The 50,667-nt window shown below is 71.8% G+C and carries 58 protein-coding genes; 29 read left to right on the plus strand and 29 right to left on the minus strand.

Annotated features, from left to right (window positions below; all coding sequences use genetic code 11):
- The 3 genes from VFZ39_RS05545 to VFZ39_RS05555 all read right to left on the minus strand — a co-directional run.
- Positions 1-564 (minus strand): hypothetical protein (locus VFZ39_RS05545; protein ID WP_330864733.1); only part of this gene is annotated, 564 nt, incomplete at its 3' end.
- Positions 565-616: 52 nt separating this feature from the next.
- Entirely contained in the window at positions 617-1,366 is a 750-nt protein-coding gene (locus VFZ39_RS05550) for a VOC family protein (protein ID WP_330864734.1), read from the minus strand.
- Positions 1,367-1,575: 209 nt separating this feature from the next.
- Entirely contained in the window at positions 1,576-1,962 is a 387-nt protein-coding gene (locus tag VFZ39_RS05555) for a VOC family protein (RefSeq protein ID WP_330864735.1), read from the minus strand.
- A gap of 103 nt (positions 1,963-2,065) precedes the next feature.
- Here VFZ39_RS05555 and speB point away from each other — a divergent pair, with 103 nt between their 5' ends.
- The 3 genes from speB to VFZ39_RS05570 all read left to right on the plus strand — a co-directional run bounded on the left by speB (position 2,066) and on the right by VFZ39_RS05570 (position 5,137).
- Entirely contained in the window at positions 2,066-3,076 is a 1,011-nt protein-coding gene (speB, locus tag VFZ39_RS05560) for an agmatinase (RefSeq protein WP_330864736.1), read from the plus strand.
- A complete protein-coding gene (locus tag VFZ39_RS05565) occupies positions 3,073-4,170 on the plus strand; it encodes a DNA glycosylase AlkZ-like family protein (protein WP_330864737.1) in 1,098 nt (365 codons plus the stop codon). The genes speB and VFZ39_RS05565 overlap by 4 nt, the downstream gene beginning before the upstream one ends.
- Positions 4,171-4,267: 97 nt before the next feature.
- Positions 4,268-5,137: an ATP-grasp domain-containing protein gene (locus tag VFZ39_RS05570; protein WP_330864738.1), complete on the plus strand. Its 870-nt coding sequence runs from the start codon at positions 4,268-4,270 to the stop codon at positions 5,135-5,137.
- Between the two features lie 35 nt (positions 5,138-5,172).
- Here VFZ39_RS05570 and ppk2 read toward each other — a convergent pair whose 3' ends face one another.
- Complete coding sequence (gene ppk2, locus VFZ39_RS05575) at positions 5,173-6,039, minus strand: polyphosphate kinase 2 (RefSeq protein ID WP_330864739.1); 867 nt, start codon at positions 6,037-6,039, stop codon at positions 5,173-5,175.
- Positions 6,040-6,117: 78 nt separating this feature from the next.
- Here ppk2 and VFZ39_RS05580 point away from each other — a divergent pair, with 78 nt between their 5' ends.
- A complete protein-coding gene (locus VFZ39_RS05580; RefSeq protein ID WP_330864740.1) occupies positions 6,118-7,527 on the plus strand; it encodes an NAD(P)/FAD-dependent oxidoreductase in 1,410 nt (469 codons plus the stop codon).
- A gap of 6 nt (positions 7,528-7,533) precedes the next feature.
- Here VFZ39_RS05580 and VFZ39_RS05585 read toward each other — a convergent pair whose 3' ends face one another.
- Genes VFZ39_RS05585 through VFZ39_RS05600 form a run of 4 tightly spaced genes read right to left on the minus strand, consistent with a single transcriptional unit; the run spans position 7,534 to position 10,406 of the window.
- On the minus strand, positions 7,534-7,881 hold the full coding sequence (locus VFZ39_RS05585; protein ID WP_330864741.1) for a winged helix-turn-helix transcriptional regulator: 348 nt from the start codon (positions 7,879-7,881) through the stop codon (positions 7,534-7,536).
- On the minus strand, positions 7,881-9,332 hold the full coding sequence (locus tag VFZ39_RS05590) for an LLM class flavin-dependent oxidoreductase (RefSeq protein ID WP_330864742.1): 1,452 nt from the start codon (positions 9,330-9,332) through the stop codon (positions 7,881-7,883). Before VFZ39_RS05590 ends, VFZ39_RS05585 begins: the two co-directional genes overlap by 1 nt.
- On the minus strand, positions 9,332-9,700 hold the full coding sequence (locus tag VFZ39_RS05595) for a tetratricopeptide repeat protein (RefSeq protein WP_330864743.1): 369 nt from the start codon (positions 9,698-9,700) through the stop codon (positions 9,332-9,334). Before VFZ39_RS05595 ends, VFZ39_RS05590 begins: the two co-directional genes overlap by 1 nt.
- Positions 9,701-9,752: 52 nt before the next feature.
- A complete protein-coding gene (locus VFZ39_RS05600; protein WP_330864744.1) occupies positions 9,753-10,406 on the minus strand; it encodes a GNAT family N-acetyltransferase in 654 nt (217 codons plus the stop codon).
- A gap of 57 nt (positions 10,407-10,463) precedes the next feature.
- Between VFZ39_RS05600 and VFZ39_RS05605 the strand changes: the two genes are divergently transcribed.
- The gene (locus VFZ39_RS05605; RefSeq protein ID WP_330864745.1) at positions 10,464-10,727 is read left to right on the plus strand and encodes an acylphosphatase; all 264 of its coding nucleotides are present in this window, start codon (positions 10,464-10,466) and stop codon (positions 10,725-10,727) included.
- Positions 10,728-10,748: 21 nt separating this feature from the next.
- Here the strand turns inward: VFZ39_RS05605 and VFZ39_RS05610 are convergent, their stop codons facing one another.
- Positions 10,749-11,168 (minus strand): VOC family protein, encoded by a 420-nt coding sequence (locus VFZ39_RS05610; protein WP_330864746.1) that lies wholly within the window; start codon positions 11,166-11,168, stop codon positions 10,749-10,751.
- Positions 11,169-11,252: 84 nt separating this feature from the next.
- Here VFZ39_RS05610 and VFZ39_RS05615 point away from each other — a divergent pair, with 84 nt between their 5' ends.
- The 4 genes from VFZ39_RS05615 (at position 11,253) to VFZ39_RS05630 (ending at position 14,116) form a co-directional block, all read left to right on the plus strand.
- On the plus strand, positions 11,253-11,717 hold the full coding sequence (locus tag VFZ39_RS05615; RefSeq protein ID WP_330864747.1) for a GNAT family N-acetyltransferase: 465 nt from the start codon (positions 11,253-11,255) through the stop codon (positions 11,715-11,717).
- Between the two features lie 55 nt (positions 11,718-11,772).
- Positions 11,773-12,855, plus strand: a complete 1,083-nt coding sequence (locus VFZ39_RS05620; protein WP_330864748.1) for an oxidoreductase — start codon at positions 11,773-11,775, stop codon at positions 12,853-12,855.
- A gap of 93 nt (positions 12,856-12,948) precedes the next feature.
- Positions 12,949-13,518 (plus strand): dihydrofolate reductase family protein, encoded by a 570-nt coding sequence (locus VFZ39_RS05625; protein ID WP_330864749.1) that lies wholly within the window; start codon positions 12,949-12,951, stop codon positions 13,516-13,518.
- A 1-nt stretch (position 13,519) separates the two neighbouring features.
- Positions 13,520-14,116, plus strand: a complete 597-nt coding sequence (locus VFZ39_RS05630) for a dihydrofolate reductase family protein (protein ID WP_330864750.1) — start codon at positions 13,520-13,522, stop codon at positions 14,114-14,116.
- A gap of 15 nt (positions 14,117-14,131) precedes the next feature.
- Here VFZ39_RS05630 and VFZ39_RS05635 read toward each other — a convergent pair whose 3' ends face one another.
- Genes VFZ39_RS05635 through VFZ39_RS05655 form a run of 5 tightly spaced genes read right to left on the minus strand, consistent with a single transcriptional unit; the run spans position 14,132 to position 16,863 of the window.
- Positions 14,132-14,536, minus strand: coding sequence for a hypothetical protein (locus VFZ39_RS05635; protein WP_330864751.1), 405 nt, complete (start codon positions 14,534-14,536; stop codon positions 14,132-14,134).
- Between the two features lie 55 nt (positions 14,537-14,591).
- Entirely contained in the window at positions 14,592-15,071 is a 480-nt protein-coding gene (locus tag VFZ39_RS05640; protein WP_330864752.1) for a GNAT family N-acetyltransferase, read from the minus strand.
- On the minus strand, positions 15,068-15,487 hold the full coding sequence (locus tag VFZ39_RS05645; protein ID WP_330864753.1) for a cupin domain-containing protein: 420 nt from the start codon (positions 15,485-15,487) through the stop codon (positions 15,068-15,070). Before VFZ39_RS05645 ends, VFZ39_RS05640 begins: the two co-directional genes overlap by 4 nt.
- Entirely contained in the window at positions 15,477-16,268 is a 792-nt protein-coding gene (locus VFZ39_RS05650) for a DinB family protein (protein ID WP_330864754.1), read from the minus strand. Before VFZ39_RS05650 ends, VFZ39_RS05645 begins: the two co-directional genes overlap by 11 nt.
- Positions 16,261-16,863 (minus strand): DUF664 domain-containing protein, encoded by a 603-nt coding sequence (locus VFZ39_RS05655; protein WP_330864755.1) that lies wholly within the window; start codon positions 16,861-16,863, stop codon positions 16,261-16,263. The genes VFZ39_RS05650 and VFZ39_RS05655 overlap by 8 nt, the downstream gene beginning before the upstream one ends.
- Positions 16,864-16,925: 62 nt before the next feature.
- Between VFZ39_RS05655 and VFZ39_RS05660 the strand changes: the two genes are divergently transcribed.
- Entirely contained in the window at positions 16,926-17,876 is a 951-nt protein-coding gene (locus VFZ39_RS05660; RefSeq protein WP_330864756.1) for a helix-turn-helix transcriptional regulator, read from the plus strand.
- Between the two features lie 3 nt (positions 17,877-17,879).
- Here the strand turns inward: VFZ39_RS05660 and VFZ39_RS05665 are convergent, their stop codons facing one another.
- Positions 17,880-18,839, minus strand: coding sequence for an NAD(P)/FAD-dependent oxidoreductase (locus VFZ39_RS05665; RefSeq protein ID WP_330864757.1), 960 nt, complete (start codon positions 18,837-18,839; stop codon positions 17,880-17,882).
- Positions 18,840-18,905: 66 nt separating this feature from the next.
- On the opposite strand from VFZ39_RS05665, the gene VFZ39_RS05670 reads away from it, so the two are divergent.
- Positions 18,906-19,508: a helix-turn-helix domain-containing protein gene (locus VFZ39_RS05670; RefSeq protein WP_330864758.1), complete on the plus strand. Its 603-nt coding sequence runs from the start codon at positions 18,906-18,908 to the stop codon at positions 19,506-19,508.
- A gap of 10 nt (positions 19,509-19,518) precedes the next feature.
- Positions 19,519-20,835, plus strand: coding sequence for an FAD-binding oxidoreductase (locus VFZ39_RS05675; RefSeq protein WP_330864759.1), 1,317 nt, complete (start codon positions 19,519-19,521; stop codon positions 20,833-20,835).
- Between the two features lie 3 nt (positions 20,836-20,838).
- Here VFZ39_RS05675 and VFZ39_RS05680 read toward each other — a convergent pair whose 3' ends face one another.
- Together VFZ39_RS05680 and VFZ39_RS05685 are read right to left on the minus strand one after the other, a co-directional pair.
- Positions 20,839-21,423 (minus strand): GNAT family N-acetyltransferase, encoded by a 585-nt coding sequence (locus VFZ39_RS05680; protein ID WP_330864760.1) that lies wholly within the window; start codon positions 21,421-21,423, stop codon positions 20,839-20,841.
- A 4-nt stretch (positions 21,424-21,427) separates the two neighbouring features.
- Entirely contained in the window at positions 21,428-21,745 is a 318-nt protein-coding gene (locus VFZ39_RS05685) for a DUF1905 domain-containing protein (RefSeq protein WP_330864761.1), read from the minus strand.
- Between VFZ39_RS05685 and VFZ39_RS05690 the strand changes: the two genes are divergently transcribed.
- Positions 21,744-22,214, plus strand: coding sequence for a DUF1761 domain-containing protein (locus VFZ39_RS05690; protein ID WP_330864762.1), 471 nt, complete (start codon positions 21,744-21,746; stop codon positions 22,212-22,214). The genes VFZ39_RS05685 and VFZ39_RS05690 overlap by 2 nt on opposite strands.
- Positions 22,215-22,223: 9 nt before the next feature.
- Here VFZ39_RS05690 and VFZ39_RS05695 read toward each other — a convergent pair whose 3' ends face one another.
- On the minus strand, positions 22,224-24,014 hold the full coding sequence (locus VFZ39_RS05695; RefSeq protein ID WP_330864763.1) for a cyanophycinase: 1,791 nt from the start codon (positions 24,012-24,014) through the stop codon (positions 22,224-22,226).
- A gap of 85 nt (positions 24,015-24,099) precedes the next feature.
- Here VFZ39_RS05695 and VFZ39_RS05700 point away from each other — a divergent pair, with 85 nt between their 5' ends.
- The 3 genes from VFZ39_RS05700 to VFZ39_RS05710 are packed head-to-tail and all read left to right on the plus strand — an operon-like array spanning position 24,100 to position 25,735.
- Complete coding sequence (locus VFZ39_RS05700; protein ID WP_330864764.1) at positions 24,100-24,747, plus strand: CGNR zinc finger domain-containing protein; 648 nt, start codon at positions 24,100-24,102, stop codon at positions 24,745-24,747.
- Positions 24,744-25,436, plus strand: coding sequence for an AzlC family ABC transporter permease (locus VFZ39_RS05705; protein WP_330864765.1), 693 nt, complete (start codon positions 24,744-24,746; stop codon positions 25,434-25,436). The genes VFZ39_RS05700 and VFZ39_RS05705 overlap by 4 nt, the downstream gene beginning before the upstream one ends.
- Positions 25,433-25,735, plus strand: a complete 303-nt coding sequence (locus tag VFZ39_RS05710; RefSeq protein WP_330864766.1) for an AzlD domain-containing protein — start codon at positions 25,433-25,435, stop codon at positions 25,733-25,735. Before VFZ39_RS05705 ends, VFZ39_RS05710 begins: the two co-directional genes overlap by 4 nt.
- Positions 25,736-25,741: 6 nt before the next feature.
- On the opposite strand, the gene VFZ39_RS05715 is transcribed toward VFZ39_RS05710, so the two are convergent.
- Positions 25,742-26,158, minus strand: a complete 417-nt coding sequence (locus VFZ39_RS05715; RefSeq protein ID WP_330864767.1) for a DUF1801 domain-containing protein — start codon at positions 26,156-26,158, stop codon at positions 25,742-25,744.
- Between the two features lie 78 nt (positions 26,159-26,236).
- Here VFZ39_RS05715 and VFZ39_RS05720 point away from each other — a divergent pair, with 78 nt between their 5' ends.
- Both VFZ39_RS05720 and VFZ39_RS05725 read left to right on the plus strand, forming a co-directional pair.
- On the plus strand, positions 26,237-26,617 hold the full coding sequence (locus tag VFZ39_RS05720; protein WP_330864768.1) for a DUF1304 domain-containing protein: 381 nt from the start codon (positions 26,237-26,239) through the stop codon (positions 26,615-26,617).
- Positions 26,618-26,851: 234 nt separating this feature from the next.
- Complete coding sequence (locus VFZ39_RS05725) at positions 26,852-27,502, plus strand: class I SAM-dependent methyltransferase (protein ID WP_330864769.1); 651 nt, start codon at positions 26,852-26,854, stop codon at positions 27,500-27,502.
- A gap of 3 nt (positions 27,503-27,505) precedes the next feature.
- Here the strand turns inward: VFZ39_RS05725 and VFZ39_RS05730 are convergent, their stop codons facing one another.
- From VFZ39_RS05730 to VFZ39_RS05750, 5 genes are all read right to left on the minus strand, one after another.
- On the minus strand, positions 27,506-27,859 hold the full coding sequence (locus tag VFZ39_RS05730; protein WP_330864770.1) for a YciI family protein: 354 nt from the start codon (positions 27,857-27,859) through the stop codon (positions 27,506-27,508).
- Between the two features lie 26 nt (positions 27,860-27,885).
- Positions 27,886-29,217 (minus strand): RNA polymerase sigma factor, encoded by a 1,332-nt coding sequence (locus VFZ39_RS05735; protein WP_330864771.1) that lies wholly within the window; start codon positions 29,215-29,217, stop codon positions 27,886-27,888.
- 34 nt (positions 29,218-29,251) lie between these two features.
- Positions 29,252-29,620: a YciI family protein gene (locus VFZ39_RS05740; RefSeq protein WP_330864772.1), complete on the minus strand. Its 369-nt coding sequence runs from the start codon at positions 29,618-29,620 to the stop codon at positions 29,252-29,254.
- A 33-nt stretch (positions 29,621-29,653) separates the two neighbouring features.
- Positions 29,654-30,214 (minus strand): dihydrofolate reductase family protein, encoded by a 561-nt coding sequence (locus tag VFZ39_RS05745; protein WP_330864773.1) that lies wholly within the window; start codon positions 30,212-30,214, stop codon positions 29,654-29,656.
- Positions 30,215-30,352: 138 nt separating this feature from the next.
- Complete coding sequence (locus tag VFZ39_RS05750) at positions 30,353-31,816, minus strand: LLM class flavin-dependent oxidoreductase (RefSeq protein ID WP_330864774.1); 1,464 nt, start codon at positions 31,814-31,816, stop codon at positions 30,353-30,355.
- A gap of 107 nt (positions 31,817-31,923) precedes the next feature.
- Between VFZ39_RS05750 and VFZ39_RS05755 the strand changes: the two genes are divergently transcribed.
- A complete protein-coding gene (locus tag VFZ39_RS05755) occupies positions 31,924-32,463 on the plus strand; it encodes an RNA polymerase sigma factor (RefSeq protein ID WP_330864775.1) in 540 nt (179 codons plus the stop codon).
- On the plus strand, positions 32,456-33,280 hold the full coding sequence (locus VFZ39_RS05760) for a hypothetical protein (protein WP_330864776.1): 825 nt from the start codon (positions 32,456-32,458) through the stop codon (positions 33,278-33,280). Before VFZ39_RS05755 ends, VFZ39_RS05760 begins: the two co-directional genes overlap by 8 nt.
- A gap of 13 nt (positions 33,281-33,293) precedes the next feature.
- Here the strand turns inward: VFZ39_RS05760 and VFZ39_RS05765 are convergent, their stop codons facing one another.
- Positions 33,294-34,679: an FAD-binding oxidoreductase gene (locus tag VFZ39_RS05765; protein ID WP_330864777.1), complete on the minus strand. Its 1,386-nt coding sequence runs from the start codon at positions 34,677-34,679 to the stop codon at positions 33,294-33,296.
- Positions 34,680-34,824: 145 nt separating this feature from the next.
- Between VFZ39_RS05765 and VFZ39_RS05770 the strand changes: the two genes are divergently transcribed.
- Positions 34,825-35,781 carry a helix-turn-helix domain-containing protein gene (locus VFZ39_RS05770; RefSeq protein WP_330864778.1) on the plus strand — a complete coding sequence of 319 codons (957 nt, stop codon included), beginning with the start codon at positions 34,825-34,827 and terminating at the stop codon, positions 35,779-35,781.
- Between the two features lie 206 nt (positions 35,782-35,987).
- Here VFZ39_RS05770 and VFZ39_RS05775 read toward each other — a convergent pair whose 3' ends face one another.
- A complete protein-coding gene (locus tag VFZ39_RS05775; RefSeq protein WP_330864779.1) occupies positions 35,988-36,341 on the minus strand; it encodes a DUF488 domain-containing protein in 354 nt (117 codons plus the stop codon).
- A gap of 16 nt (positions 36,342-36,357) precedes the next feature.
- Positions 36,358-36,606, minus strand: coding sequence for a DUF378 domain-containing protein (locus VFZ39_RS05780; RefSeq protein WP_330864780.1), 249 nt, complete (start codon positions 36,604-36,606; stop codon positions 36,358-36,360).
- Between the two features lie 115 nt (positions 36,607-36,721).
- Here VFZ39_RS05780 and VFZ39_RS05785 point away from each other — a divergent pair, with 115 nt between their 5' ends.
- A complete protein-coding gene (locus VFZ39_RS05785) occupies positions 36,722-37,588 on the plus strand; it encodes a MerR family transcriptional regulator (protein ID WP_330864781.1) in 867 nt (288 codons plus the stop codon).
- Between the two features lie 63 nt (positions 37,589-37,651).
- Here the strand turns inward: VFZ39_RS05785 and VFZ39_RS05790 are convergent, their stop codons facing one another.
- Both VFZ39_RS05790 and VFZ39_RS05795 read right to left on the minus strand, forming a co-directional pair.
- The gene (locus tag VFZ39_RS05790; protein WP_330864782.1) at positions 37,652-38,731 is read right to left on the minus strand and encodes an inositol-3-phosphate synthase; all 1,080 of its coding nucleotides are present in this window, start codon (positions 38,729-38,731) and stop codon (positions 37,652-37,654) included.
- A 66-nt stretch (positions 38,732-38,797) separates the two neighbouring features.
- Positions 38,798-40,117, minus strand: a complete 1,320-nt coding sequence (locus VFZ39_RS05795) for a UDP-glucose dehydrogenase family protein (protein ID WP_330864783.1) — start codon at positions 40,115-40,117, stop codon at positions 38,798-38,800.
- Between the two features lie 320 nt (positions 40,118-40,437).
- Here VFZ39_RS05795 and VFZ39_RS05800 point away from each other — a divergent pair, with 320 nt between their 5' ends.
- The 7 genes from VFZ39_RS05800 to VFZ39_RS05830 form a co-directional block, all read left to right on the plus strand.
- Entirely contained in the window at positions 40,438-41,445 is a 1,008-nt protein-coding gene (locus VFZ39_RS05800) for an NAD-dependent epimerase/dehydratase family protein (protein ID WP_330864784.1), read from the plus strand.
- Between the two features lie 2 nt (positions 41,446-41,447).
- Complete coding sequence (locus tag VFZ39_RS05805) at positions 41,448-42,722, plus strand: glycosyltransferase family protein (protein ID WP_330864785.1); 1,275 nt, start codon at positions 41,448-41,450, stop codon at positions 42,720-42,722.
- Positions 42,719-43,984, plus strand: coding sequence for an aminoglycoside phosphotransferase family protein (locus VFZ39_RS05810; protein WP_330864786.1), 1,266 nt, complete (start codon positions 42,719-42,721; stop codon positions 43,982-43,984). Before VFZ39_RS05805 ends, VFZ39_RS05810 begins: the two co-directional genes overlap by 4 nt.
- A complete protein-coding gene (locus VFZ39_RS05815) occupies positions 43,981-46,143 on the plus strand; it encodes a phosphotransferase family protein (protein WP_330864787.1) in 2,163 nt (720 codons plus the stop codon). The genes VFZ39_RS05810 and VFZ39_RS05815 overlap by 4 nt, the downstream gene beginning before the upstream one ends.
- Positions 46,128-47,420 carry a glycosyltransferase gene (locus tag VFZ39_RS05820; protein ID WP_330864788.1) on the plus strand — a complete coding sequence of 431 codons (1,293 nt, stop codon included), beginning with the start codon at positions 46,128-46,130 and terminating at the stop codon, positions 47,418-47,420. The genes VFZ39_RS05815 and VFZ39_RS05820 overlap by 16 nt, the downstream gene beginning before the upstream one ends.
- Positions 47,417-48,685 carry a hypothetical protein gene (locus tag VFZ39_RS05825; protein ID WP_330864789.1) on the plus strand — a complete coding sequence of 423 codons (1,269 nt, stop codon included), beginning with the start codon at positions 47,417-47,419 and terminating at the stop codon, positions 48,683-48,685. Before VFZ39_RS05820 ends, VFZ39_RS05825 begins: the two co-directional genes overlap by 4 nt.
- Positions 48,682-50,667: ABC transporter ATP-binding protein (locus tag VFZ39_RS05830; RefSeq protein ID WP_330864790.1), on the plus strand; the 1,986-nt coding region annotated here is incomplete at its 3' end. The genes VFZ39_RS05825 and VFZ39_RS05830, both read left to right, overlap by 4 nt.

Genomic DNA, 50,667 nt, shown 5'->3' on the forward strand with positions numbered 1-50,667 from the left:
GGCGTGGATCGCGCGGGTGTCGTCCGTCGCGCTGATCGTGAGCCCCGGGACCGATCGCCCGGTGCGGGTCTGCTCGGTGACCGGTCCGATCATCTCCCAGAACGTCCGGCGGTGTGTGAACCCGGCGTTCTGGAGCCGCCGGTGACCCGCGTCGGAGCCTGCCTCACATCCGGAACGCACCTCGACTGTGCGTACGCCGCCCTGCGCCTGCCCCCGAATCCAGTCCAGCAGCAGCGACCAGCCCACCGAGGACAGCTCGTCGTGAACGGTGGCACCCAGGCGCGGGTGGCTGGAGATCCAGGCATGGAAGACCGGGTCACCCGGGTCGGTGAGAGCCACCCACCACTGGCTCACCGATCCCTCGGAGTCACGGACGACGAGCTCGATGGCCGTCGACGCTGTGGGCTCGAGGTCGGCGCGCACGTCCTCGAGCGAGTCGGGGCAGAACCCGAACGCGTCGATCCGCTCGGCGGCGAGCATCTCGAACACCTCGGGCGCGTGGGCACCCGTGGCTGGCTCGAGAGTGAAGCCGGCGGGGAGTCCCGCCGGCAGCAGGACGGACATGGATCGAGTGTCCAGCGGCGCTGCCCGCCCGGCAACTGATTTCCGCGTCGCCTCAGCCCAGGTCTCGCCGGCGTAGCTGATCCGGTGAGTTCTCGGTGGCGCAGAAGAGAAGGCCCGCCGGATCGCGCAGGACGTGCCAGCCGTGGCCGCGGCCGATGTCCTCGGCGCCGACGCCGACCAGCCGTCGTACCTCGGCATCGAGGTCGTCCGTGCCGAGGTCGAGGTGCGCGCGTACCGGACCGGTGGGCTCGTCGAGGCGCTGGAAGAGCAGCTGGATCGGGGATCCCGCGTCGTCGTGCCACTTTCCTGCGAACTCGGGTGCCGACGAGTCCACCCACCGGCCGCGGAGCAGCTCGCGCCAGAACGCCACCTCGCGGTCGTGGACCTCGATGGGCGAGTCGACGCAGACCTGCGCCAGCCGTGTGCGGTGGCCGTCCTCGCCCCATGTGACCGGCGCGGGCGGGTCGTCGTTCGCGACGCCGAGCACACAGAACGGAAGGCCGCCCGGTGACTGCAACGTCTGCCAGCGCCGGTGCCGTGCGACGTACGTGGCGCCGAGCCGCTCCGCACGCCGTACCAGGGAGCGCGAGTCGCGAGTCTCGAGGTCGATGTGCACGCGTGGTGGCCCGTCGATCTCTTGAAGGTGGACGTACGCCGTCCCGGTGGGCGGCTCGAAGCTCCGCAGCTCGGGGTGACCGGACCAGGCCGCACCCGCCCGCCACCCCAGCGCCTGCGACCAGAACTCGGCTGATTCCGCGTGGCTGGTGGCGGGGACGTCGAGCACGGCGTGGACCCAGCCCATCCGGTCAGGCTAGACGACATATTCCAAGGGGTGCCGGATCAGCGAGCGGCGCATCCGCGCCCGATCCGGCAAGGCGGACGAGCGAAGGCGGGCCGGAGGCCCGTCGAGTCGAGGACAACGCCGCCGGTCGGGATGCGGGGCGTCGCGAGCCCGGCATCTCCCCTTGGAATATGTCGTCTAGGGACGGCTGGGCTCGAGCCGCTTCCCCCTCAGGCGGGTGACGCGTCATCGAGGCCGAGGATGTTCCCTTCGCTGTCCTTGAACCAGGCGCCACGACCCATGCCCTCGAAGGAGGCGATGTCTCCGTCCCAGGTGACACCGGGGAGGTCGTAGGTCTCGAACTCGATCCCTCGCGACTTCAGGTCCGCCACCTCCGCGTCGACATCGGTCACGTGCCACTGCGCGACCGTGTGGCCGGCCGTGCCCGCGAACTCTGTCTCGTAGAGCAGGAAGTACGTCCCGCCGCCGGTCTGGTACACCAGACCCCCCGGGAACTCCTGGACCGGTGTCAGGCCGAGCTTGTCGGCGTAGAAGCTGCGAGCGCGTCCCAGGTCGGCGGCCGGGATGTTGGCTGTCACGGTGCTGTCGGTCAGCATGTCCTCCCCCTTGCGGTCGGTCCCCCTGCCTTCGCCGGAGTGTCCGAGCCCGCTCCCGCTCGTCACGCTAGTCCTCGTCGGGACCGGTGAATAGAGTCGGTGCGTGACCCGCTACGGCGCCCAGTTCGGCCCCGACATCACCTTCCTCGGCGTGCCCTCCTGCGACCTCGACGACGAGGCGTCGTACGCCGACGCGGACGTCGTCGTGCTCGGTGCCCCGTTCGACGGCGGCACGTCCCACCGGCCAGGCACGCGGTTCGGGCCGCAGGCGATCCGGAGCACCGACTACCTCCCGCACGACGGCTCGCGGCCGCACCTGGCACTGCGGACCGACGGGCTGCTCGATCTCGCGGTCGTGGACGCCGGCGACGTCGAGATGTACTCCGGTGACATCGAGACCGCGCTTCCGGCCCTGGAGGCAGCAGTGGAGAAGATCGCCCGGGCGGGCGCGATCCCGGTCGTGCTCGGCGGCGACCACTCGGTCACCTACCCGGACGCGAAGGGCGTCGCCAACGCGCTCGGCCACGGCCGGGTCTCGATGATCCACTTCGACGCGCACGCCGACACCGGCGACATCGAGTTCGGCTCGCTGTGGGGGCACGGCCAGCCGATGCGGCGGCTGATCGAGTCCGGCGCGCTGCGCGGCGACCGGTTCCTCCAGGTCGGGCTGCGCGGCTACTGGCCCGGCCCCGAGACGCTGGACTGGATGGCCGGCCAGCGGATGCGGTCCTACGAGATGACCGAGATCGGTGCTCGCGGCCTGACCGAGTGCCTGACCGAGGCGTTCGGGATCGCCACCGACGAGTGCGAGGGCGTCTTCCTCTCCGTCGACATCGACGTGTGCGACCCGGGCCACGCCCCGGGCACGGGTACGCCGGAGCCCGGTGGGTTCTCCGCACGCGACCTGCTCGACAGCGTCCGCCGGATCTGCCTGGAGCTGCCGGTGGTCGGCGTCGACGTGGTCGAGGTGAGCCCGCCGTACGACCACGCTGACATCACCGCCGCGCTCGCGAACCGGGTCGTGCTCGAGGCGCTGTCGGCGATCGCCCGCAAGCGCCGCGACGAGCGGGACGGCACGACCTGGGACCCGCGTCGGCCGCTGCTCGACCGATGACGCACGAGCTGACCCGCGAGCAGGCTCGCCGGATCGCGGTGCGGGCGCAGCTGCTCACCGACGAACGGCCCACCGACCTGCTCGACCTGGTGCGCCACCTCACCTACCTGCAGGACGACCCGGCCGCGGCGATCGCTCCCAGCGCCCACGTCGTCGCGTGGAGCCGGCTGGGTCCGGCGTACCGCCGCGCGGAGCTGGACGACGCGGTCGCGGCAGGGGACCTGATCGACCTCCATCAGCTGCTGCGTCCGGCCGAGGACCTGGCGCTGTACCGCGCAGAGATGGCTGCCTGGCCCGGGGTCGGTGAGCTCAAGGACTGGGAGCACGGGCTGGCGCGCTGGGTCGAGGCCAACGACGACTGCCGTCGCGACATCCTCGACAAGCTGTACGACGAGGGCCCGCTCACGAGTCGGGAGCTTCCCGACGTCACCCTGATCCCGTGGAAGTCGAGCGGCTGGAACGACGACCGCAACGTCCGGATGCTGCTGTCGATGATGGTGCAGCGTGGGGAGGTCGCCTCGCCCGGACGCGAGGGACGCGAACGGCTGTGGGACCTCGCCGAGCGGGTGTACCCGGACGTCGAGCCGGTGCCGCTCGAGGACGCGCTGCGGATCCGCGCCGAGCGGCGGCTGACCTCGCTCGGGATCGCGCGGGCGAAGTCGGCCAAGATGCCCGGAGAGCCGAACCACGTCGGCGATGCCGGTGAACCGGCGGTCGTCGAGGGGGTGCGAGGGACGTGGCGGGTCGACCCGGCGTACCTCGACGATGGCTTCGAGCCGCGCACCGCCCTGCTGTCACCGCTGGACCGGCTGGTCTACGACCGCAAGCGGATGAGCGAGCTGTTCGAGTTCGACTACCAGCTCGAGATGTACAAGCCGAAGGCCAAGCGCCGGTGGGGCTACTGGGCGATGCCGATCCTGCACGGGGACCGGCTGGTCGGGAAGCTTGACGCCACCGCCGAGCGCGACCGGGGTGTGCTGCGGGTCGACGCCGTCCACGAGGACGAGCCGTTCGACGCCGCCCTGACAGGGGCCGTCGACGCGGAGATCGAGAGCCTCGCCACCTGGCTGGACCTGACCGTCGAGCGACCCTGACCAGCGACCCTGACCAGCGACCCTGACCGCGGCGTGTGCCTGAGAGTGCGCCAGGGCGCACTCTCAGGCACACGAGGCGACATGAGAGGGTCCCCGCATGCGAGCGCGGATCGGTGTGGCGACGGCGGCGGAGGTGCCCGACCTCGACGACGAGGGACGGCTGTTCCTGACCGCGTTGCAGGACCGTGGCCTAGCCGCCGAGCCGGCCGTGTGGGACGCCGACCTCGACTGGGCGTCGTACGACCTCGTCGTCGTCCGCTCGACGTGGGACTACGCCGAGCGACTGTCGGAGTTCCTGGCCTGGGCCGACCGGGTCTCGGCAGCGACGCGGTTGCTGAACTCGGCCGAGGTGCTCCACTGGAACACCGACAAGCGCTACCTCGCCGACCTCGAGCGGGCCGGCGTCCCGATCGTGCCGACCCAGTTCCTGGCGCCCGGGGAGGGACCGCATCACCGGTTCGAGCACGTCGAGCACGTGGTCAAGCCGGTGGTGTCCGCCGGCTCGCGCGGCACGCTCCGACTCGGGCCCGACGAGGTCGAGCGGTCGCACGCGCACGCCGCGACCCTGCTCGACGCGGGACGTGGCGTGATGGTGCAGCCCTACCTGCACGAGGTGGACGAGCACGGCGAGACGGCGCTGCTGTACGTCGACGGCCGGTTCTCGCACGCGATGCGCAAGGGTCCGCTGCTCACCCCCGGCATGTCGCTCACCGAGGAGCTCTTCCTGCAGGAGGAGATGTCGCCCCGGGATGCATCGAACGCCGAGCGCGAGCTGGCGGACGCGATCCTCGAGGCCGTGCCGGCGGCGCTCCACGGTGACCTGCTGTACGCCCGGGTCGATCTGTTGCCGAGCCCCGAGGGGCCGCGTCTACTCGAGCTCGAGCTCGCCGAGCCGTCGCTCTTCCTCGACCATCACCCGCCGGCGGCGGGCGCCCTCGCAGACGCGGTGGTCCGCCGGCTGAGCTGACAGCGGTCGCGGGTGGCGTGAGCGGTCTCGGTACGTCAGAACAGTTGCGGCACGAAGGTCTGTTCGTGCATCGGCGGCCGTACGTACGGCTCCTGGCGCATCTCCGGGAGCACGACCACGTCGGGCGAGACGTCTTCGTGAGGGAAGTGACCCACCAGATGGGAGATGCAGTTGAGCCGGGCCGCCCGCTTGTCGTCCGACGGAACGACGTACCAGGGCGCCTGCTTGATGTCGGTGTACTGGAAGGTGGTGTCCTTCGCCATCGAGTAGCGGACGTACAGCTCGTGCTCGGCGAGGTCCATGTCGGAGAGCTTCCAGCGCTTCAGCGGCTCAGCGTTGCGAGCCTCGAACCGCTTGCGCTGCTCGTCGAACGACACCGAGAACCAGTACTTGAGGACGGTGATCCCAGAGCGCACCAACATCCGCTCGAACTCCGGGCACGACCTGAGGAACTCCTGGTGCTCCTCCTCGGAGCAGTAGCCCATCACCCACTCGACGTTCGAGCGGTTGTACCAGCTGCGGTCGAACAGCACCATCTCGCCGGCGGCCGGCAGGTGCTCGACGTACCGCTGGAAGTACCACTGTGTGCGTTGCCGCTCGCTGGGCTTGGGGAGCGCCACCACGCGGACGGTGCGCGGGCTGGTGCGCTCGGTGATCCGCTTGATCACCCCACCCTTACCGGCCGAGCCCCGGCCCTCGAAGATCACCAGCACCTTGAGGCCCTGCCGCTGGATCCAGTACTGCAGCTGAACGAGCTGCTCCTGCAGCCGTTCGATCTCGGCGTCGTAGGTAGAGCCGCGCAGCTGCCCTTCCTCGTGTAGCGCGCGGGGTCTCGACCCTCGGTCGGTCGATCGTGGGCGTCGTCGGCGCCGGCCGGCGGTGAGGCGGTCGTCATGACTCACCCTGTCCCGCTCCGCGGTCGGCGCGCAAGGGCACGACTCGGCGCGCACAGGGCACGACTCGGCCAGTAGCGTCGGGTCATGGGTGCGACGGTCTGGGAGCGGCAGCCGCCACCGGCGTCCGCGGTGGAGCACGCACTGGGTGGCGTCCGGGACGCCTGTTTCTGGATCGAGGACGCCCCGGGTGCGCGGTACGACCCGTTGACGGGCGATCACACGACCGATCTCGCCGTGGTCGGCGGCGGGTACGCCGGGCTGTGGACGGCGGTCCGGGCGAAGCAGCGTGACCCCGGTCGACGGGTGCTGCTGGTCGAGGCCCACCAGCTCGGGTGGGCGGCCTCGGGCCGCAACGGGGGCTTCTGCGAGGCCAGCATCACCCACGGCGAGGAGAACGGCCGCTCGCGCTGGCCCGATGAGTACGACGAGCTGGTGCGACTCGGCGATGCGAACCTCGACGGCATCGAGCAGACCGTGCGCGATCACGACCTCGACGTCGACTTCGAGCGCACCGGCGAGCTCGCGGTCGCGGTCGAGCCGCACCAGGTCGCGTGGCTGGAGGAGATGACGGAGGGCCGGTTCCTGGGAGCCGAGGAGGTCCGATCCGAGGTCGCGAGCCCGACGTACCTCGCGGGGAGGTCGCTGCCGGGGTGCGCGATTGTCCACCCGGCGAAGCTGGTTGCCGAGCTCGGTCGGCTCGCGACCGAGCTCGGCGTTCTGATCGCGGAGGCCACCCCGGTCGAGTCCCTGGAGGCGGACGGCCGCTCCGGGCCGGTCGTGCTGCACACGCCGCGGGGCAGGGTGACTGCGGACCGGGTGGCGCTGGGCACCAACGTGTTCCCGTCGCTGGTACGGCGCTACCGGCCGTTCACGGTGCCGGTCTACGACTACGCGCTGATGACCGAGCCGCTGAGCCGCGAGCAGCTCGACGCGATCGGATGGCGCGGTCGGCAGGGGATCGGCGACCTGGCCAACCAGTTCCATTACTACCGGCTCAGCGCCGACAACCGGATCCTCTTCGGCGGGTACGACGCGGTCTACCGCTTCGGCAAGCGGATCCGCGCCGAGTACGAGCGAGACCCCGGCGTCCACCGGCGGTTGGTCTCGCACCTGTTGACCACGTTCCCCCAGCTCGAGGGGATCCGGGTGACCCACCAGTGGGCGGGCGCGATCGACACCTGCACCCGGTTCTGTGCGTTCTGGGCGACCGCCCACCGGGGACGGGTCGCGCACACGGCCGGCTTCACCGGGCTCGGCGTCGGCGCCACCCGCTTCGCGGCCGACGTGATGCTCGACCTGCTCGAGGGACAGGAGACCGAGCGGACCACGCTGGAGATGGTGCGCCGCAAGCCCCTGCCCTTCCCGCCCGAACCGCTCGCCGGCGTCGGGATCAACCTGACTCGCTGGTCGCTCGACCGCTCCGACCACCGGGAGGGCCGCCGGAACCTGTGGCTGCGCGGTCTCGACCGGATGGGACTCGGATTCGACTCCTGAGGTGGCTCAGCCACCCGCACCCGACCGGAACAGGTCGGGGTGACGGCGTGCGTAGTCCCGGATCGCCCTGAGCAGCCGGCGGGCGTCGCGACCGGCCGGGGTGGCGACGTACCGCACCGACGTCGGCGGACCCGCCTCGACGAGCCGCTCGGCCAGTCCGTGCGCGCACAGGTCGCGCAGCCGCGCCGTGAGCACGGCGTCGCTGACGCCTGGGACGGCGTCGCGGATCAGCGAGAAGCGATCGGCGCCGTCGAGCATCGCCCAGAGCACGGCACCGGCCCACGCTCGGCCGAACAGGGCCAGCGCGCGGTGGACGGCCTCGCAGTCGTCGTGCAGGTCGGACGTGCCCGCCATCACGCGAACCCGTGCCGGTCCAACGGCTCCACGAGATGCTTCTCCTCGTAGTCGAGGTGGTCGAGCAACGTCTCCGACAGCCGATCGACCACGCGCTGCACCTCGGCGAGCGCGGCTTCACCGGACCGGCCGCTCCCCTCGTCGGTCACCAGTCGCACCAGCGCCCGGTCGAACTCCTCCAGCACGCCGTGGATCAGCAGGTGCTCCTCCTCCAGTCGGTCGAGCACCGGAACGAGGCCGGGTTCCACGCGCCGCAGGTGCGGGAACACGCTGCGGTCCTCGAGAGTGTGGTGGCCGGTGACGAACCGGCAGTAGGCCTCGCAGTAGGCCCCCAGCGTCCAGTTGTTCTGGCGCAGCGTCATCGTGTTGACCGCCGAGCGCGCCTGACCGACGGTGAGGTGCCCCTGCCGGACCTGCGCGAGCACGTCCCGGATCTGGGTCAGCTCCGCCCGCAGCCCGTCGTGGATGTCGACGAGGTGCTGCCCGGCGCCGTGCAGGTCACCCACCGGGGCGTCACCGCCCACCACGATCCGTTCCGGCTCGGTCGCCCCCGGCTCCTCACCCGGCTCCAGGCGCGACCGCGACGCCTCCACGAGGTCACGGACCGCTGGCGCCACCTCGGCGGCGAACCGCCGTACGTCGTCGGGGTCGTCGGTCCCGAGCACGAAGCTGCTGATGCCGAGGTCGAGCGCGAGCGTGGCCAGCTGCTCGGCCCAGGCCTGTGGCCGGCCCTGGAGCATGCCGCTACCGCTGCCGAACCGACCCGAGATGTTGTAGATCCGCTTGATCTCGACGGGGTCCCGGCCGGCGGCGACGGCGGCGTCGTCGACGTGCCGGCTCATCGCCACCATCGCCGAGGGGTCCGCGTAGCTCATGCTCGGCACCCAGCCGTCGGCGAGTCGGCCGGTCAGGCGCAGCATCCGCGGCTTGTAGGCGCCGATCCAGACCGGGATGTCGTGGGCGGGCGCCGGTCCGGCGTGCAGGCCGACGGCTCGGTAGTGCTCACCTTCGTACCGGACGCTCCCTCCCGCCCAGAACGCCTTGAGGAGCTGCACCGCCTCGGCGAGGGCGTCGACCGCCTCCTTGGGGGTGCGCCGTGGACCGCCGGCGGCCGCGATCGCGTCCCAGAACGCACCGGCCCCGAGCCCGAGCTCGACCCGGCCACCGGTCACCAGGTCGAGCGTCGCGGCCGCCTTCGCCAGCATCACCGGGGGGCGCAGCGGCAGGCTCGCGACGTTCGGGGCCAGCTTGATGCTGCTGGTGCGAGCACCGAGCACGGACAGCAGGGTCCAGGTGTCGAGGTACTTCGACTGGTAGGGGTGATCCTGGACGGACACCAGGTCCAGCCCCTCCACCTCGGCGAGCTGCACGAGTGCGAGCAGCTCGCCGAGGCGGGTCGCCTCTGGGGTGGGGAAGAGCCCGAACTCCAGCTCCTGGCCGTAGTCGGGCATCAGGCCACCATCCCGGGCGCGACCATGCCCAGCGCCTCGGCGTAGCGGCGCGCGGCGGCCGCCTCGCCGTGTCGCGACGAGCGCTCCAGCGCCCGCGTGAGCAGCAGGGCCGCGTACCCGTGCGCGGGATCGCGATCGAGCAGGTCGCGAGCCGCGTCGACGGCCCGGCCCAGCTGCGCCGAGTGGTAGTACGCGCGGGCCAGCAGCTCGCGCGCGGCACCGAGCTCTGAGTCGTGCTCGTGGGTGTCGACGAGGTGCTGCAGGACCTCCGCTGCCGTGTAGTAGTCGCGGTGGCGGAACAGGTCCGCGGCCCAGCGGTAGGCCTCGTGCGCGTCCATGCCCACCATCAGCGCGGTGGTGCGGCTCATGTCGGTCTCCTCACTCTGAGCTCCAACTCTGGAGTTCAGAGTGACTAACATCTTACGAGCCGACTCCATTCCGCCGAGCCCGCCACTCCTGATCGAGCACCGCGAAGATCAGCAGCGTCGTCCACTCGCCCTTGAACCACTCGCCTTCGACGTACGTCGCCTCGTGCCGCATCCCCAGGCGACGGCACACCGCGGCCGACGCCTCGTTGCGCTCGTCGAGCCGGGCAGACACGCGGTGGACCGGCAGCCCGCCGTCGAACGCCAGGTCGATCAGCGCCGCCGTGGCCTCGGTGGCGAACCCCTGGCCCGCATGGTCGGGGTGGAGGACGTAGCCGACCTCCGCGTGCCCGTCGGTCACGCTGTCCCAGATCAGCACCAGGTCCCCGATCATCGCGCCGGTGTCGCGCCGCTCGATCGCCAGGGACAGGACCTGACCCTCGGCGTCGATGACCGACCGGATCCGCTCCGGGTCGGCGAACCGCTGCTGCATCTGCTCGAGGGTGCCGGGCGCGAACGGCACGTACCGGCACACCTCCTCCTGCGAGCGGTAGGCGTGCATGGCCGCGATGTCGCCGCTCCGGTTCAGCGGTCGCAGCAGCAGTCGCTCGGTCACGATCGGGTAGTCGGGCTCGAGTCGCGCGCTGTCGGGCCGCCACTCCGCTCGGTCCCCGCTCGACTCGGCTTGGCTCTCGTGCCCTGCAGTCACCGGGTTCCCCTCTTGGTCCACGGATTCCATCCAACCGCGCCGCCCTACAGTGAGGAGATGCGGGTCCACGTCGAGATCACCGGCCGAGTGCAGGGGGTGTTCTTCCGCGACTCGTGCCGCAGCGAGGCGCTCCGGCGCGGGGTGAGCGGGTGGGTGCGCAACACCGCGGCGGGCTCGGTCGAGGCGGAGCTCGAGGGTGAGGACGACGCGGTGCAAGCGCTGGTGGACTGGTGCCGAGTGGGCCCGCCGTTCGCGTCGGTCACGGGGGTCTCGGTCTCGCCGCTCACCCCGACCGGCGAGAGCGGCTTCGAGGTCCGCTGACGCCGGCCTGGTGCCGCACCGTCACGCGTTCTTGGCGGCCGCCTCGGCCGCGATCTCGGTCAGCTCGTCGGCGGTGAACGCGCGCAGCACACAGAACTCGTTGCCGTCAGGGTCGGCCATCACGACCCAGGACACGTCGTCTGCCTGACCGACGTCGACCCGGCTGGCGCCGAGTCCCTCGAGCCGCGCCACCTCCGCGGCCTGGTCGATGGGCCGCAGGTCGGGGTGCCAGCGGTTCTTGACGGTCTTGCCCTCCGGCACGCGGAGGAACAGCAGGTCGGGTGCGACGCCGTCCTGGGGGCTGCCCGCCGGCGGCTCGAGGACCACCTGGTCCGCGGTGTCGTAGGTGCGGCGCCAGCCGAGGGCCTGCTCCCAGAAGGAGCCGATCCGATCGGGATCGGTCGTGTCGAGGTTGAAGCACTGGATCGAGAGTCCGGTCATGCCCGGCACCCTCGCACCCCACCTGACCTGCTGCACCCGGTTTTCCGGTCGCGGGCCGTCGGTCGACCTGCCTACTCTCGGCGCATGGCGGACACCGACGTACGACGCGCGACGACCGCGGACGCCGCGGTGGTCGGACGGCTGCTCTACGACTTCAACACCGAGTTCGAGGCCGAGACCCCGTCGGCGGACGAGCTCGCGGGGCGCTTCGCCCGGCTGATCGCACGTGACGACGTGATCGTGCTGCTCTCCGGCGGGGCCGACCCGACCGGGTTCGCCTACCTGACGCTGCGACCCGCGCCCTACTACGACGGGCCGCTCGCCCAGCTCGAGGAGCTGTACGTCGTGCCGGCGCTGCGCGACCAGGGCATCGGCAGCGCGCTCCTGGGCACGGCGCTCGAGCTCTGCCGCGAGCGGTCCGCGGGCGAGATGCACATCAACGTCGACGAGATCGACCATGACACCCGTCGCTTCTACGAGCGACACGGCTTCGTGAACATCGCGCCCGGCACCGACTACCGGATGCTGTTCTACGAGATCGAGCTGTAGCGGCACCGCGCGGGGGGGTGGACAGCCGCTGGGCGGGCGCGGCAGGGTTCCGGACATGCGAACTCTCGGGATCCTCGGCACCTCTCTCCTGCTCACCGCCACGCTCGGGATGCTGCCCGGCGCCAGGGCCACCGCCGAGCCGCGCGGCTCGGGCGACGACGGCTGGGATGTCCGGGTCGTCGACCCCGACCAGAGCTTCCGCGGCCTCGACGCGGTGAACCGCAACGTCGCCTGGGTGAGCGGCGGCAGCATGACCGGCGGCAGCGGCAAGGTCTACCGCACCGTCGACGGAGGCACGACGTGGGACGACGTGACGCCACCCGGCACCGAGGGGCTCTCCCTCCGCGACGTCGAGGCGCGCAACGCGCGCACTGCCGTCGTGCTCTCCGTCGGTCTCGGCGAGAGCTCCCGGATCTGGCGCACGACGGACGGCGGTACGACGTGGACCGAGACGTTCCGCAACACCGAGGAGACCGCCTTCTACAACTGCCTCGACTTCTACCCGGGCGGCCGTCGGGGGCTCGCGGTGAGCGACCCGGTGGACGGCAGGTTCCGGATCGCGGCGACCAACGACCGCGGCCGCACCTGGCGGGTGCTGCCGGACGCAGAGATGCCGGACTCCACCGGCGAGGCCAACTTCTCCGCCAGTGGCGACTGCCTGGTGATCGCCGGACGCACGGCCTGGTTCGGCTCGGGCGGGACGAGCGCGCGAGTGTTCCGCTCCACCGATCGTGGCCACACCTGGCACGTGAGCGACTCGACGCTGCCCCCCGGTGACGCGGCGGGGGTGTTCGCGCTGGCCTTCCGCACGCCACGCCACGGCGTGGCAGTCGGCGGCGACTTCGCCGCCCCCGACGACGGGACCGACGCCTCGGCGTACACCCGGACCGGGCGCGCGTGGACCCCGGGCGGCGACCTCACCCACCTCGCCGAGGACGCAGCCTGGCGGCGGGGCGCGGTGCTGGCGGTCGGGGAGGGCGCCGACGACCAGGGGACGGTGTTCGGCGGGACCAGCCTCAGCACCGATGGCGGCCGGACCTGGCGGCTGGTGAGCGAGGAGCGCTTCCACACCCTCGACTGCACGCCGCAACGGGTCTGCTGGGCTGCGGGTGCGGGCGGGCGGGTCGGCCGCTGGTGACGCCACCGCTGAGTTCGGGGTCGCCCGGAGGTCGGATCGCCTGGATCCTGTAGGTGGATCACCTGGAATCACTCCGAGCCGAAGGAGCACAGCATGCGCACCCTGATCGTCACCGAGTTCATGTCCCTCGACGGCGTCGTCGACTCGCCGGGCGGAGGCGACCACCCGCATGCCGGCTGGACCTTCACCGAGGTGGCTCCCGTGCCGGAGGCCTACGAGCTGAAGGGCCGCGAGCAGGACGAGGCCGACGCGTTGATGGTCGGCCGCGTGAGCTGGCAGGACTTCCACGAGGTCTGGCCGACCATGGCGGAGTTCGAGCGCTACAACCAGATCCCGAAGTACGTCGTCTCCTCCACCCTCACCGAGGCCGACGTCGCGGCGTCTCCGTGGCAGCCGATGACGCTGCTCTCCTCGCTCGACGACGTGGCGGCCCTCAAGGAGACCGATGGCGGCCAGATCCAGGTGCACGGCAGCGCCACGCTGGCCCAGAACCTCGCGAAGGCCGGACTGGTCGACCGCTACCACCTGCTCGTGTTCCCGCTGGTCCTGGGCGGCGGGAAGCGGCTGTTCCCCACTGATGGCGACTTCGCCAAGCTGGAGCTGGCGGAGCAGGCGACGTACTCCAACGGGATCCAGAAGCTCTGCTACGACGTGGTGCGCTGACGTGGCCCGTGTGACAGCCGACATGGCGGTGTCGCTGGACCTGGTGGGTGCCGGACGCGACCAGTCCGCCGAGCACCCGTTCGGCCCGAAGGTCGGAGAACGGCTCCACACCTGGATGTTCGAGCACCGCGACGACAGTGCCGACGAGATCGCCGCGATCACCACCGCGACGGCCTACGTGATGGGTCGCCACATGTTCGGCCCCGACCGGGGGGAGTGGGACCTGTCCTGGACCGGCTGGTGGGGACCCGACCCGCCGTACCACGCGCCGGTCTTCGTGCTCGGGAGCAGGGAGCGGGAGTCGGTGGAGATGGCGGGCGGCACCACCTTCCACTTCGTCACCGGTGGGATCGAGGAGGCCCTTGCCCGCGCCGGCGAGGCAGCGGGCGACGGCGAGGTGTCGATCGCCGGTGGGGTGACGACCCTCAACGCGTACCTGGCGGCCGGCCTGGTCGACGAGCTAAGGCTGCACGTCGTCCCGTTCACCGTCGGCGAAGGGCTCCGGGTCTTCGACGGCGTCGGTGACATCGCGCTGCGCCCGGTCTCTGCCCGCACCACTCCGCACGTCACGCACCTGACGTGGCGCGCCGAGGACTAGGGTTCGGGACTCTTCCTAGGGCTGGTCGTCCTCCACGACCCGCATCGCCGAGGCTTCCGGGCCGTCACCGTCGTACGGTGCGTCCTCACCGGCGGCACCGCCGAGCACGTCCTGATCGGCCGGGATCGCGTCCGGGTCGTCCCCGCCGATCATCCGGTTCTCCTCGCGCTCGGCCCGCCCGTCGGGAGCGCCGTACGCCGTGCCCTGCTCGGGCTGCTCCTGGTTGAAGCGCTGGTCGAGCGTCTCGCCGCCGTCGGTCTCGACGCCGAGGAACTCCGCCCCCCGCGGCATCCGGTCCGGCGGGCTCCAGGGCTCGTCGGCCCCGGCGCTCGGGTCATCGAGGTTGCGGTCGGCCTCGTCCTGCTCCCAGGGATCGAGGTCGGTCTCTCCCCAGTCGCCCTCGTTCCGCTGCCGTGTCATGGAACCACCGTGCCTCGCGGCCGCCCTGCGGGCAACCACCCTTCCGGGCGGACCCTCAGACCCTCTTCACGTAGCGGTGCGCGGTGACCGGGATCGGGCCGTCGGGGCCGGGCGCGTGGTGGGTGAAGGCACCCTCGTCACGCCAGCCCTGGCGCTCGTAGAACGCTCGGGCGCGGGCGTTGCCGCCGACGACCGCCAGCCACGCGGACTCGTGACCGGCGTCGCGGATCAGTCGCTCGGCGGCCTGGAGCAGCAACGCCGCGGCGCCGGTCCCCCGACCGGCCGGCGCGACGTACACCTGGTCGACCTCGTCGCCCTCGGTCATCACGAATCCGACCACCTCACCGTCGACGTCCGCGACCCGCGTGTCAGCGACCCGCCGAGCGGCGCGCTCAGCGAACGACTCCGAGGTGCGGACGGTGAGCAGCACGTCGGGCACCTCCCCGGGATGGACCTCGTGCCAGCCCTCCTCCCAGATCGCCGCGACCCGCTCGGCATCAGCCGCTGCGGCGGGTCGGACCGCAGCGCCCGTCACGCGCTGCCCCGCGGAGTGCCGAGCCGGAACTCGCGACGGAACCGCCAGAGTGCCGCGACCTTGCCGACCCCCGAGGGTCGGTTGCCCATGGTGCGGAACAGCTCGAGCGTTCGTTGCCCCGGTGTGACCCGCCAGGTGGCGCGGCACGGCGCAGCACCGGCGTTCCACATCGCGTGCGCGGTGCGAGGCGGTACGCCGAACGACTCCCCGGCACGGACGACCCGCTCGGTCCCGTCAGCCCGGACCGTGAGCTCGCCCTCGTGCACCTCGAAGTGCTCCTGCTGGGTCGGGTGCCAATGGGTCCGTGGCGCAGCGCCGCCTGTCTGCCAGGTGCACTCGAGCACCAGCTCGGCGGGGGTGGACGACACCACCCGCAGCTGCTGCCTCGAGGAGAGGTCGATCAGATCACTCCTCACGGTGTGCATCTTGGGTCCGGCTCTCCAGGACCGCAAGGTCGCGCTCGGCGTACTGCCGGTGCCAGTACTCCTCGTTGAGCACGACGTGGAGGCACTCCTTGACCGCCACCGGGCGCGGCGGTGGCCAGCCCTCGCCCTCCGGGGTCACCGTCGAGGCGAGCTGCTCCTCCGTCAGGCCGTCGAGGACCCGCCGGACATCCGCCTGGCGCTCCCGCCGCAGTGTCTGCACCTCGTCCAGCGACGGCCGGGCGTCGATCGTGAGCCCGAGGTCCGACAGCGCCGGGGCACTCTCCCACGGCAGCGCGAGCGGGTGGAACGGCTGCGCCTCGCCGAGCACGGCGCGGTTGACCCAGGCCGAGGTCGCGAACATCAGGTGCCGCAGGGTCTGGATGAACGACCACTCGTCGTCGACCGACTCGTCGAGCTGGGAGGGGTCGAGAGCGCGGGCCCGCGCGACGGTCCCCTCCCAGAGCCGCTCCAGCTCGTCCCAGGCCGTCAGGAAACCGTCGCGGTCGTCCGGCCTGAGCCGTCCGAGCAGCGGGTCTCGCCGGACCAGCTCCTGCTCCACGTAGTCGGTCACGTCGACCCCGTTGACCCGCAACCCCCGGATCTCACCGCTGATGTCGACGTCCATCAGCTCCACACCACGCATCCTCACCCGGTAGAGGTCGGTGTCGCGGATGGTCGTGTCGCTCATCGAGGCGAACCGGAACGTCGACCCGCTCAGGTCGGTCCAGTCGAACGTCGAGCCGCTCAGGTCCTCCTTGCCGAACTCAGCCACGGAACGTGTCCCTCCCAGTGGTCGCGCGCCAGCCCGGTGGCGGGTCCTCCCCGACCCGGCCGTCCACGGCCTCGCGCAGCAGGTCGGCGTGGCCGGTGTGGCGGCCGTACTCCTCGACCAGGTCGCAGATCAACCGTCGAAGACTGGCATGCCGGCCGTCCGGATGATGGGCCGCGGCGAGCTGGTCGAGCCCGCCCGCGGCGAGCGCGGTGGAGACCTTCGCACGCACCCGCTCGACCGTCCGGTCGTACAGGTCGTACAGCTCCTCGGGGGTCGCGTCGCCTGTCGTGACGTGCCAGTCCTCGGACTCTCCCGCCCCGTAACGGTCCCACCGCTCGCCGTACGGGCCGTCGTCCAGCTTCTCGGTGACCTGGGCGTCCTCGACCAGCGCGAGATGCTTCAGCAGACCGCCGAGCGTCAGCGACGACGCGCCGACGGTCGTCGAGAGCCCCTCGGCGTCGAGGCCGTCGGTCTTGTAGCGGAACGTCCAGCGCAGTCGGTCGAGCGCCCCGAGCAGATGCTCGGCCTCGTTGCCCGCCATCGGCGGTTCCCAGGGGTCGTCGGTCATGGTCGGTGCGTCGGTCTGCTCGGTCATGGCACGGACGGTAACGACTGTTCCGGACGATCAGGTACCGGATCTGGGTCTAGGCTGCCGGCGTGCCCGAGACCAGCCCCACGGCGCGCGCGCTGCTCGCGCTCGAGCTGCTCCAGTCCCGGCCGGGGATCACCGCGGAGCAGCTCGGCGAACGACTGGATGTCACCGAGCGGGCGGCCCGGCGGTACGTCGGCATCCTCCGCGAGGCCGGCATCCCGGTGGAGTCGACCCGCGGACCGTACGGCGGCTACCGGGTCGGTCGCGGGCTGCGGTTGCCGCCGTTGATGTTCAGCGCCAGCGAGGCGCTCGCCCTGGTGATGGCGGTGCTCGACGGCCACCCGGACGCCGGCGACCCGACCGACCCCGTCGGCAGCGCGCTCGGCAAGATCGTCCGAGCGCTGCCGACCTCGATCACCGCGCAGGCCGAGACGGTCCGCCGAGGGGCCGCGTCGGCGACCGACCGGAGCGCGGTCCGCCCGGACCCGGAGACGACCGCGACGCTGGTGCACGCCAGTGAGGCAGGTCGGCGGGTGCGGATCGGGTACCGCACCGAGGCGGGCCGAGAGTGGTCGGCCGAGGTGGACCCGTGGGCGGTCGTGGTGCGCCACAGTCGCTGGTACCTGTTGTGCTGGAGCCACGCGGTGGAGGCCCAGCGTGCGTTCCGGATCGACCGGGTGCGCAGCGTGGCGCTGCTGGACTTCCCGTTCACACGGCCGGCCGACCTCGACCCGGTCACCGCCCTCGAGGAGCACCTCGCGGCCGGCTGGGAGTTCGAGACCTCGGTCGAGATCGACCTGCCGGTCGACCAGGTCTGGCTGCCGCGCGTGATGGGGCGGTTCGAGCCGCTGCCCGACGGACGCACCCTGCTGACCGGTTCGACCAGCAACCCGTACGGCTACGCCGAGGACCTGGCCCGGCTCCACACGACGTACCGGATCCTGGGTGGTCCCGAGCTGCTGGCCGCCGCCCGCGACGTCGGGAAGAGGCTGCTCGACGCTGCCGGTGAGGGATAGGAGCTACGCCCGAGCCCCGACTCGGGCCGCGACCGCGGCGGCGGCATCCTCGGCCACCAGGTCCGCGTTGATGTGCGCCCCGGCCATCGCCCCCAGCGATGCGGACGCGCCGACCTGGGCGGTCAGCTCGCTCACGTTGCCCGCGACCCAGACGCCCGGTACCTCGGTGCGGCCCCCGACGTCAGCGGGCACGTGGGTGCCGACGCCGCTGGGGTGCTCCGCCACCGGGAGCCCCAGCCCGGCCACGTGCGCGACTCGCGCCTCCATCCGGGTCGCCACCACTACTGCGTCGCGCGCCACGACCTCGCCATCCGCGAGCACGACTCCGGAGAGACGGTCGTCCGTCACCGCCACGCCGTGGACCGGCTGATCGACGATCCGGACGCCGAGCGCGGCGAGCTGCTCGGCCTGCTCCGGGTCGAGCGGCGCTTCGTGCGTGAAGTAGACGACATCGTCGCTCAGCTGCCGGAACAGCAGCGCCTGGTGGTGCGACATCGGTCCCGAGCCGAGCACGCCGATCGCCTGGTCGCGCACCTCCCAGCCGTGGCAGTACGGGCAGTGCAGCACATCGCGGCCCCACCGCTCGGCGAGACCGGGCACCTCGGGTAGCCGGTCCACGAGCCCGGTAGCGACCAGCAGCCGACGGGACCGGACCGACCTGCCGTCGGCGAGCGAGACCACGAAGCCGCCGTCCTCCGGGACGGCGTCGACGACCTCTGCCGCGACGACGTGACCGCCGTACCCCCGGACCTCGGACCGCCCGCGCTCGAGCAGCTCGCTCGGCGGCATCCCCTCGCGCCCGAGTAGCCCGTGCACCCCGTCGGCCGGAGCGTTGCGCGGTTCGCCCGCGTCCAGCACGACCACGGAGCGCCGCGAGCGCGCCAGCATCAACGCCCCGTTCAGCCCCGCGGCGCCACCGCCGATCACCACCACGTCGTACCGATCCCTCAGCTGATCACTCATGACCACCATGGTGGCGGGACGATGCCGGATTCGCAAATGTCGTTGCCGGTATGGCAATCTACCGCCATGACGGACACGATCGACCAGACCCTGACCTCCGTGGGACCTCGACTGCGAGCGCTTCGGCAGGAGCGGGAGACCACGCTGGCCGACCTGGCAGCAGAGACCGGCATCTCGGTCAGCACGCTCTCGCGACTGGAGTCGGGGACCCGGCGACCGACCCTGGAGCTCTTGCTGCCGCTCGCCCGCGCGTACGACGTGACGCTCGACGAGCTGGTCGACGCTCCACCCACCGGTGACCCTCGGGTGACGCTGCGGGCCACCAAGGCGGGTGGGATGACGATGCTGCCGCTGACCCGCCGGACCGGAGGCATCCAGGCCTACAAGATCGTGATGCCCGGGCGCGGTCCGAGGGCACGCGCGCCGGAGCTCCAGACCCACGAGGGATACGAGTGGGTCTACGTCCTCGACGGCGAGCTGCGGCTGCGGCTCGCCCACCACGACCTGGTGCTGTCGCCCGGTGAGGCCGCGGAGTTCGACACCCGCACTCCCCACTGGTTCGGGTCGGCGGGCCCGGATCCGGTCGAGTTCCTCAGCCTCTTCGGCAAGGAGGGCGAGAAGACCCACGTGCGGGCTCGGCCCAAGCCGCGCGAGCGGAGCGGTTCCTAGACTGCCGCCCGTGACCCCACACTCCATCGACGGACTCACCCTGCTCCGACCCGGCACAGCCGCTTACGACGAGGCCCGGCAGGTCTGGAACGCCATGATCGACCGGCGACCCCGGCTGGTCGTGCGATGCACCTCGCCAGGTGACGTCGCCGCCGGCATTGCCCTCGCTCGGTCGGAGGGGCTCGAGGTCGGGGTGCGCTGCGGCGGCCACAGCATCGTCGGCCACGCAGTGCCGGATCAGGGCCTGATGCTCGACCTGACCCCGATGGCCGCCGTGCGGGTCGACCCGGTACGGCGCCGGGCTTGGATCCAGGGAGGAGCCCTGCTCGGAGCGCTCGACGTCGCGACCCAGGAGCACGGGCTGGCGACGACCGCCGGCAACGTCTCCCACACCGGCGTCGGCGGCCTCGCGCTCGGCGGCGGGATGGGCTGGCTGGCCCGGCAGCACGGCCTCACCTGCGACAACGTGGAGTCCTTCGAGCTGGTCACCGCAGCCGGCGAGGTGGTGCGCGCCTCAGCGACCGAGAACCCGGAGCTGTACTGGGGACTGCGCGGGGGCGGCGGCAACTTCGGCGTCGTCTCGGAGTTCGAGCTGCGGCTCCACGAGACGGGAACGCAGGCGCTGACCGTCGAGCTCGACTTCCCGGTTGCCGTGGCCGCCGAGCCGATGCGCCGTTGGCGCGACCTGAGTGCGGCAGCGCCGCGCCCGGCGACGTACGCCGCGTCGGTCTTCGGCGGGATCGCGACCCTCGGCTTCGTCTGGGTCGGCGACCCCGAGGTCGGTCGGGCGCACGCCCGCGTCCTCGGGTCCCTGGGGGAGCCGGTCGCACGCCGCGTCGTCGAGCTGTCCTACGTCGACCTGCAGCGGCGCGAGGACACGCTCGAGGGTCATGCGCAACGTCGTTACTGGAAGGGCCACTACCTCCGCGAGCTGCCGGACGAGGCGATCGCCGCTCTGCTCGAGCACGATCCGGCCATGGGCGCCAGCCTGCAGGCGTACGGCGGCGCCATCGCGGAGGTGCCACCTGATGCCACCGCGTTCAGCCACCGGGACACAGCGTTCGAGTACGTCGGCGCGGCCCGGTGGACCGATCCGGCCGAGGACGACGACCGGATCGCGACGGCCCGCGCCTGCGCCGCGCGGCTGGCGCCGTTCTCCAGCGGCACGTACGTCAACACGCTCGGCGACGACGGGAACGACGGGGTGCGCCTCGCGTACCCACCCGCCACGCTGGCTCGGCTGACCGCTCTCAAGGACCGCTACGACCCCGCCAACGTCTTCCACCTCAACCAGAACATCCCGCCCAGCGCGCCACCGGCGGGCTGAGGTTCAGCGACCGCCCAGGTCGAGTCGCATGACCACGCGGGGGAAGCCCCCGGAGGTGGCGTCGGTCCGCGCCGCCAGCGTGAAGCCGGCCGCCTCGAACAGAGCCCGGGTCCCGACGTACGCCATCGTGAGGTCGACCTTCTCGCCGTGGTTGTCGACGGGATAGCCCTCGACCGCGGGCGCCTGGTGCGACCGGGCGTAGTCGACGGCGCCCTCGAGCAGGGAGTGCGAGATGCCCTGCCCCCGGTGTCCGGGTCGCACCCGGATGCACCAGATCGACCAGACCGGGAGGTCGTCGACGTGCGGGATCTTGGCGGAGCGGGCGAACGGCAGGTCGGCACGCGGCGCCACGGCCGCCCAGCCGACCACCTCGTCGCCGTCGTAGGCGAGGACGCCCGGCTTGACCCGCTTCCGGGTCAGGGCCCTGACGTGCTCGCCCCGCTCAGGCCCCACCAGCTCGCGGTTCAGCTTCGCGGGGATCCGATGGCTCAGGCACCAGCACACGTTGGCGTCGTCGCGCTTGGGCCCGATCATGGTGCGGAGGTCGTCGAACCGCGCGAGGGTCGCGGGCCTCACGACGATGCTCATCGGCTCACCCGCCTCCCGCGACCATGCGGACCGTGATCTCGTCCCCCTCGTCGAGCCCCTCCGCCCGGCGCACCACGTCCTTCAGAGGGACCAGATAGCGGCCGTCCTTGGGGAACAGTGAGGTCTCCCACTCGGTGTCGCCGATCGTCACCTGGACCGGGATGACACCCCAGCCGTAGGTCAGCACGGCCGAGGCCTCCTTGAGGTCGGCACTGTCCTCGTCGGGCAGCGCCACGTAGTAGTACGGCGCAGGACCCCGCCACTCGAAGATCCGCCCGGTGAACTCGAACTCCACGCCACCTCCCACGTCGATCGCCGCCATGCTGGCACAGGTTGCGGACGACTTCCTTCCGGAACCGATGAGTCACGGGCCCGAGCCCGGTCACATCGTCATGGACATCAACCTGTTGTCGGTGCTCGTCGCCGCCGTGGTCGCGTTCATCGCCAGTGCCGGGTGGTACGCCGCCCTGGGAGACGCCATGGTCCGACACCAGCGTGCGTGGCGCGGTGCCGAGCCAGCGGAGGCACCCCGCGCCTCACAGATGCTCGTGTTCCTCGGTGTGGCTGTCGCGGTGAGTCTCGCGGTGGCTGTCGTGCTCGACCTCGCCGGGGTCGACGAGTGGCTCGCGGGCGCGGGCTGGGGGCTCCTGCTGTGGGCCGGGTTCGTGCTCACCCAGTGGGTGAGCGCGACCGCCGGGGAGGACGTGCCGGTGCCACTCGCCGCGATCCACGCCGGGGACTGGCTGGTGCGGCTCGTCGCGGCGGGCGCGATCATCGGCGCCTGGCCATGAGCCGTCCGGTCAGGGTGTGAGCTGCTCCCCCGGGCCGAACACGTCGAGCACCACCCCGGAGGCGCCGATCGCCCCGTTCTCGGCGGTCCAGTAGGTCCCGGCCCGGCCGTCGGCGACCACGACCGACCCGCCCGTGGCAGCGCCGGTCTCCGCCAGCGTCACCGACGAGCCGGCGTTCACCCCGACCGCCAGGGTCTCGGGAGTGGCCGAGACCCCCGCGTAGAGGCGACCCCAGCCGAACTCGGTGTTCAGCCAGGGGACGAGCGTGGCATCCACCAGTCCCAGACCGGGCTGGAAGGCGGCGTCGCCGGCCTGGAAGGAGGCGATGCCCAGATCCTCGCGGTCGCCCGAGGATGTCGAGCGACGTTTCGGGGAGTACCACTCGCCGAGCGCGGCGGTGACCGCGCCGTCGGTCAGCACGGCCGGGTGCCCGGTGACGACCTCGGTGAGCCAGCTCCGGAACGCCGGTTCGGAGAGCCGCGAGCCCACCACGACCGGGTCCGGCGCAACGACCAGCACCCCACGGGCGCCGGTGAGGTCGGGCACCTTCGTGCCGTACGCCGCCGTCGCCACCGAGCCGGTCCAGCCGGCGGCCTTCACCGCCTTCACGTAGGCGCTGGCTGCCTTCTTGGCACCGACCACCACGACGACGATCCGGTCCTTCTTGGCCACCCCACCCTGCGAGGCCGCGGCCACCACGTCACCGACCCCGGCGACCGGCACGTCGCCGCCACCGAGCACCAGCGTGCCGGGGTTGTCGTCGGCCGGCGTGGTCCACGGCGAGACCGTGGGGTTCGGCAGGAGAGTGCCACCACGGCTGTAGGTGCGGCTCACCAGGTCGTACGACGAGCCCGTGGTCAGCAGGTGGGTGAGGATCCCGCGTGCCGAGAGCACCGCCGGGTCGCCGACCCACTCGTGCGTGGCACCCAAGGTCTCCAGGTCGACCAGGGCGACCGAGCCCTGGCCGAACACGTCGGACAGAGTGTGGTCGCCGGTGCTGCGGACGCCGGTGCCGTAGTCGATGCCGACGCCGACCGGGCTGGTGGCAGCGCGCTCGTCGGCCGTCGCGATGGTCGAGATCGTTCGTCCGAACCGGCCTCGCTGGTAGAAGTGCTGGTCGTAGATCGTCGCAGTCGACCCGAAGGCCAGTCCGCGCTCGGCGTCGCCGTCGTCCCCCCACCACATCAGGGTGGATCCCTGCCGGAGCCCGTCCTCGGGGCCGAGGTCACCGACGTACCCGTTGATCATCGACAGCGACTCGACGGCTGCGCCGGCGCTGGTGCCGCCGACCACTGCGCCGCGGTCGCTGGCCGCGTGCATGGCAGCCTCCGCCGGGCTGTCGGCGAGGATCGACATCGCGAGCCCCTGATCCCCGCCGAGCACGAAGATGCCGTCGGTCCCCGGGTCGGCGAGCGCGGTCGAGTTGGCGGGGTCGAGGGCGTCGGCACGGTTGAGCAGCACGGCCAGGGTCGCGGTGCAGCCCGTCAGAGGTGCGGCGACGACCGCGTCGCACGCCGCCTCCACCTGATCGGTGCGCTCCTGCGCGAGCTCGAGGTTCTCGGCCCGGTCCGCCGGGGCGTCGCCGTACGCCGCCGGCACCACGACCAGGTCGACCGTGGGGCCGCTCGCACCGTCCGCGGCAGCGATCGCGAAGGCCTCCAGGGTCGGTGTCTCGTAACCACCGCCGATCGGCGTCATCACGCGGTCGTCCTCGGCCGCGCCGGCGACCCCGGTGAGAGCGAGTGCCGCGGTGGTGCCGGCGGCGATGATGAGGCGGACGGTCCCGAGACGAAGTCGCATGGCGTCACCGTACCGTCCCGCACCGGAGCGCGCGCTACCGAAGTGCTAATGGGCCAATCGGCTCTAGCCTGTTAGTCTTATGAAGATGCGCGACGTGATCCGCTACCCCGACGGAGGCTGGGCCGAGCTCGTCGGCAACGACCTGGCGCTCGACCTGGTCAACACCGTCTCCTGGCGTCGCGACCCGGAGCGGAGGGTGGACCGGCTCGCCGACGTCGCAGCGCTGCTGCACTGGTGCGGGGTCGCGGCCGTGCTCGACCCGCAGACGCGCCGACGACTGGCGCGGCAGGCGGAGGGTGACCCGGCTGCCGGAGCGACCGCGCTGGAGCGGGTGCGTGAGCTCCGGGAGCTGCTGTACGACGTGCTGCTGCCCCTCGCCGTCGGGGACCAGCCGCAACTCCCGGCCGTCCGTGGCCTGCACGCGCTTCTGCTCGACTCCCTCCGCCGCGTGGAGGTGGTTTCGTTGCTGCCGCTGGAGTGGGCGGCGGACCCGGGCGACCTCGGGGACCTGCCCGACCGGTTCGCCGTTCACGCGTGGCGCCTGCTGGAGCGTGGCGACGTGGACCGGCTGCGTGAGTGTCAGGGCGCAGGGTGTGGATGGCTGTTCCTCGACCGCAGCCGCAACGGCGCGCGGATCTGGTGCAGCTCGAACGACTGTGGGAACCGCAGCCGCGTCCGGCGCCACTACCAGCGGCAGCATGGCCCCCGGGACGAGTCGGTGGCTCCGGAATGACGACGCGAGCGAGCTTTGTCAGCGGGTTGCGGTTGGGCGTCGGGCCTGGCGCCGCCACGTTCGTCCTCGGTGTCTCCTTCGGCGCCGCCGCCACCTCGGCCGGCTGGGGACCGGTCTTGCCGATCCTCTCCTCGATGTTCACCTTCTCGGGGTCGGCCCAGTTCACGCTCGTGACGACGCTGCCGACCGGCACCGCGGCAGCCGCCGTCGTGGCCGCGCTCCTGATCAACCTGCGATACCTCGTGATGGGCATCGCGCTCAACGACAGTCTCCGTGGCGGTCGCTGGTGGCGGGCCCTCCAGTCGCAGGCGCTGGTCGACGCCTCCTTCGTGGGAGCACACCAGGGCGGCGGCCGGTTCGACGTCGCGCGGATGGTGGGCATGACGGTGACCCAGTGGACCTGCTGGGTCGCCGGGACCGCCCTGGGCGTGGGTCTGCGTCCCGACCCCGACCTCCTGGAGAGGCTGGGAGGTGACGTGGTGTTCCCCGCCTTCTTCCTGCTGCTCGCGCTGGAGGAGGTCAGGTCACCGCGGGCGGGCGTCGCACTGGTGGTGGGCGGCACCCTCTCCGGGCTGGCCATGCTGGTCCTCGACCCCGGGCTCGCGCTGCTGGCCGCGACGGCCGGCGCGGTGGTCGCGGCTGCACCGATCCGGCGGCGCGACCGGAGTGACGCGGGGGCATCCCGATGAAGGCCTGGATCGCCGTGCTCCTCGTCACCGTCGGTGCGAGCCTGCTGAAGGCGGTGGGTCCGCTGGCGCTGGGCCGGCGGCCGCTCCCGGACTCGGCCCGGCGCGTGGTCGGCTTCATGGCTCCGGCGCTGCTGGCCGGGCTCATCGTGGTCGAGCTCGGTGGCAACGGAGGGGACGGCCTCGACGGAGCGCAGATCGCCGGCGTCGCGGTTGCCGGGATCGCGTGGCGGCTGCACGCCCCCATGCTGCTGGCCGTGCTCCTCGGCGCGTTGACCGCCGCCGCCCTGCGGCTGCTCTGAGTGGGCTCAGCCGGAAGCGGTGTTCGCCGTCCAGGCCCGTTCGACGAGCTCGGCCAGCACGTCGCGGTCGACGTCGTCGAGCCGCTTGACGTAGAGGCAGCCCTTGCCGGTGGTGTGAGGTCCGAGCCGCTCGAGCAGGTCCTGCTTCGAGTCGTAGTACGTGAGGCCGTACAGCGTCAGCGCTGCCTTGCGCGGCGACAGCCCGACGGCGAACCACTCGCGCTCCTTGCCGTCGGCCGTGGTGTAGCGCTGCGTCCCGAATCCGACCATCGAGGTCCCCCACATCACCGGCTCCACGCCGGTGACCTCGCGTATCAGCTGGGTCGCAGCCACCGCATCCGCGCGACGGCGCTCGTCCGGAAAGGAGTCGAGGAAGGCCCCGACGTCGCCCGTGCCGGGCTTGGTGACTCTGTCGTCTGCCATGCCGCCAGCGTCGCACAGCGCGGGCGCGACGGGAGCCGCGTCGACCCCCTACGATCTCGCTAGCGCCCAGGAGGTTCCGTGCTCGTCGTCGCCGCCGTTCTCGCCACCCTCGCCGCACTCCTCCATGTCTTCATCTGGTGGCTGGAGTCCTTCGCGTGGACCGGCCGCGCCCGAGCGGTCTTCGGCACCTCCCGTGAGGAGGCGGAGGCGACCAAGGAGCTCGCCTACAACCAGGGCTTCTACAACCTCTTCCTCGCCCTGATCACCGGGGCGGGCGTCCTCACGCTCGCACTCGACCACCACGACGTCGGCGTCGCCCTCATCGTCGCGGGCACCGCACCGATGCTCGGAGCCGCACTCGTCCTCGTGGCAGGGTCGCGCGCCCGCGCGGCTGCCGCGTTCCGCCAAGGCCTGCTCCCCGCGCTCGCGCTGGTCTGTCTCCTGATCGCCACCGCCTGACCCGCCCGGTTGAGTCGCGGGTGTGCGGCCGTTGATTCGCGTGCTTGCGGCGATTCAGTCGCTGGTTTGCGGCGGCCGTACGCCGCGCACGCGCCACATACCTGCCGCGCACGCGCCACTCACCTGCCGCGGACGCACGACTCGACTGCCGCACATCCGCGATTCAACGAACTGACAATTGCTGTTGTGGCAAGGTGACTTGCTGGAAGAGCGACGGTTTGTCATGCTCGAGGCGTGACTCATTCCCACCACGATCTCGACCCGCAGGACCCCACGGCGTTCTGGGAGGACTTCTACTCCCCGGGCCGCCGGCCGTGGAGCGGCCGGCCGAACCGGGTGCTCGTCGACGAGCTCGCCCGCAAGCCGCTCGTCCCGACGACCGCGCTCGACCTCGGCTGCGGGACGGGCGGCGACGCGATCTGGCTGGCCGCGCAGGGCTGGACCGTCACGGGCGTCGACATCTCGAGTGCTGCCCTGCACCAGGCGGAGCAGGAGGCGGAGGCGGCCGGGCTGGGCGACCACGTCACCTGGCAACGGGTGGACCTCGACCAGGGCCTCCCTGTCGGCACGTGGGACCTGGTGACCGCGGCGTACCTGCAGGCGCCGGTGGCCCTGAGCCGCGACGCGGTCCTGCGGGCAGCAGCGGACGCGGTGGCGCCGGGCGGCACGATGGTCGTCATCGGGCACGCGACACCTCCGACGTGGGCAACCGACCCGCCCGAGCACATGCGTGGCATGCCCGACGCCGACGAGGTGCTGCGGACGCTCGACCTGTCCGACTGGACGGTCGAGCGAGCCGAGCTGGTCACATTCGAGTCGACGTCCCCCGACGGCGCGGTCGGCACGCGCAGCGACTCGCTCGTCCGGGTTCGACGCCCGAGCTGACCGTCAGCCAGGCGCCACACACGCACGGACCTCGATGCCGCCGTCGCCATTGGACAGCGCCCGACAGACGTCGAGCAGGTCCTCGAGGTCGTCGGAGCGGACCAGGTAGAAGCCGGTCAGCTGTTCGACCGTCTCGGCGTAGGGCCCGTCGGTGACGGACACGGTCCCGTTCGTTGTGCGCAACGTGCGGGCCGTGCTGGAGTGTGCGAGCTCGGCGCCCCCGGTCATCGTGTGGCCGCGCTCCTGCAGTGCCCGCTGGAAGTCCGTGTGGCGGGCGTACATGGCGGTGCGGGTGGCCTCGTCGGCCGCCTGCCAGGTCGCCTCGTCACCGGGGAGCATGATCATGTAGTCGGTCATCGTCTTTCCTCTCGTGGATGAGCCTGTCACTGCGATGACGAACCGGCACCGCCGTTCTCGACACGGTGCCGGGCGGCGCACTCGGCGGCGCGGCGCTGCATCGTCCGACGCTCCACCTCGTTGCCCGTCATCGACGCCGCTCGGAGGAAGTGCTCCCGCGCCCGCCCGTGCTCGCCGGACCGGCACCACAGATCACCTGCGACGGCGTCAATCAGGTGGTAGCCGGTCATGCTCGGCACATCGAAGAGTGGCAGCACGATGTCGAGACCGACGCGGGGACCGAACGCCTGCGCGGCAGCGACGCCCCGGTTCAGCTCGACGACCGGCGACGGGTTGATGGCCGCCAACCCGTCGTACAGGGCGGTGATCCGCTCCCAGTCGGTCTCCTCGGGAGTGGTCGCCCGCGCATGGCAGGCAGCGATCGCGGCCTGCAGCGCGTATGGCCCGACCGTCCCACCGAGCTGCTCGATCCGGTCGAGGTGGGCGAGCCCGCGCCGGATCAGCAGTCGGTCCCAGCGGCGGCGGTCCTGATCGAGCAGCAGCACCGGCTCCCCGTCCGGCCCGGTGCGCGCCCGCAGCCGCGAGGCCTGCAGCTCGATCAGTGCGAGCAGGCCGAGGGTCTCGGTGTCCAGGGGCGTCAGGGCGGCGAGCATTCGGCCGAGCCGCAGCGCCTCGGCGCAGAGGTCGCCGCGGAACCACTGGTCGCCGCTGGTGGCGGAGTAGCCCTCGTTGAACACCAGGTAGACCACCTCGCGCACTGCGTCGAGCCGAGCGTGTCGCTCGGACTCCGGCGGGAGCTCGAACCGCACCTTGGCAGCGGCCAGGGTCCGCTTCGCTCGCACGATCCGCTGGGCGATCGTCGGAGCCGGTGCCAGGAAGGCCCGCGCGACGTCGTCGGTGCCCAACCCGCAGACGAGCTTGAGGGTCAGCGCCGAGCGGGCGTCGGGCGACAGGATCGGATGGCAGGCCATGAAGATCAGGCCGAGCAGGTCATCGGCGAGATCTCCGTCGACGATCTCGTCGATGCTGTGCTCGAGGGTCTGCGGCTGCGAGGCCGCGACCAGCTGGTACTTCCCCCGTCCGGTGTCGCGACGACGGATCCGGTCGATCGCGAGGTACCGGGCGGTCGTGGTCAGCCACGCGCCCGGGTTGTCGGGGACCCCCTCGGCACGCCACCGCTCGATGGCCGCCACGAACACGTCCTGCGCGAGCTCCTCGGCAGTGTCGAGGTCGCCGACCTGGCGCATCAGGCGCGCGATGACCCGGGGTGACTCGACCCGCCACAGCGCCGCCAGCCGCTGGTCGAGCGCGTCCTCCGACGGTGGTCGGGGGAACGGGTCCGGATCGTGCGCGGTCATGGCGCGGCGGCGACGGGTCGAGCGAAATCGCTGCTCAGCCCTGCGGCGGCAGGAGGTCCTCGGCCTCCATCACCTTGCGGACGTCGACCCGGTGGGTGCCGACGATCCGAGCCCACTTCCGGGCGTGCTCCACAGCTTCGGCGAGGGAGTCGACCTCGAGGATCGCGAACCCGGCGATCAGCTCCTTGGCCTCGGCGAACGGACCGTCGATCACGCGCACCTCACCGTCCGCGGCCTCGACGCGGGCGCCCTTGCTGCTCGGAGCCACTCCCTCGCCGGTGAGCAGCACCCCCGACATCGCGGCTTCCTGCATGTACTGCCCGATGGCAGCCTGCTCCTCGGCGGTCGGCGGTATCCCGTCCTCCATCGCCTGGGTCTGGTAGTGCATGAGCATGTAGCGCATCGTGACTCTCCTCCTCCAGGTCCGCCTTCCCGCTCAGCTGTCCGCACCCGCGTAGACGAGGTGCAGGACACCGCTGTCGAACGTAGTGGACGAGACCAGCTTCAACGGAACGGTCGCACCGTCCTCGAAGAGCTTCTTGCCGTGACCGACCACGATCGGGTGCACCAGCAGGTGCAGCTCGTCGACCAGCCCCTGCTCGAGCATCCAACGCACCAGGGTGGCGCTGCCGGTGGTGCTGAGCCGGGTGTCCTGCTTGAGCCGGGTCAGCTGGGTGGCGACGTCGGCGGCGTCCGCTGCGGCGGGCGGGTTGATCGCGGTGGTGTTCTCCCACGCGGGGTCGGTGAGGGTGCTCGACACGACGTACTTGCGGGCGCCGTTCATGACGCCGGTCATCGGGTCCTCGGCGTCCGCCTGGGGCCAGTACGCCGCGAACTCGTCGTAGGTCTGGCGACCGATCAGCGTCGCGTCGCTGTCGCTCATCAGCTCGCCGACAGCCGCCCCCATCTGGTCGTCGAAGTAGGGGAAGTGCCAGGTCTCGGGCGACTCGATGACACCGTCGAGTGAGATGAAGAGGCCGGACTTGATGAATCCCATGATCGATGTGCTCCTCCGGTTGGTCGGGCGGGTGCCCGAGGGTTGCTGTCACCCCGTGTGCCGAACGGCGCGGCCCCGGATCGACACGTGCCACCAGATTTCTCGAGACTTCTTTCCGCGACGGTCCCGACGCCCCGGTCAGGCGTTGAGCCCCGCCAGGTCGAGCACGGCGTCCGGGCCGTCGAGGTCGCGGGTCGCGAGGAAGACGGTGGAGACACCGGCGGCCGCGAGGCCGCCGTAGCGGTCCCGGTGCTCGGCCACGGTGCCGGCATGGGTGGTGGCGGCGTACGTCGCCGCGGCCGTGCGGCCGCGGTGCCGCTCGACCCGGCTCCACACGTCGTCCCGGTCGCGGCCGACGACCGGAAGGTCGAGCACGGTCACGGCGACCTCGTCAGGGTCGCGGCCGACCTCCGCGCAGTGATCGCGCAGCACGGCGATCTTGCGTTCCAGGACGTCGTGGTCGGTCGTGCGCAGGTTGCAGGCGTCGCCGAGCCGCGCGGCTATCCGGAGCGTCCGGCGCTCACCCGAGCCGCCGACGATGACAGGGATCGGGCTCGGTGGCCGCGGGTAGCAGGTGGTCTCGGGCAGGGTCACCCCCGCCTCGTCGTACGGCTTGGTCCCCGGAGCCCACAGGGCGCGCATCGTGACGATCGCGCGCTCGAGGTCGTCGAGCCGCTCACCGGGCGGCGGGAACCGGAGGCCGTACGCCGCGTGCTCGCGCTCCCACCAGCCCGCTCCGATCCCTACGAACGCCCGGCCGCCCGTCAGCGCGGAGAGGGTCGCAGCCGCCTTCGCCGTCACACCGGCGGGCCGGAAGGTCACCGGCGTGCAGAGCGTCCCGAGCTCGAGCCCGGTGCCGAGCCCGGCCACCGCACCGAGCGTGACCCACGGCTCCGGGATCGAGTCCCACGCCCGGCCGACCTGTGGGATCTGGATCAGGTGGTCCATCACCGCCAGCCCGGCGAATCCCGCCTCGTCGGCGGCACGCGCGACCTCGGTCAGCCAGGCCAGCGGGTCCTCGCCCCACGGGAACCGGGACACCTGCAGCAGGACCCGCAGGCCGAGGCTGTTGGTGCGGTCGCGCGCCGCGTCCACGGCGGCCGGCCCAAGCACGTCCGGCGCATCCGGCGCCGGCGCCTCGTCCGCGACCGGGACGACGAGGTCCCAGCCCTCCGCCTCGAGCTCCGCTCGTAGATCGCGGACCGCGCGGAGCTGGCCGGCAAGCACCGGCGCCGGCACCGGCCGGTCGCGTGAGGCGTTGCGGCGTCGGCACTCGGCGTCCGAGGTGTCGAGCACGACCACCACAGCGGGCAGGCCGCTCGCGGCGGCCGCCGCGCGCCAGCCCCGGCGTCGCTCGGCGTCGGTGCCGAGGGTGTCGACGACGGTGGTCAGCCCGCGACCGAGTCGAGCGGCGACGATCGTCTCCAGCAGGGCGAAGGCGTCGTTGGACGCGTCGAGGTCGCTTGGGCCACTGCCCACCACGGCCCGGAGTGCGTCGGAGGAAACGATCTCCTCGGCGCGGTACCGCCCTTGCGCCCACGTGGACTTGCCCGACCCGGCTGCCCCGACCAGCACCACGAGGGCAGGATCCGGCAGCCGCATGGCGGCCAGTCTGGCTCATCACCAGCGCCGGCGAGGTTCGTGGAGGAGGATGGAACCCACGGGTTGCCTCGGGAGTCGTCACATCGTCCGACCAGCAGGAGGCGGCCATGGACGCAGAGACACTCGCAGTGGGGCGTGAACCCGCGCTACCGCGCTCGGAGGAGCTCGCGTTCCGCCACGTCTTCGACATGTCGTACCGGCGCCTCGTCGTGCAGCTGTACGGCGTCACGGGCGACGCAACCGAGGCGGAGGACCTGGTGCAGGAGGCCTTCGTCAAGGGTGCTGCCCTCGGCCGACGGTTCATCGAGCTCGACAACCCGGAGGCGTGGCTACGCACCGTGGCGATCAACCTCCAGCGCAGCCGGTGGCGACGGTTGCGCAACTTCTCGCGGATCCGGGACCAGGTTGCACCGCCCCCGACGGACGTGACGACGCTCGAGGACCGGCTGGACGTCATCGAGGCGCTGCGGGCGCTGCCCGAGGGCATGCGTGAGGTCGTCGCCCTGCACTACCTGGCGGACCTGGACGTCGCGACCGTCGCGGAGACGCTGGGAATCCCCGAGGGCACGGTGAAGTCGCGGCTCAGCCGTGGCCGCGAGGCGCTCGCACAAGCGCTGGCTGACGAGGAAGGAGCCGGTCATGTCTGACCAGAAGATCACCGAGTTCCGCGAGCGCGCGGAGCTCGGCGTCCGCCCGATGGACCCCGACCGGCTGCTCGAGCGGGGGCGGGCGTTGCGTCGTCGCCGCCAGCTGGCACCGGTCGCAGCGCTCGCCGCGGCCGTAGCGGTGGGTTACGGCGTGTACACGTCCATCCCCGATCCAGCACCGTCCCAGACACCGGCCGGCCAGATCACGATCCCGGTCCCGGAGCTCGGCCTGAGAGTCCTGGGCGAGGTGACCAGGGGCGAGGTGTTCGAGCCGGGCACGTATGCCCTCGAGATCGTCGGCGGCGACGACGTGCCCGACGCCGTCCTCGACGTGGTAGGGGAGGGCTGGCGCACGACCTCGAGCGGGGCGTGGCACAACAGCACGTCGGGAGCCATCAGCTGGGGCATCGCCGAGTACAGGGGGATGGACGTGGCCCGGTGCGAGCCTGGCGGTGCGGGGCTGCCGAGCGGGCTCTCTCGCGCGCAGGTGGTCGACCGGATCGCCGAGGTCCCCGGGACCCGCGTCCTGGACGCTCCGAGCCCGGCACCGTTCTTCAGCGCCGAGCTGCCTGCCACGCACCTCCAGGTCTCGATCCCGATGAAGATCCGCTGCGCAACGGAGTTGGAGACCGAACCGGCGCTGGACTCGATGTGGGGTGGTCGGTTGGGCCCGCGGGTCACCGTCGACGTATGGGTCCTGGAGTACGGCGACGACGTGCTGCTCGCGACGCTCTCCTCCCGGGGTAACCCGTCGTCCGAGATGCTCGACGAGCGGACATCGACGCTCGAGTCCCTGCGGTTCGCACCCCTCCCCTGAACCCGCCGCAGCCTCAGGGTGTCGCAGGAGTGATGTTGTCGTTGTGCCGGAACAGGTTGGCCGGGTCGTAGGTCGCCTTGACCTGCCGCAGCCGGGCCAAGGTGGCCGGCGGGTAGGCGCTGCCGATCCGTCCGTCGTCGTGCGGGCCGAAGAACCCGACGTAACCGCCCGGGTCGTCCTGGGCGACCTTCGTGGCGAGCTCCTCCGCCCAGTCGCGGGCCGTCTCCAGGTCGGGCTCGTCGTTGGAGGCGATGACGACCATGATCCCGCTCCGCCGGTGCGCGAAGGCGGTGGCCGCAGGATCCACCCGCCCGATGGCGCCGCCCAAGGCGCGCAGCTGCACCATCCGCAACGGCGCGTCGCTGCGGGCCATGTAGTCGAGCATCATCTCGGCGGTGGCGGTGTCGACGTGGTCGAGAAACAGTGAGCGGACCGCGATCACGGCCCCGTGGCTGCGGGTCGGCAGCGCGAGGAGCTCCGAGTACGGCATCGGCCCGACCAGGTCTGCCACCGGATCGGCGGCCGCCCGGAGCGGGGCGACCGCCTGCTCGCCTCGCCGTATGTCGCCGGCCCAGCAGACGCGGACCATGAGCACCGGCTGCCCGTGCTGCTCGGCGGGGAGCTCGTCGAGCGGTGGCGTCGGGATGACCGACGCGATCACGCTCAGCGCGTCGTCGGCGGCGCAGCTGACCGCGACCACCCGTTCCAACGCCTGCGGCGTCGCGGGCAGGAAGAGCGCGCCGCCGTACACCTCGGTGACTGGCACTGCCCGGTAGTGGAAGCGGGTGACGACGCCGAAGCTGCCGCCTCCCCCGCGCAGCGCCCAGAACAGGTCCGGATCGCGGCCGGCGTCCACGCGCCGGACCCGCCCGTCGGCCGTGACGACCTCGGCTCCGAGCAGGTTGTCGATCGTCATCCCGTGCCGCCGGCTGAGGAACCCCAACCCGCCACTGAGCGTGAGCCCCCCGATCCCGACGCTGTCGGTGTCGCCGAACCCCACGGCCAGCCCGTGCTGCGCCAGTGCGTTGGTGACCTCGCCCGCGGTCAGTCCCCCGCCGGCCCACACCGATGCACCGTCCCGGTCGTTCGTGGCGCCCACGGACAACCCGCGCAAGGACGTGAGGTCGAGCAGCAGGCCGTCGCCGGTGGCGTGGCCGGCCGCGTGGTGCCCGCCGCCGCGCACGTGCAGCGGCAGTCCGCTCCGGGTGGCCGTCTCGACCACGGTCGCGACATCGACCGCGTCGGCCGGGCGGACGACCGCGACCGGATGCCCGTCACGGATGCCGAAGTACGGCGTGCGGGCCTCGTCGTAGCCCGGTTCGCCCGCCACCAGGACCTCGCCCGGGATCCGGGCGGCCAGGTCATGGGCGACAGAGCTCGGGGGCGGCTGGTCGGTCACAGGTGTCTCCCTCCGATGAGCGGTCGGCACGTACCAGCGTCGGACGAGCCGGGCGTGGCCGCATTGCCCCTGCGCGCCAGGGCGTTGAGCATCCGCGCCCGATACCGGGTTGTGTGGGAGTCGCGGCGAGCGCAGGATCGAGGACATGCGCACCGTTCTGAAGGCGGTGGCCGAGCCGCAGGCGCAGCGTGAGGAGAGCTGGCGGGAGACCGTGTCCACCGCGTTCTCCGGGCTCGAGATCGACCTCGACCACGCCCCCGACGAGCGCGACCAGATCGTGATCGGCCAGGTCGGGCCTGCGCAGTTCATCGAGTCCCGGTCCGGCCCGGGTCGCGCTCGGCGAACTGCCCACCACATCCGCTGCCACGACCCCGACCGCTACGTGCTGTTCGTCCAGGCCGACGGCTCCAGCGTCGGCGAGCAGTTCGACCGCCGCACGCAGTACCGACGCGGCGACCTCGGCCTGCTGGACCTGTCGGCACCGCTGCAGTGCACCTACACCTCGCGGCGCGCGGTGATGTTGTCCTACCCGAAGACGCTCAGCCCGTTCCGCGAGGACGAGGTCGCACCGCTCTTCGGGACCGGCATCGGCGGGACCAGCGGCACCGCGGCGCTGGTCTCCGGCCTGGTCCGGCAGCTGCCACGCCATCTGGAGACCCAGGACGAGGTCGCCAGCGCCCAGGTGGGTGCCGCCGTCCTCGACCTGCTCCACGTGGGGATCGCGAGCCGTCTCGACCGGCCTCACGCCGTCGGACCCGAGGCAGCGCGCCGGGCTCTGCGCACCCGCTGTCAGGCCTTCATCGAGAAGCACCTGTCGGACCCCGACCTGTCGCCGGCCTCGGTCGCTGCGGCGCACCACATCTCGCTGCGCCACCTGCACCGGCTGTTCGAGGACGCAGGGGACGGCGTCGCCGGGCTGATCCGCCGACGGCGGCTCGATCGCTGCCGGCGCGACCTGCTGGACCCCGCCCTCCTCGGCCGACCGGTCTCGGCGGTGGGAGCTCAGTGGGGGTTCGGTGATCCGGCGCACTTCAGCCGCGCGTTCAAGAGTGCGTACGGGCTGCCTCCTGCTGCGTTCCGTCAGGAGTTCGCCTCGCCGTAGCCGGTCACTGCACCGAGCGTTCGGGCGCCGCGCGCCCCCGATCCGGCGCGGCCGAGCAAGGCGTGGGGGTAGGCCCCGATTCGCCGTTTGCTTGACGTCAAGCAAATGCGGCGCGCCCACCCCGGCCAGGGTGGGGGTCGAACCGGACTCGTCTCGCGAAGGCCCGCCCAGGTGTCTCATGCACCCACTGCAGCACGCAAGGACGGTCAGCCGCCGCCTGTGAAGGACGACTGCCCATCGTCGTAGACCAGTGCCCCATCGTCGTAGACCAGCCCCTCGTCGGTCACCCTCGCGCCGTCGGCCGGCACGTGCGTGGTCAGCCGGCCGCTGTGGTCGAGGTGTAGCACCGATGCGTCGTGAAGCAGTACGAGCACGTCGGAGACCAGCCGTCGATGGCAACGCCACCACAGGGATTCGCTGCACATCAAGGCGGTGCGCCGAGCGGATTCCGCGAGCACGGCGTGCAGGCCCTGCCGGAACTCCGCGGTGCGGGTGTGCGCCGCGTACGCCCGAAACTGCTCGACCCGCCACCAGGTGTCGACGTCGACGTCGGGATCCACCCGCCGGGGTGACGGGTCAGTGCGTGCTGGTCGCCACCCGGTCGCCGTGGTGGGTGCGGTCGCCCAGGAGGGCGGTGGCGCGCGCCGCCAAGTACAGGCCGGAGACGCCGACCAGGCCGTAGACGATCCGGGTGACGGCGTTGGTCTCGCCGAACTCCATCCCGAAGATGGTGGCCACCAGGTCGAACTCGGCCAGCGCGACCAGGCCCCAGTTCACGGCGCCGACGATCACGAGGGCCAGGGCCAGGGTGTCGAGCTTCTTCATGATTCCTCCAGTGTGTAGAGAGTCTGTGTAGGTCCAACTGGCGCAGCATGCCCGTTCCCGTCGATCTTGTCAAGAGTCTGTACAAGTCACGTCGAGAGTCAGTAGGGTGTTGGTCGTGGAGCCAAGGATGCGGATCGGTGAGCTGTCCCGCCGTACCGGTGTGTCCCCGGAGCTGCTCCGGGCCTGGGAGCAGCGTTACGGCCTGCTCCGCCCCGAGCGCTCTCAAGGTGGCTTCCGGCTGTACTCCGAGGCCGACGAAGGGCGGGTACGCCGCACGACCGCCCTGATCTCCCGGGGAGTCTCGGCCGCCGAGGCAGCCCGCCAGGCCGCGACGGCTGGGGGTTCGACGCCCGCCCCTGGCCGTCCGGACCGACCCGTGGTGGAGGTGCTGGCCGGTGAGCTGACGCAGAGCATGGACCGCTTCGACGCGGTCGGGGCGAACGCCGTCCTCGACCAGCTGTTCGGAACGGTTTCGGTCGACTACGCGATCCGCCACGTGCTCATCCCGTACCTCCACGAGCTCGGCGACCGCTGGGCCGATGGCACGGTCAGCGTGGCCCAGGAGCACTTCGCCTCGCACCTGATCCGTGGCCGACTGCTCGGACTCGCGGGCGACTGGGGAGCGCGGAACCAGGCCACGTCCGTGCTCGCGTGCCTGCCGGGTGAGACTCACGACCTCGGCCTGGTCATGCTCGGCCTGCTCATGACACGCCGGGGGTGGCGGGTGACCTTCCTCGGGGCGGACACTCCACTGGACAGGCTCGCGGAGCCGGTTCCAGGGCTGCACCCGTCACTGGTCGTGCTGGGGACCTACGACGCGAGACTGTTCCGGTCGCACCGAGACGCGGTGGCCCGGCTGGCCACCGAGACGCGGGTGGCCGTGGCCGGACCCCTCGACGAGCGCGAGGTCGCAACGACCGGCGCGGAGCTGCTGATCGACGACATCGCGGAGGCCGCCGAACGGCTGCGGGTGGACGACTGACCCGGTCCGGTCGCTGCGGGTGTCGGTCCCGCGCTCACCTCGGTGGCTGACGTCTCGGCCGCGTCACCTCGCACTCTCACCGGCGATGAAGGCTTCCACCCGGCGCCGGCCCTCGTCGTCGGGCAGCTGCACCGGCGGGCTCTTCATCAGGTACGACGAGGCTGAGATGATCGGTCCGCCGATGCCGCGGTCCTTGGCGATCTTCGCGGCCCGGATCGCGTCGATGATGATGCCGGCCGAGTTCGGCGAGTCCCACACCTCGAGCTTGTACTCCATGTTGAGCGGGACGTCGCCGAAGGCGCGGCCCTCGAGGCGGACGTAGGCCCACTTGCGGTCGTCGAGCCACGCGACGTAGTCGGACGGGCCGATGTGCACGTTGTCGGCGCCGAGGTCGTGGTCGAGGTTGGAGGTCACGGACTGGGTCTTGGAGATCCGCTTCGACTCCAACCGCTCCCGCTCGAGCATGTTCTTGAAGTCCATGTTGCCGCCGACGTTGAGCTGGTAGGTGCGGTCGAGCACCACGCCCCGGTCCTCGAACAGCTTGGCCAGCACCCGGTGGGTGATCGTCGCGCCCACCTGTGACTTCACGTCGTCACCCACGATCGGGACACCGGCGTCCTCGAACTTCTTGGCCCACACCGGGTCGGAGGCGATGAAGACGGGCAGCGCGTTGACGAACGCCACACCTGCGTCGATCGCGCACTGGGCGTAGAACTTGTCGGCCTCCTCCGAGCCCACCGGCAGGTAGGACACCAACACGTCGGCGCGGGTCTCGCGCAGCACGGAGACCACGTCGACCGGCTCGGCCGTCGACTCCTCGATCGTCTGGCGGTAGTACTTGCCGAGACCGTCCAGGGTCGGCCCCCGGAGCACGTGCGTGCCCGTCGGCGGCACGTCACAGAACTGGATCGTGTTGTTCTCGCTCGCCGCGATGGCCTCGGCCAGGTCGAACCCGACCTTCTTGGCATCCACGTCGAACGCCGCCACGAACTCGACGTCGGAGACGTGGTAGTCACCGAACTTCACGTGCATCAGACCCCGCACCGTGCTCTCCGGGTCGGCGTCCCGGTAGAAGTGCACACCTTGAACCAGCGCCGCTGCGCAGTTGCCGGCGCCGGCGACGGCCACTCTGACTGTCGTCATCTGGTCCCCCTCCCATCCTCGTCCGTGTCGTGTCTTCTGGTGGTGAGCTCCTGTGGTCCGGCCATGTCACGGCCGTCCCAAGGCCCGGTAGTTCCATCCCGCGACACGCCACCGCTCCGCATCCAGAGCGTTGCGTCCGTCGAGGATGTACTTGCGCGCGACAACGCCGTCGAGGTCGCACGGGTCCAGGTCGAGGAACTCCTGCCACTCCGTGAGGTGCAGCAGCAGGTCCGCGTCAGCGGCCGCCTCGACAGCGGAGGAGACGTACTCCAGCGTCGGGTACTGCGACTCGGCCGTGCTTCGCGCCACCGGGTCGTAGACCCGGACGTGCGCACCGATCAGCTGCAGCTGTGCCGCGACGTTCAGCGCGGGCGAGTCACGGACGTCGTCGGAACGTGGCTTGAACGCCGTACCCAGGACGCCGACGCGCTTGCCGAGGATGTTGCCGCCGCACGCCTCCACGGCCAGCTGCACCATCCGCGTCCGGCGACCGAGGTTGATCCGGTCGACCTCCCGCAGCAGGGTGGCCGCGTGGGGCACCCCGAGCTCGTCCGCGCGCGCCGCGAGAGCCCGGATGTCCTTCGGGAGACAGCCCCCACCGAACCCCAGCCCGGCATGCAGGAACCGCTCCCCGATCCGGTCGTCCCGTCCGAGGGCATCCGCCAGGGCCGTCACGTCGCCCCCCGTGGCCTCGCAGAGGTCGGCCATCATGTTGATGAACGAGATCTTGGTGGCGAGGAAGGCGTTGGCGGCCACCTTGACGAGCTCCGCCGTGGGCAGGTCGGTCACGACCAGGGGTACGCCGGCGCGCAGCTGGCGCACGTAGAGCTCGCGCAGCACCTTCTCCGCGATCTCGGACTGCACGCCGATGACGATCCGGTCGGGCCGGAGCGTGTCCTCGACCGCGTGCCCTTCCCGGAGGAACTCGGGGTTCCACGCCAGCTCCACGTCTCCGTCGGCCGGAGCCGTCGTCGCCAGCATCGCGGCGAGCCGCTCGGCCGTCCCCACGGGCACCGTCGACTTGCCGACCACGACGCACTGTCGTCTGAGGTGCGGGGCGAGTGACTCCACGGCGAATCGCAGCTGGCCGAGGTCCGCGCCGAGCTCGCCCGGGCGTTGCGGGGTCCCGACGCAGAGGAAGTGCACGTCACCGAAGGACCCGCACTCCTCGAAGGAGGTGGTGAAGCGAAGCCGGCCGCCCGCCACGTGCTTTCGGACCAGGTCGCCGAGTCCTGGCTCGTAGAACGGCAGCTCACCGCGAGCGAGGGCAGCGACCTTGGCCTCGTCGATGTCGACCCCGAGGACCTCCCAGCCGGCTTCGGCCATGCCGGCCGCGTGAGTGGTTCCAAGGTAGCCACTGCCGATCACCGAGACCCGCAATGCCATGGCCCGCCTCCCCCGCGTCCAGATGGACAACCTTGGTCATCTTGAACGGCTGGGGGGCGGGCAAGTTCAGAGTACTTGTGGCTGCCTCGCCTTCGGACGCTACCTTTCGTTCGCCTGCTCGTAATCCCCCAAATTGATGATGTCGTGTCGGCCTCGCGAACGCAGAATGAACAGGAAGCGAGCGCACGCTCGCATCAGTGACGGGTCCGGTCACCTCGGGGTTGCCGGCCCGTCGCACACGGGGGTTCCACGCGCGTCTACCCGAGCGTCGGGCAGCGCGATCGCGCCCACCGCACGACCGAGGGAAGGACGCGAGGCCCATGACGCGAGTGCTGGTCACCGGAGCAGCAGGGTTCATCGGCAGCCACCTGTGCGAGGCACTGGTGCAGGACGGCTGCGAGGTGCGCGGCGTCGACGCTTTCACGGAGTTCTACGACCCCGCCAGCAAGCGTCGCAACATCGCTGAGCTGATGCCCGACCCCGCCTTCGAGCTGGTGGAGGCGGACGTGCGCACCGCGCCGTCGGGGCAGCTCCTCGACGGCATCGACGCCGTCGCGCACCTCGCCGGCGAGCCAGGGGTCTCCACCTCGTGGGGCCCCTCGTTCGAGCGCTACGTCGACCGCAACGTGCTCGCGACGCAGCGGTTGCTCGAGGCTGCGCTGGCGAAGGGGGTCTCACGTTTCGTCTACGCCTCGAGCTCATCGGTCTACGGTGCGGAGACGGAGGCCCTCCGCGCGCGTGGGGAGCCGCGTCCCGCGAGCCCCTACGGCGTCAGCAAGCTCGCCGCCGAGGCCCTGGTCGGTGCATACGCCTACAGCTACGGCCTGCCCGGGGTCTCGCTGCGGTACTTCTCCGTCTACGGCCCGCGCCAACGGCCGGACATGGCCGCGCACCGGTTCATCGAGGCGCTCCTGGACGGTCGTCCGCTGCAGCTCTTCGGCGACGGCAGCCAGACCCGCGACTTCACCTTCGTGGGAGACGTCGTGAGGGCGACGTCCCGCGCCCTGTTCGCAGACCTGCCCCCGGCGGCTGTGCTGGACATCGCCTGCGGCCGACCCACCTCGGTGGCCACCCTGATCGAGGAGCTGCGCAGCATCGTCGACGTCGATGATCCGTCTCTGGAGACGCGGCAGGAGCGGCCGGGCGACGTCCCTCGCACGGCCGGCCGGATCGATGCCGCCCGGCAGCACCTCGACTGGTCACCCACCGTCGGACTGCGAGCCGGCCTCCGGCAACAGGTGGCCTGGCACGCAGGGGTGCGCGACTCACAGCCCATCTCGGGCCTGGCCGGCGGGGCGACGGACCCGCACCAGGCTGTCAGGCGGTAGCCATGACTATGACACCCGAGCCACGCCTGATGATCTACTCCCAGGACGGGCTCGGCCTGGGACACCTTCGACGAACGACGCTGCTCGCGTCTGCCTTCCTCGCGGCGCGGCCGGGTGCCAGCGTGCTGACGGTGTCGGACTCCCCGATGGGGCAGTTCTTCTCGACCAGCCCGGGGCACGACTACCTGAAGCTTCCGTCGATCCGCAAGGTCGGCCCGGGCGACTGGCGTCCGGTCGCCCTGGGGATGCCCTTCGCCGACGTGAGAGAACTGCGGCGGAAGCTGATCCGGGTTGCGGCCGAGGAGTTCCGACCCGACGTACTGCTGGTGGACCACATGCCACACGGCGCCATGGGCGAGCTGGTGCCGACCCTGAAGGCACTGCCCTCCAAGGTCCGCACCGTTCTCGGCCTGCGCGACATCGTGGACGCGCCGGCCACGGTCCGCCGTCGCTGGCAGGTCGAGGGCGCCTTCGACGCGCTTCAGAGGTACTACCACGACGTGCTGGTCTACGGGTGCCGCGGCGTCTTCGACGTGGCCACCCAGTACGCCTGGCCGGCGGAGCTCGGCAGCCGCGTGCGCTACTGCGGCTATGTCTGCTCACCGCATCCGTCGGGTTCTCCCGACGCGCTGCGCCGGCGCTACCTGCGTGGCGCTCCGGAGAGTGACCTGGTGGTCGCCATGGCCGGTGGCGGCGCGGACGGGTTCACGCTCTTCGAGACCCTGATCCGCGCCGTCCCGGCGCTCGTCGCCGAACGACCCTGCAGGCTCGTCGTGGTCACCGGGCCTTTCCTGCCCGAGGCCGAGCAGAAGCAGCTGCGACGGCTCGCCCGGGGGTTGCCGGTGCGGTTGGTCTCCACTGTGGACAACTCGCTGAACCACATCCGGTGCGCCGACCTGGTCGTCAGCATGGCCGGTTACAACACCACCGCGGAGGTCCTGCGCTTCGCCCGACGAGCCCTGCTCGTACCCCGCAAGGGCCCCAGCGCCGAGCAGCGGATGCGCGCGAGCAGGTTCGCCGACCGAGGCTGGGTCCGGTGGTTGCCCCCGGAGTCGCTGTCGCCGGAGATGCTTGCCGTCTCGATGGTGGACGCGCTCGCTTCCTCCAAGCCGGAGGTGACCGAGACGCCGGATCTGGACGGCAGGGACCGCGCAGTGCGGCACCTGCTCTCCCCGCTCGGCGACGGTCCCCGCGGCAGCGCCCTCGAACCGCTCGCGGTCAACGGCCACCAGGGCGTCGGGGCGGCCACGACCACGAGGAGCGGAGGACGTCGATGACCACGGCCCTGTCCGGCAGCGCGACGGCGCCTCGTCTTCACGAGGTGCTGTCCGGCCGGCTGGGTGTCGAGGCGCTCGCCCGGCTCGCGGTCGATCCGCTGGGCCACGGCGCGCGCGACCTGCTCGGTGAACGACTGCCGCTCGACCGGGTGGTGTCGGTCGAGCTGATGCGCACCAAGTACAAGCCGGGTCGCAAGCTCACCGGCTACTACCGCGTGCACGACAGCGCTGCGCACCCGCCGCGCGCCATCGCGGTGACGTGGCACCCCGACGAGCGGGTCGAGGTCCTGGTCTCTCCCGATGATCCCGCGCTCCCGCAGCTCGCCCGCCTCAGCGACCGGGCGCAGCTGGCTCCACTCCTGGCGGCGGTCTCCGGCCGGACACCTGGGCACGCATCGGAGCTCATGATCCGACCGGTCCGCTACCGACCGGGGCAGCGGCACGTCCTGCACGTGGCCGGGGGACGGCTGGGTCCTGACGGTGTGTACGCCAAGGTCGACCGCGACGACTCTGGCGCGCAGGCCGTCCCCGTGGCGGCCGAGCTCGCGGCGACGATCGCCGAGAGCTGTCCGGGGGCCAGCGTCGTCGAACCGATCGGGTACGCCGCGGAGGAGCAGGTCGCCCTCTGGGAAGGCACGCCGGGCAGACCGCTGTGGCACCGGCTCCGCGACGGGGCGACGGACGGGGTCCGGCTCGTCTACCTGGTGGGCCGGGCCTTGCGGGTCCTGCACGAGGCGGACGTTCGCGTCGAGCGGTCACACTCGGTCCCGGCCGAGGTAGCCGCGACGCTGCGGGCGGGGGAGCATCTCACTGCGCTGCTTCCACGGGAGGGTGCCCGATTCGGGCGCCTGGTCGCGGCCGTCGTCGAGGCGCTCGACCGCTGGCCGCTCGAGCCCGCCGCCCTCGCGCACGGGGACGTCAAGTGCGACAACCTGCTGGCCGTCGGCGACCGGCAGGTCACGTTCCTGGACCTGGACCGCCTGGCCGTGGCCGAGCCCGCCCTCGACCTCGGCAAGTTCCTCGCCGACCTGCGGTGGTGGTGCCCGGCCCCTCGGATCCGCAGCTTGAGGCGCGCGCTGCGGGCAGGCTACGGGACCTGCGACCCTGCCCGGTGGGGACGAGCGGACCTGCTCGCGGTGCTCTTCAGCGCGAAGCTGGCCGCGCGCCGGTGCGCCGTTCACGACCCGGCCTGGACGTCGCAGGTGGAGGATCGACTGTCCGCCGCAGCCGATGCGCTGGACGCCATCGGGGCGACCCGATGAGCAGCTCGTCGACGCTCGACGTCGCCACCGCCACGTGGTTGAGCGGGCTGGACCCGGCGCTGGCCTCCCTGCCCGCGGCACTGCCTGACCCCTCGGGCGGCCAGCGGCTGCACGACGTCCGGTGGACGCCGGGCGAGGGGTGCCGGCTCAGCTATCGCGACGAGTCACCGGGAGCGGCGGCCACCTTCGTCGCCGTGGACGTGACCGGCGGCGACTGGTCGCGCTACGACTACCGCGACGACGCGCGGCTGCCTGGCCTCGCCCGGGCGGCCGACCCGCTGGTGGTCGGCACGCTGCTCACCGGGATGCTCGGTGAGCGACTCAGCTCGTGCCGGGTGGAGCCGGTGCGGTTCCGCTCCGGGTCCCGATGCGTTCTTCGCTATGAAGCCACCACCCGCACCGGCACGACCACCCTCTACGCCAAGGTCTTCCGGCCCGAGCGATTCGACCAGACCGCCTCCCTGGGACGCGATCTCGCGGGCTCGTCGCGCGACCACGCACTCGTACCTGAGCTCGCTGCGACCTGGCCGGAGCTGCAGGTGCTCGTCGGCGAGGCGGTCCCCGGACTGCCGGCGTCAGTGGTGCTGGGGGACCCCGGCGTGCCCGCCCAGGCACGAGTGGGGCTGGCCCGTCGGCTCGGCGCGCTGCTCGCCCGGTTCCACGCGATCGCGGACGTGCCCGCACCCCGCTGGACCGCCGAGGACCAGGTGGCGTCGCTCGCCGACGCGATGGCCGCCGTCCACCACGTGGATCCCGAGCTGGCCGCACGACTGCTCTCGTGCCTGGAGGTCCTGGGCGCAAGCGTTCCCGCGCCGGGCCGACAGGTGCTGAGTCACGGCTCGTTCCGCGCCAGCCAAGTGGTCCTCACGCCCGAGGGGGACCTCGTGGCGCTCGACACAGATCGCTTGTCCCGCTCAGACCGAGCGCGAGACCTCGGCGCGGTGCTCGCCCACCTCACCTGGCAGGGCATCAGGCAGTCCCAGGAGCGCGTGGCCGTGCGGGCGGACGAGCGCGCGATGCTCAGCGGCTACCAGGGTCGGGCGGGGATGGTCGATCCGCAGGCCTTGTTGTGGTGGCGGGCCGCCGGACTGCTGCAGGTCGCGGTACGCCGCTACCGCCGCCTGGAGGTCACGGCATGGCCCGCCGTACCGAGGCTCGCCGATGCCGTCGAGGAGCTGCTCGCTGCGGGGCGGGCCCGGCGCGCAACCGACGTCCTGGACTGCACCGAGATGACGCGCGAGATCCGGCACGCAATGGCACCGGGCCGCGACGACACGCGGACGCTCCACGTGCGGTCGGCACAGCTGCTCACCGACAACCCCGGCCGACGGCGGGTCGTCCGGTACGACCTCGACGGCCTCGACGACGCCGGCCGGGTGCCTGTGATCGGCAAGGTGTTCACGGAGCTCGAGCGTGCCCGGCTGCTGCACGAGCACCTCCGGGTGCTCTCAACCGGGCCGTTCCGCGCCGGGCCGCGGCACGTCCCGACGCCGCTGGCGCTGCTCCCGCGACAGCGGATGGTCCTGTACCGCGCTGCCGAGGGGACTCCACTCGACCACATCGCGGATCCGGCGCACGCCGTGGCAGGCGTCCGGGCCGCGGCGCAGTGGCTGGCACTCCTGCACGGGTCCTCGGTGCGACTGCCGCGGCGGCTCTCCCTGGCGCAGGAGCAGCAGAGCTCCCAGCAATGGGCCGCGCTCATCAGTGGAGCGCTGCCCACCGCGGCCCGACCGGCGCGAGCCCTCGCTGCCCGGTGGGCGAGTGCGGTAACGGAGGCGGACCAGGTCGAGGAAGCACCGATCCACAAGGACTTCCACGCCGGGCACGTGCTGATCGGACGGGACGTCTGCGTCGTGGACCTCGACGAGGCTCGGCTCGGCGACCCTGCTCTCGACGTCGCGCACTTCTGCGCCTACCTGGAAGCCGCGGCGGGCCCTGCCACCGGAGACCTGATGCGGACGGCGTTCCTGGACGAGTACACCACCCTGAGCGGGTGGGTCGACTCCGGCAGCCATGCGGGGTACTGCGCCTACACCTGGCTCAAGATCGCCAAGCAGCTCGCGCTCGGCTCCGGACCCTTCCGGGACACGCCGACCCCCGCCCGCCGCGGGCTCGTCGTGTCCGCGCTGACAAAGGGGTTGGCATGTCTCGACGCGTGATCTACGTGGTGCGGAGCTGGCCGCGACTCTCCCAGACCTTCGTCCTGAACGAGGTGCTCGCACTGGAGCGCCGCGGCATCGACCTGGCGATCTTCGCCCTGGTCCACTCGGAGGAGACGGTCGTCCAGCCGCAGGTGGCGGAGGTCCGTGCCCCACTCACGGTTCTGACGCGAAGGCGGCGCGCGTTGCGGGCCCGGCTCCGCGCTCACGGATCCGTGCTGACAGCCGCCCCGCAGGAGTACGCCGCGACGTTGTGGTTCGCGCTGCGTCACCCGAGCCTGGCCGCGGGCTACACCAGTGGCACCGCGCTCCAGTGCTTCGACCACGCGGTCACGGTGGCCGCGCGCGTCCTCCGGATGCGGCAGGAGGGGGTGGCGCCCGACCACCTGCACGCGCACTTCGCCCACGATCCAGCACTCGTGGGGCTGCTCGCGGCTCGGCTGACCGGGCTCCCGTTCAGCTTCACCGGTCATGCCCGCGATCTGCTGCAGATCCCGCCGGCGGCCCTCGCTGCCCGCGCGGCCGCGGCCACGGCGCTGGTGACCTGCTGCGAGGCCAACGCCGAGCACATCGAGGCCGCGGTGCCCGCCGAAGCCCGGCCACCGGTGCTCGTGGTGCACCACGGTGTGGACCTCGCCAGGTTCCGTCCCGCGGCGGCCGACCCGGGCCGGCTCCCCACGATCCTGTCGGTCGGCAGGCTGGTCGAGAAGAAGGGGTACGACGACCTGCTCCAGGCGCTGGCCCTGCTCCGGGCCACGAGCCCCACGTTCCGCTGCGACGTCTACGGCGACGGCCCGTTGCGCCCGCGCCTCCTGGAGCTCCGTGACCAACTCGGCCTCCGTGACCACGTGGTGCTGCACGGCGCGTGTTCCAACGACCGCGTCCTGGCCGCCCTGGCATCCGCGACGGTGTTCACGCTCGCGCCGCGCCACACAGAGGACGGCGACCGGGACGGGATCCCGAACGTGTTGGTGGAGGCGATGGCCTGCGCCGTTCCCGTGGTGACCACGGCCGCGGGCGGTATCCCGGAGCTCCTGCGACACGAGGAGAACGGGCTCCTCGTGCCACCAGGTGACGTGCCCGCTCTCGCGGCCGGGATCCGCAGGCTGCTGGGGAACCCTTGGCTGCAGCGCCGGCTCGGCACGGCAGGCCGTGCCACCGTGGCGCGTGACTACGACGTGCACGACGCTGCTCAGAAGCTCGAGCTGGTCTTCCGAGGGAGCGTCGGCTCCGAGCGCCCGCGGGACACAAGCAGCGCGATGGCGGTCGCGCCATGAGGCGGGAGGCCGAGCGCGTCGCGGACGTGCTCGATCCGCGGCTGATGGCGCCCCGGCTCGCGGCCGCGCTCGGGGGTGCCGCGATCTGCCACGTCCTGGACGCGAAGTACGAGCCAGGCGTGCGCGCCACCGTGCTGTACGACCTGGCGGGACGGCTCGTGCGCGGCGATCTGCTCGACCCGACCGCTGTGGAGCTGTCCGGCCGACCCGGCGCCGGGTGCGTCATCGAGCCAGGCATGCGGGTGCGACTCTTCCCGGACGACCCGGACCTGCCGGCCCTGCCGTGGCTGACGGACCCGTTGTCCCTCGGGCCGGCACTCGCACGGCTGCGCCGCCCTGAGGACGGCCGGAGCACGATCCACTCCCGGATCCGGCTGCTGCGCTACCGGCCGGGCAAACGTGCCACCGTGCTCGCCAGGGTGACACCGCTCGCCCCGGCCTTCGTGGCGAAGGCCTACCACAAGCCGGACAAGGCGGCCGCGGTCGCTGAGGAGGCAGCGGCCCTGGCCGCACTGCCCGCGCGGGGCCGGACGCTGCGCTTCGCACCACCGGTCGGGCTCGTCGGCGAGGGCGACGTCGTCGTCCAGGAGGCCGTCGGCGGTACGACGCTGGACGTGCTGCTCGCCGGGCGCGACGACCCCGGTGAGCGAGCAGTGGACGGGGTGCGACGCGCCGCTCGTGCGCTCGCCGAGCTGCACGAGCTGCCGGCTGTGACGGAGCGCCAACGATCCGTGGTGGCCGAGCTGCACCGGTTCGGGACCCGCGCGGCAGGTGTCGCCGCGCTCGACCCCGGTTTCGCCGCTCGTGCGGCCCAGGTGGCCGACAGGTTGCTCGACCGACACGGCGAGCTGCCGCCCGCCACGATCGGTCCGGTGCACGGGGACTGCAAGCCGAGCCAGTTCCTGCTCAGCGACACCCGCGTCCACCTGCTCGACCTGGACCACTTCGGCATCTCCGACCAGGCAGCCGATGTCGGCACCTTCCTCGCCACGCTGCGCCAGCTCGCCGTACGTCGTCAGCTGACCCGCCGCTGGACCGGGACCGGGACCGAGCTCGAGGGTCTGGAGCGGGAGTTCCTTCGCCACTATCTCGTCGCCCGAGGGGGCAAGCCGGATGCCGTCAGCCGCCGGAGCAGGTGGCAGCAGGCGGTGGCCCTGGAGCGGAAGGCATTGCGGGCCTTCGCGCGGGCACCCCGCTCCCGCCTCGCGCCCGCACTTCTGGAGGAGGCGGACCGATGTATGCACTCGGTCGAGCGCGCCGCGTGACCAAGCCGACGGCCGGGACCGGCGGGACACCACGCGGGAAGGCGAGTGACCTGAGGCGTTCGTTGCGGCTGTTCCGGCGGTTCGCCGGCGACCGGCGACCGTACTGGCTCGGGCTCGCGCTCCTCGCGTTCGAGGCGGGTACCTCGATCCTGGAGCCGATCCCGATCGCGTTCCTGATCGACTTCCTGCAAGGTGCGCGGGGGAACTTGCGCAGCTACGGGGCCCCCGAGCTGCTGTCCTCCGCGCGCGTCGAGACCATCCTCCTGCTCACGATCGCGATCGTGCTGATCGCCGTGATCAACAGTGCCGCCGACTCGCTGACCGAGGTGTGCATGGCGCGCGGCGGTCGCTCGCTCGGCTACCGGATCCGGGTCGCGATGTACTCACACCTGCAGCAGCTGTCGCTGGCCTACCACGACACCAAGCGGACCGGTGACGTCCTCACCCGGGTCACCGGCGACGTGCTGGTGGTAGAGGACTTCGTGGTCAAGTCGGTGAGCAACATCTTCGGCAGCCTGCTGGTGCTGGTGGGCAGCTTCATCTTCCTGCTGACCCAGTCCTGGAGCGTCGCGTTGGTCGCGCTGATCGTGATCCCGATGCTGGCGCTGGTCTCCAACTACTACTCCCGCCGGATCAAGGTCGCCTCGAAGACGCAGCGCCAACGCGAGGGCGAGCTGGCCTCCACCGCGCAGGAGATGCTCACCTCGATCCGCCTGGTGCAGAGCTACGGCCGCGGCACCGTCGACCTGGAGCAGTTCTCCCACGAGACCGGCCAGAGCATGCGGGCGTCCCTGTGGGCCGCCAACATCCAGGCCAAGTTCAGCTTCGTGATCTCGCTGGTCGAGGCGCTCTCCATCGCCGCGGTGGTCTGGCTCGGCGTATGGCTGGTCGACCGGGACGCGATCACCGTCGGCACGCTGGTGCTGTTCGTGCTGCTGCTGCAGAACATGTTCAAGCCCGCCCGCAAGATCGTCAGCGAGTGGTACAAGATCGGCAAGGTCTTCGCGAGCGTCGAGCGGATCGATGACCTGCTCGACCGGGAGATCGTGGTCCGCGACGACCCGCACGCCCTCCCTGCCCCGCCGCTCGAGGGCCGGCTCAGCTTCCGGCACGTCGGCTTCACCTACCCGGCCGAGCACGAGGACGGTTCACGCCTCACCTCACGGCCACCGGTGCTGACCGACATCGACTTCGAGCTCGCCCCGGGCGAGGTGGTCTCCCTGGTCGGGTTCAGCGGCGCCGGCAAGAGCACGATCGCCCAGCTGGTCCCGAGGCTGTACGACGCGGACAAGGGCGAGGTGCTCGTCGACGGGCTGCGCGTCCAGGACGTCACGCTCGCCTCCTTGCGCAGCCAGATCAGCCTGGTGCTGCAGGACACCGTGCTGCTGAGCGGCAGCGTGTCGGAGAACATCGGCTACGGCATCCCCGACGCCACCCCGAGCGACATCGAGCGGGCGGCCCGGCTGGCGAACGCCCACGAGTTCATCATGGCGCTGCCCGACGGCTACGAAACCCATCTGGGCGAGCGCGGCTCGACCCTGTCCGGAGGGCAGCGGCAGCGACTCGCGATCGCGCGGGCGTTCATCCGGCGCGCCCCGATCCTGATCCTGGACGAACCGACCACCGGCCTGGACGCCGAGTCCGCCCGCAGTGTGGTCGACGCGCTGCGGAGCCTGATGCGCGGCAAGTCCACCATCGTGATCTCCCACGACCTCGGCCTGATCCGATGCGCCGACCGGGTGCTGGTGATCGCGGAGGGCCGGATCGTGGAGTCAGGGGCGCACGAGCAGCTGATCGATCGCCAAGGGCCCTACGCCGAGCTGTTCACCCGCCAGGAGCTGCACCTCGAGGGGACCGACAGCGAGGACGAGCTGACCGCGCTGACGAGCGCCCACCAGGAGGGACCGGCGGATCCGCCCGCGGCCCGGCGGCCGGCCGGGCTCGCGGACCCGCTGCACCGGCGGCTGCCGGGGCTGGCCCGG

Origin of the sequence: Nocardioides sp., from assembly GCF_036374615.1 — a bacterium.
GTDB lineage: Bacteria > Actinomycetota > Actinomycetes > Propionibacteriales > Nocardioidaceae > Nocardioides.

Bases quoted from the DNA above. Each gene is read 5' to 3' on its own strand.
- VFZ39_RS05550 (WP_330864734.1), bottom strand. From the start codon at position 1,366: ATGGGCTGGGTCCACGCCGTGCTCGACGTCCCCGCCACCAGCCACGCG.
- VFZ39_RS05555 (WP_330864735.1), bottom strand. From the start codon at position 1,962: ATGCTGACCGACAGCACCGTGACAGCCAACATCCCGGCCGCCGACCTG.
- VFZ39_RS05565 (WP_330864737.1), top strand. From the start codon at position 3,073: ATGACGCACGAGCTGACCCGCGAGCAGGCTCGCCGGATCGCGGTGCGG.
- VFZ39_RS05570 (WP_330864738.1), top strand. From the start codon at position 4,268: ATGCGAGCGCGGATCGGTGTGGCGACGGCGGCGGAGGTGCCCGACCTC.
- VFZ39_RS05580 (WP_330864740.1), top strand. From the start codon at position 6,118: ATGGGTGCGACGGTCTGGGAGCGGCAGCCGCCACCGGCGTCCGCGGTG.
- VFZ39_RS05585 (WP_330864741.1), bottom strand. From the start codon at position 7,881: ATGGCGGGCACGTCCGACCTGCACGACGACTGCGAGGCCGTCCACCGC.
- VFZ39_RS05590 (WP_330864742.1), bottom strand. From the start codon at position 9,332: ATGCCCGACTACGGCCAGGAGCTGGAGTTCGGGCTCTTCCCCACCCCA.
- VFZ39_RS05595 (WP_330864743.1), bottom strand. From the start codon at position 9,700: ATGAGCCGCACCACCGCGCTGATGGTGGGCATGGACGCGCACGAGGCC.
- VFZ39_RS05605 (WP_330864745.1), top strand. From the start codon at position 10,464: ATGCGGGTCCACGTCGAGATCACCGGCCGAGTGCAGGGGGTGTTCTTC.
- VFZ39_RS05610 (WP_330864746.1), bottom strand. From the start codon at position 11,168: ATGACCGGACTCTCGATCCAGTGCTTCAACCTCGACACGACCGATCCC.
- VFZ39_RS05615 (WP_330864747.1), top strand. From the start codon at position 11,253: ATGGCGGACACCGACGTACGACGCGCGACGACCGCGGACGCCGCGGTG.
- VFZ39_RS05620 (WP_330864748.1), top strand. From the start codon at position 11,773: ATGCGAACTCTCGGGATCCTCGGCACCTCTCTCCTGCTCACCGCCACG.
- VFZ39_RS05625 (WP_330864749.1), top strand. From the start codon at position 12,949: ATGCGCACCCTGATCGTCACCGAGTTCATGTCCCTCGACGGCGTCGTC.
- VFZ39_RS05635 (WP_330864751.1), bottom strand. From the start codon at position 14,536: ATGACACGGCAGCGGAACGAGGGCGACTGGGGAGAGACCGACCTCGAT.
- VFZ39_RS05655 (WP_330864755.1), bottom strand. From the start codon at position 16,863: ATGACCGAGCAGACCGACGCACCGACCATGACCGACGACCCCTGGGAA.
- VFZ39_RS05665 (WP_330864757.1), bottom strand. From the start codon at position 18,839: ATGAGTGATCAGCTGAGGGATCGGTACGACGTGGTGGTGATCGGCGGT.
- VFZ39_RS05670 (WP_330864758.1), top strand. From the start codon at position 18,906: ATGACGGACACGATCGACCAGACCCTGACCTCCGTGGGACCTCGACTG.
- VFZ39_RS05680 (WP_330864760.1), bottom strand. From the start codon at position 21,423: ATGAGCATCGTCGTGAGGCCCGCGACCCTCGCGCGGTTCGACGACCTC.
- VFZ39_RS05690 (WP_330864762.1), top strand. From the start codon at position 21,744: ATGCTGGCACAGGTTGCGGACGACTTCCTTCCGGAACCGATGAGTCAC.
- VFZ39_RS05685 (WP_330864761.1), bottom strand. From the start codon at position 21,745: ATGGCGGCGATCGACGTGGGAGGTGGCGTGGAGTTCGAGTTCACCGGG.
- VFZ39_RS05695 (WP_330864763.1), bottom strand. From the start codon at position 24,014: ATGCGACTTCGTCTCGGGACCGTCCGCCTCATCATCGCCGCCGGCACC.
- VFZ39_RS05700 (WP_330864764.1), top strand. From the start codon at position 24,100: ATGCGCGACGTGATCCGCTACCCCGACGGAGGCTGGGCCGAGCTCGTC.
- VFZ39_RS05705 (WP_330864765.1), top strand. From the start codon at position 24,744: ATGACGACGCGAGCGAGCTTTGTCAGCGGGTTGCGGTTGGGCGTCGGG.
- VFZ39_RS05710 (WP_330864766.1), top strand. From the start codon at position 25,433: ATGAAGGCCTGGATCGCCGTGCTCCTCGTCACCGTCGGTGCGAGCCTG.
- VFZ39_RS05715 (WP_330864767.1), bottom strand. From the start codon at position 26,158: ATGGCAGACGACAGAGTCACCAAGCCCGGCACGGGCGACGTCGGGGCC.
- VFZ39_RS05730 (WP_330864770.1), bottom strand. From the start codon at position 27,859: ATGACCGACTACATGATCATGCTCCCCGGTGACGAGGCGACCTGGCAG.
- VFZ39_RS05735 (WP_330864771.1), bottom strand. From the start codon at position 29,217: ATGACCGCGCACGATCCGGACCCGTTCCCCCGACCACCGTCGGAGGAC.
- VFZ39_RS05740 (WP_330864772.1), bottom strand. From the start codon at position 29,620: ATGCGCTACATGCTCATGCACTACCAGACCCAGGCGATGGAGGACGGG.
- VFZ39_RS05745 (WP_330864773.1), bottom strand. From the start codon at position 30,214: ATGGGATTCATCAAGTCCGGCCTCTTCATCTCACTCGACGGTGTCATC.
- VFZ39_RS05750 (WP_330864774.1), bottom strand. From the start codon at position 31,816: ATGCGGCTGCCGGATCCTGCCCTCGTGGTGCTGGTCGGGGCAGCCGGG.
- VFZ39_RS05755 (WP_330864775.1), top strand. From the start codon at position 31,924: ATGGACGCAGAGACACTCGCAGTGGGGCGTGAACCCGCGCTACCGCGC.
- VFZ39_RS05760 (WP_330864776.1), top strand. From the start codon at position 32,456: ATGTCTGACCAGAAGATCACCGAGTTCCGCGAGCGCGCGGAGCTCGGC.
- VFZ39_RS05770 (WP_330864778.1), top strand. From the start codon at position 34,825: ATGCGCACCGTTCTGAAGGCGGTGGCCGAGCCGCAGGCGCAGCGTGAG.
- VFZ39_RS05780 (WP_330864780.1), bottom strand. From the start codon at position 36,606: ATGAAGAAGCTCGACACCCTGGCCCTGGCCCTCGTGATCGTCGGCGCC.
- VFZ39_RS05790 (WP_330864782.1), bottom strand. From the start codon at position 38,731: ATGACGACAGTCAGAGTGGCCGTCGCCGGCGCCGGCAACTGCGCAGCG.
- VFZ39_RS05795 (WP_330864783.1), bottom strand. From the start codon at position 40,117: ATGGCATTGCGGGTCTCGGTGATCGGCAGTGGCTACCTTGGAACCACT.
- VFZ39_RS05800 (WP_330864784.1), top strand. From the start codon at position 40,438: ATGACGCGAGTGCTGGTCACCGGAGCAGCAGGGTTCATCGGCAGCCAC.
- VFZ39_RS05805 (WP_330864785.1), top strand. From the start codon at position 41,448: ATGACTATGACACCCGAGCCACGCCTGATGATCTACTCCCAGGACGGG.
- VFZ39_RS05810 (WP_330864786.1), top strand. From the start codon at position 42,719: ATGACCACGGCCCTGTCCGGCAGCGCGACGGCGCCTCGTCTTCACGAG.
- VFZ39_RS05815 (WP_330864787.1), top strand. From the start codon at position 43,981: ATGAGCAGCTCGTCGACGCTCGACGTCGCCACCGCCACGTGGTTGAGC.
- VFZ39_RS05820 (WP_330864788.1), top strand. From the start codon at position 46,128: ATGTCTCGACGCGTGATCTACGTGGTGCGGAGCTGGCCGCGACTCTCC.
- VFZ39_RS05825 (WP_330864789.1), top strand. From the start codon at position 47,417: ATGAGGCGGGAGGCCGAGCGCGTCGCGGACGTGCTCGATCCGCGGCTG.